45 protein-coding genes and 1 other RNA gene (2 of these 46 only partly in view) are annotated in these 57,671 nt (G+C 44.7%); 15 read left to right on the plus strand and 31 right to left on the minus strand.

What is annotated here, in order from left to right; all coding sequences use genetic code 11:
- From Q4549_RS04770 to Q4549_RS04790, 5 genes are all read right to left on the minus strand, one after another.
- A protein-coding gene (locus Q4549_RS04770; protein ID WP_303509295.1) for a choline ABC transporter substrate-binding protein crosses the window boundary here: on the minus strand, positions 1 to 647 show its 5' portion. Its footprint begins 301 nt before the window's first position; only the first 647 of its 948 coding nucleotides appear in the window; its start codon is at positions 645 to 647; its stop codon lies off the left edge, out of view.
- Between the two features lie 133 nt (positions 648 to 780).
- Positions 781 to 2,475 (minus strand): choline dehydrogenase, encoded by a 1,695-nt coding sequence (gene betA / locus Q4549_RS04775; protein ID WP_303548885.1) that lies wholly within the window; start codon positions 2,473 to 2,475, stop codon positions 781 to 783.
- 69 nt (positions 2,476 to 2,544) lie between these two features.
- On the minus strand, positions 2,545 to 3,999 hold the full coding sequence (betB, locus tag Q4549_RS04780) for a betaine-aldehyde dehydrogenase (RefSeq protein WP_303549706.1): 1,455 nt from the start codon (positions 3,997 to 3,999) through the stop codon (positions 2,545 to 2,547).
- Between the two features lie 48 nt (positions 4,000 to 4,047).
- A complete protein-coding gene (gene betI, locus Q4549_RS04785) occupies positions 4,048 to 4,641 on the minus strand; it encodes a transcriptional regulator BetI (protein WP_303548882.1) in 594 nt (197 codons plus the stop codon).
- A gap of 451 nt (positions 4,642 to 5,092) precedes the next feature.
- Positions 5,093 to 6,013: a LysR family transcriptional regulator gene (locus tag Q4549_RS04790; protein WP_303548880.1), complete on the minus strand. Its 921-nt coding sequence runs from the start codon at positions 6,011 to 6,013 to the stop codon at positions 5,093 to 5,095.
- Between the two features lie 248 nt (positions 6,014 to 6,261).
- Between Q4549_RS04790 and Q4549_RS04795 the strand changes: the two genes are divergently transcribed.
- Both Q4549_RS04795 and Q4549_RS04800 read left to right on the plus strand, forming a co-directional pair.
- Positions 6,262 to 6,552 carry a putative quinol monooxygenase gene (locus Q4549_RS04795; protein WP_303548877.1) on the plus strand — a complete coding sequence of 97 codons (291 nt, stop codon included), beginning with the start codon at positions 6,262 to 6,264 and terminating at the stop codon, positions 6,550 to 6,552.
- Between the two features lie 73 nt (positions 6,553 to 6,625).
- Entirely contained in the window at positions 6,626 to 7,708 is a 1,083-nt protein-coding gene (locus tag Q4549_RS04800) for an L-dopachrome tautomerase-related protein (RefSeq protein WP_303548874.1), read from the plus strand.
- Between the two features lie 119 nt (positions 7,709 to 7,827).
- On the opposite strand, the gene Q4549_RS04805 is transcribed toward Q4549_RS04800, so the two are convergent.
- Complete coding sequence (locus tag Q4549_RS04805) at positions 7,828 to 8,262, minus strand: hypothetical protein (RefSeq protein ID WP_303548872.1); 435 nt, start codon at positions 8,260 to 8,262, stop codon at positions 7,828 to 7,830.
- A 215-nt stretch (positions 8,263 to 8,477) separates the two neighbouring features.
- The gene (locus Q4549_RS04810; RefSeq protein WP_303548869.1) at positions 8,478 to 8,978 is read right to left on the minus strand and encodes a hypothetical protein; all 501 of its coding nucleotides are present in this window, start codon (positions 8,976 to 8,978) and stop codon (positions 8,478 to 8,480) included.
- Between the two features lie 674 nt (positions 8,979 to 9,652).
- Here Q4549_RS04810 and dgt point away from each other — a divergent pair.
- Positions 9,653 to 11,146: a dGTPase gene (dgt, locus tag Q4549_RS04815; RefSeq protein WP_303548867.1), complete on the plus strand. Its 1,494-nt coding sequence runs from the start codon at positions 9,653 to 9,655 to the stop codon at positions 11,144 to 11,146.
- Between the two features lie 70 nt (positions 11,147 to 11,216).
- On the plus strand, positions 11,217 to 13,529 hold the full coding sequence (locus Q4549_RS04820) for an AAA family ATPase (protein WP_303548863.1): 2,313 nt from the start codon (positions 11,217 to 11,219) through the stop codon (positions 13,527 to 13,529).
- 113 nt (positions 13,530 to 13,642) lie between these two features.
- Here the strand turns inward: Q4549_RS04820 and Q4549_RS04825 are convergent, their stop codons facing one another.
- The 5 genes from Q4549_RS04825 to gcvT all read right to left on the minus strand — a co-directional run bounded on the left by Q4549_RS04825 (position 13,643) and on the right by gcvT (position 19,706).
- Positions 13,643 to 14,044: a hypothetical protein gene (locus tag Q4549_RS04825; protein WP_303548860.1), complete on the minus strand. Its 402-nt coding sequence runs from the start codon at positions 14,042 to 14,044 to the stop codon at positions 13,643 to 13,645.
- Positions 14,041 to 14,949 carry a hypothetical protein gene (locus tag Q4549_RS04830; RefSeq protein WP_303548857.1) on the minus strand — a complete coding sequence of 303 codons (909 nt, stop codon included), beginning with the start codon at positions 14,947 to 14,949 and terminating at the stop codon, positions 14,041 to 14,043. Before Q4549_RS04830 ends, Q4549_RS04825 begins: the two co-directional genes overlap by 4 nt.
- A gap of 181 nt (positions 14,950 to 15,130) precedes the next feature.
- On the minus strand, positions 15,131 to 18,016 hold the full coding sequence (gene gcvP, locus Q4549_RS04835; protein ID WP_303548854.1) for an aminomethyl-transferring glycine dehydrogenase: 2,886 nt from the start codon (positions 18,014 to 18,016) through the stop codon (positions 15,131 to 15,133).
- Between the two features lie 127 nt (positions 18,017 to 18,143).
- Entirely contained in the window at positions 18,144 to 18,536 is a 393-nt protein-coding gene (gene gcvH / locus Q4549_RS04840; protein WP_303548851.1) for a glycine cleavage system protein GcvH, read from the minus strand.
- 78 nt (positions 18,537 to 18,614) lie between these two features.
- Entirely contained in the window at positions 18,615 to 19,706 is a 1,092-nt protein-coding gene (gcvT, locus tag Q4549_RS04845; protein ID WP_303548849.1) for a glycine cleavage system aminomethyltransferase GcvT, read from the minus strand.
- Positions 19,707 to 20,482: 776 nt separating this feature from the next.
- On the opposite strand from gcvT, the gene Q4549_RS04850 reads away from it, so the two are divergent.
- Positions 20,483 to 21,205 carry a hypothetical protein gene (locus Q4549_RS04850; protein ID WP_303548846.1) on the plus strand — a complete coding sequence of 241 codons (723 nt, stop codon included), beginning with the start codon at positions 20,483 to 20,485 and terminating at the stop codon, positions 21,203 to 21,205.
- Positions 21,202 to 21,699, plus strand: a complete 498-nt coding sequence (locus Q4549_RS04855) for a GNAT family N-acetyltransferase (RefSeq protein WP_303548844.1) — start codon at positions 21,202 to 21,204, stop codon at positions 21,697 to 21,699. Before Q4549_RS04850 ends, Q4549_RS04855 begins: the two co-directional genes overlap by 4 nt.
- A gap of 126 nt (positions 21,700 to 21,825) precedes the next feature.
- Here Q4549_RS04855 and Q4549_RS04860 read toward each other — a convergent pair whose 3' ends face one another.
- On the minus strand, positions 21,826 to 22,233 hold the full coding sequence (locus Q4549_RS04860; protein ID WP_303548841.1) for an XRE family transcriptional regulator: 408 nt from the start codon (positions 22,231 to 22,233) through the stop codon (positions 21,826 to 21,828).
- A 194-nt stretch (positions 22,234 to 22,427) separates the two neighbouring features.
- Between Q4549_RS04860 and Q4549_RS04865 the strand changes: the two genes are divergently transcribed.
- Positions 22,428 to 23,621, plus strand: coding sequence for a serine hydrolase domain-containing protein (locus Q4549_RS04865; protein ID WP_303548839.1), 1,194 nt, complete (start codon positions 22,428 to 22,430; stop codon positions 23,619 to 23,621).
- A 25-nt stretch (positions 23,622 to 23,646) separates the two neighbouring features.
- On the opposite strand, the gene Q4549_RS04870 is transcribed toward Q4549_RS04865, so the two are convergent.
- The 5 genes from Q4549_RS04870 to Q4549_RS04890 all read right to left on the minus strand — a co-directional run bounded on the left by Q4549_RS04870 (position 23,647) and on the right by Q4549_RS04890 (position 28,669).
- Positions 23,647 to 24,861 (minus strand): FAD-dependent monooxygenase, encoded by a 1,215-nt coding sequence (locus Q4549_RS04870; RefSeq protein WP_303548836.1) that lies wholly within the window; start codon positions 24,859 to 24,861, stop codon positions 23,647 to 23,649.
- Positions 24,862 to 24,880: 19 nt separating this feature from the next.
- On the minus strand, positions 24,881 to 26,086 hold the full coding sequence (gene ubiH, locus Q4549_RS04875; RefSeq protein WP_303548834.1) for a 2-octaprenyl-6-methoxyphenyl hydroxylase: 1,206 nt from the start codon (positions 26,084 to 26,086) through the stop codon (positions 24,881 to 24,883).
- 4 nt (positions 26,087 to 26,090) lie between these two features.
- Positions 26,091 to 27,383: a Xaa-Pro aminopeptidase gene (gene pepP, locus Q4549_RS04880; protein WP_303548831.1), complete on the minus strand. Its 1,293-nt coding sequence runs from the start codon at positions 27,381 to 27,383 to the stop codon at positions 26,091 to 26,093.
- A 22-nt stretch (positions 27,384 to 27,405) separates the two neighbouring features.
- The gene (locus tag Q4549_RS04885; RefSeq protein ID WP_303509216.1) at positions 27,406 to 27,972 is read right to left on the minus strand and encodes a UPF0149 family protein; all 567 of its coding nucleotides are present in this window, start codon (positions 27,970 to 27,972) and stop codon (positions 27,406 to 27,408) included.
- Between the two features lie 91 nt (positions 27,973 to 28,063).
- Positions 28,064 to 28,669, minus strand: coding sequence for a hypothetical protein (locus Q4549_RS04890; protein ID WP_303548827.1), 606 nt, complete (start codon positions 28,667 to 28,669; stop codon positions 28,064 to 28,066).
- A 270-nt stretch (positions 28,670 to 28,939) separates the two neighbouring features.
- Between Q4549_RS04890 and zapA the strand changes: the two genes are divergently transcribed.
- Together zapA and ssrS are read left to right on the plus strand one after the other, a co-directional pair.
- A complete protein-coding gene (gene zapA / locus Q4549_RS04895; protein ID WP_303548824.1) occupies positions 28,940 to 29,254 on the plus strand; it encodes a cell division protein ZapA in 315 nt (104 codons plus the stop codon).
- Between the two features lie 47 nt (positions 29,255 to 29,301).
- Positions 29,302 to 29,482, plus strand: a non-coding RNA gene (gene ssrS, locus Q4549_RS04900) — 6S RNA.
- A 324-nt stretch (positions 29,483 to 29,806) separates the two neighbouring features.
- Here the strand turns inward: ssrS and Q4549_RS04905 are convergent.
- From Q4549_RS04905 to Q4549_RS04935, 7 genes are all read right to left on the minus strand, one after another.
- Entirely contained in the window at positions 29,807 to 31,285 is a 1,479-nt protein-coding gene (locus tag Q4549_RS04905) for a methyl-accepting chemotaxis protein (protein WP_303548822.1), read from the minus strand.
- A gap of 18 nt (positions 31,286 to 31,303) precedes the next feature.
- The gene (locus Q4549_RS04910) at positions 31,304 to 32,155 is read right to left on the minus strand and encodes a transporter substrate-binding domain-containing protein (protein ID WP_303548819.1); all 852 of its coding nucleotides are present in this window, start codon (positions 32,153 to 32,155) and stop codon (positions 31,304 to 31,306) included.
- A gap of 34 nt (positions 32,156 to 32,189) precedes the next feature.
- Complete coding sequence (locus Q4549_RS04915) at positions 32,190 to 32,591, minus strand: hypothetical protein (RefSeq protein WP_303509203.1); 402 nt, start codon at positions 32,589 to 32,591, stop codon at positions 32,190 to 32,192.
- Positions 32,592 to 32,654: 63 nt separating this feature from the next.
- Entirely contained in the window at positions 32,655 to 35,636 is a 2,982-nt protein-coding gene (locus Q4549_RS04920) for a beta-agarase (RefSeq protein ID WP_303548817.1), read from the minus strand.
- Positions 35,637 to 35,711: 75 nt separating this feature from the next.
- Positions 35,712 to 38,567: a beta-agarase gene (locus Q4549_RS04925; RefSeq protein ID WP_303548814.1), complete on the minus strand. Its 2,856-nt coding sequence runs from the start codon at positions 38,565 to 38,567 to the stop codon at positions 35,712 to 35,714.
- Positions 38,568 to 38,647: 80 nt separating this feature from the next.
- Entirely contained in the window at positions 38,648 to 40,060 is a 1,413-nt protein-coding gene (locus tag Q4549_RS04930) for a carbohydrate porin (RefSeq protein ID WP_303548811.1), read from the minus strand.
- A 42-nt stretch (positions 40,061 to 40,102) separates the two neighbouring features.
- Positions 40,103 to 41,371: an oligosaccharide MFS transporter gene (locus Q4549_RS04935; RefSeq protein WP_303509192.1), complete on the minus strand. Its 1,269-nt coding sequence runs from the start codon at positions 41,369 to 41,371 to the stop codon at positions 40,103 to 40,105.
- Positions 41,372 to 41,812: 441 nt separating this feature from the next.
- On the opposite strand from Q4549_RS04935, the gene Q4549_RS04940 reads away from it, so the two are divergent.
- Complete coding sequence (locus Q4549_RS04940; RefSeq protein WP_303548808.1) at positions 41,813 to 42,895, plus strand: glycosyl hydrolase; 1,083 nt, start codon at positions 41,813 to 41,815, stop codon at positions 42,893 to 42,895.
- A 103-nt stretch (positions 42,896 to 42,998) separates the two neighbouring features.
- Here the strand turns inward: Q4549_RS04940 and Q4549_RS04945 are convergent, their stop codons facing one another.
- From Q4549_RS04945 to Q4549_RS04965, 5 genes are all read right to left on the minus strand, one after another.
- The gene (locus Q4549_RS04945; protein ID WP_303548805.1) at positions 42,999 to 43,979 is read right to left on the minus strand and encodes a LacI family DNA-binding transcriptional regulator; all 981 of its coding nucleotides are present in this window, start codon (positions 43,977 to 43,979) and stop codon (positions 42,999 to 43,001) included.
- Between the two features lie 98 nt (positions 43,980 to 44,077).
- Positions 44,078 to 46,978, minus strand: a complete 2,901-nt coding sequence (locus Q4549_RS04950; protein ID WP_235836159.1) for a beta-galactosidase — start codon at positions 46,976 to 46,978, stop codon at positions 44,078 to 44,080.
- Between the two features lie 342 nt (positions 46,979 to 47,320).
- Positions 47,321 to 48,328, minus strand: a complete 1,008-nt coding sequence (locus tag Q4549_RS04955; protein WP_137672291.1) for an Ldh family oxidoreductase — start codon at positions 48,326 to 48,328, stop codon at positions 47,321 to 47,323.
- Positions 48,329 to 48,342: 14 nt separating this feature from the next.
- Complete coding sequence (locus tag Q4549_RS04960) at positions 48,343 to 49,359, minus strand: zinc-binding alcohol dehydrogenase family protein (protein ID WP_303509179.1); 1,017 nt, start codon at positions 49,357 to 49,359, stop codon at positions 48,343 to 48,345.
- An 8-nt stretch (positions 49,360 to 49,367) separates the two neighbouring features.
- Positions 49,368 to 50,840 (minus strand): mannitol dehydrogenase family protein, encoded by a 1,473-nt coding sequence (locus Q4549_RS04965; protein WP_303509176.1) that lies wholly within the window; start codon positions 50,838 to 50,840, stop codon positions 49,368 to 49,370.
- Between the two features lie 339 nt (positions 50,841 to 51,179).
- Here Q4549_RS04965 and Q4549_RS04970 point away from each other — a divergent pair, with 339 nt between their 5' ends.
- The 4 genes from Q4549_RS04970 to Q4549_RS04985 all read left to right on the plus strand — a co-directional run bounded on the left by Q4549_RS04970 (position 51,180) and on the right by Q4549_RS04985 (position 55,716).
- Entirely contained in the window at positions 51,180 to 52,109 is a 930-nt protein-coding gene (locus Q4549_RS04970; protein WP_303548802.1) for a sugar kinase, read from the plus strand.
- A gap of 27 nt (positions 52,110 to 52,136) precedes the next feature.
- On the plus strand, positions 52,137 to 52,766 hold the full coding sequence (locus Q4549_RS04975) for a bifunctional 4-hydroxy-2-oxoglutarate aldolase/2-dehydro-3-deoxy-phosphogluconate aldolase (RefSeq protein WP_303548800.1): 630 nt from the start codon (positions 52,137 to 52,139) through the stop codon (positions 52,764 to 52,766).
- Positions 52,767 to 52,776: 10 nt separating this feature from the next.
- Complete coding sequence (locus Q4549_RS04980) at positions 52,777 to 53,868, plus strand: 3,6-anhydro-alpha-L-galactonate cycloisomerase (RefSeq protein ID WP_137672296.1); 1,092 nt, start codon at positions 52,777 to 52,779, stop codon at positions 53,866 to 53,868.
- Between the two features lie 228 nt (positions 53,869 to 54,096).
- A complete protein-coding gene (locus Q4549_RS04985; RefSeq protein ID WP_303548798.1) occupies positions 54,097 to 55,716 on the plus strand; it encodes a sugar porter family MFS transporter in 1,620 nt (539 codons plus the stop codon).
- Positions 55,717 to 55,787: 71 nt separating this feature from the next.
- Here the strand turns inward: Q4549_RS04985 and Q4549_RS04990 are convergent, their stop codons facing one another.
- Positions 55,788 to 56,567 (minus strand): FCD domain-containing protein, encoded by a 780-nt coding sequence (locus tag Q4549_RS04990; RefSeq protein ID WP_137672298.1) that lies wholly within the window; start codon positions 56,565 to 56,567, stop codon positions 55,788 to 55,790.
- 335 nt (positions 56,568 to 56,902) lie between these two features.
- On the opposite strand from Q4549_RS04990, the gene aldA reads away from it, so the two are divergent.
- On the plus strand, positions 56,903 to 57,671 hold the 5' portion of the coding sequence (gene aldA, locus Q4549_RS04995) for an aldehyde dehydrogenase (protein WP_303509156.1). Its footprint extends 680 nt past the window's final position; 769 of the gene's 1,449 nt are visible here — the first part of the coding sequence; its start codon is at positions 56,903 to 56,905; its stop codon lies beyond the right edge, outside the window.

The following is a 57,671-nucleotide window of genomic DNA, read 5'->3' on the forward strand; positions in this document are numbered from 1 at the left end:
AGGTAAGCCATATCAAAATTGCTGTTCATTGGGTGCGGCGCCCAGCCTAAAAAGGCCACCCATTGCTCGCGGTCAACGGCGCGTTTTACTTGCGACACCATGCCCGCTTCGCTTGATTCAATCAGTTTGAAGCCTTTTAGATCAAAAGCATTTTTGTCGATCATGTCTTGAATAAGGCGATTACCATCGTTACCTGGCTCAATGCCATAAATACGACCTCGAAGCTGCTCTTTATGCTTGGCCAAATCGGCAAAGCTATGCACGCCCGCATCGTAAACATATTTAGGTACCGCTAGGGTGTACTTAGCGCCTTCTAAATTTGCGCGTACCGTTTCAACAGTTCCTTGCTCGCGATACTTGGCAATGTCGGCTTCCATGGTTGGCATCCAGTTACCTAAGAACACGTCGATGTCGTTGTTAGCCATCGACGAGTAAGTCACTGGTACAGACAACAACTGAGTCGTGGTTTGGTAACCCAAGCCTTTAAGTACTTCACTGGTTATTGCGGTTGTGGCGGTAATATCTGTCCAACCTACATCAGAAAAACGCACAGTGTCACATTGCGCAGCAGCAACCGTTGAGGCTGAAAAACTCAGTAGTAAAGCGGTACTGCCTATAATGGCGCGTTTAATCGGTGTATTGTTCATGACTCTTCCTTTTTAGTCCGTAGTGAGTGTTACCGAGGCACGCTTAGCGCCCCTAACAAATTCTTGCGTGTAACAACGTACTGGAGCGATCTTCGTCTCCAGTAAACTGTCATGTGTTTTTAAGTGTTCTTTGTCAGCGAAAGGCGGGGCGTTGTGCACTACCTGTGCGTTGCTCGGTGTCCCAATTGGGAGCAATCCATGTTGCTGCATCTGAGGCAGCAAGCGGTGTATTGCCTAAAATAGCGTCTGCGACTTTCTCGGCGACCATAATGGTAGGAGCATTAAGGTTACCGTTAGGGATGGTTGGGAATACTGAAGAATCTACCACCCGTAAACCAGCAATGCCCTTTACCTGACAATGCTGATTAAGCACCGCCATTGGGTCGTTATCAGCGCCCATTTTGCAGCTACAAGAAGGGTGATAGGCACTTTCTACATTTTGCCTTACCCAAGCATCTATCTCTTCATCGCTATCAATATCTACGCCCGGTTGAATCTCTTCACCGCGGTAGTCATCCATGGCTGGCTGTGCCAAAATCTCGCGGCTTAAACGGATACAGTCGCGCCAATCTTGTTTATCTTGCGCGGTACTGATGTAGTTAAATTCGATGCTTGGTTTGCCATGTGGGTCGGCAGAAGTCACTCGAATGCGGCCACGACTTTGCGGTTTATTTGGCCCAACATGTAACTGAAAACCATGCCCGTCAAACGCTGCTTGCCCGTCGTAACGCATAGCCGCAGGCAAAAAGTGATACTGAATATTCGGCCACTTTAAGCCTGCTCGCGAACGAATAAAGGCGCAGGACTCAAAGTGATTAGTCGCCCCTAAGCCATCTTTTAATAGTATCCAGCGGGTGCCAATCAAACCTTTGCTAATTAGCCCCAGCTTACTGTTGAGGGTAATCGCTTGGCGACAAGCATACTGAAAATACACTTCTAGATGGTCTTGCAAATTCTCACCCACGCCAGGTAAGTCATGCTCTAGGGCAATACCAGCATCTTTTAGCACCGCTTTGGGGCCAATGCCAGACAGCTGCAATAGCTGTGGTGAGCCAACAGAACCCGCCGACAATATCACCTCGCTGTTGGCATAAATCGATTGAATTTTTCCACCGACTTCAATTTCAACACCTACCGCACGCTTGTCTTTTAGCAGCACTTTGCGGGTCACCACACCTTGTTTTACGCTAAGGTTTTTACGCTTGTTGGCGCTACGTAAATAAGCATTAGAACTTGAGGCGCGTACGCCTTTGTCTACGGTCATATGCATTGGGCCAAAACCCTCTTGCTGGTAACCGTTGTAGTCGTTGGTTTTTGGGTAGCCTGCTTGCTGCCCTGCATCAATAAAGGCTTGGTAAAGCGGGTTCAGGGTCATGTTATTGCCATTACACGTGGCTAGTGGGCCATCGCCACCTCGGTAGGCATCTTCGCCACCGTTCCACGATTCCGCACGACGAAAATACGGCAAGCACTCTTGGTAACTCCAGCCAGCAGCGCCTTGCTCTACCCACTCATCAAAATCGCAAGCATGGCCACGCACATATACCATGCCGTTAATCGATGAGCTGCCGCCCAGCACTCGCCCTCTAGGGCAATGTAAGCGGCGATTATCTATGCCTGCTTCTGGCTGGCTTTCAAACTGCCAGGCATATTTATCACTGTTCATGGGGTAAGACAGCGCAGTCGGCATTTGAATGAAAATACTGCTATCACTGCCACCAGCTTCAAGCAGTAAAACCGAGTGCTTGCCCGAGGCACTTAAGCGGTTGGCTAATACACAGCCCGCAGAACCCGCGCCAACAATAATGTAATCATACTTGGTGTTCATTTCTTTCCCTGACGTTCCAACCAATAAGGTGTGCGATTTCCTAGGCCTAACATAACCACTGTATTTGGCTTACTCGTAAGGACACTCAAGATCACCCAGCTCAATCAACACACTCTTGTTTTGAGTGTAATGATTAAGTGTTTCAATACCGTTTTCTCTGCCAATGCCCGATTGCTTGTAACCGCCCACTGGCATTTCTGCTGGCGAGCCACCCCAAGTATTTACCCAACAAATACCGGCTTCTATTTGCGCAATCACCCGATGGGCACGTGATAGGTTTTGGGTAAACAAACCCGCGGCTAAGCCATATTGGGTAGCATTGGCGCGCTTAACCACTTCATCTTCATCACTAAAACGTAGAATCGACATTACTGGGCCAAAGATCTCTTCTTGCACTTGCGGCATGTCGTCACTGCAATCGGCAAAAATGGTGGGCTGTACAAAATAGCCTTTGTCTAAGCCATTGGCGGTTTCGCGTTCGCCACCGCATATCAGGCGTGCACCAGATTGCTTACCCGCCTCAATAAAACCCAGCACCTTGTGCATGTGTTCTTCAGAGATAAGTGCGCCAATTTGTGTCGCCATATTGCTGGGATCGCCAATCTGCAACTTGCTTGTTCGGTGGGCAATTTGCTCAACAAATTGCTCATAAATAGCATCATGTACAAATACCCGCGTACCGTTAGTACATACTTCACCTTGGGTATAAAAGTTGGCGAGCATGGCAGCCGATACCGCGTTGTCTAACTTAGCATCGTCAAACACAATCAATGGCGATTTTCCGCCCAGTTCCATGGTGATGTCTTTAAGGGTGCCGGCTGCATCGGCCATCACTTTTTTGCCGGTGCCAGATTCACCCGTGAAAGACACTTTGGCAATATCGGCATGGCGAGAGAGCATTTGGCCAACGCGGTAGTCACCTTGCACCACGTTAAATACGCCGTCTGGTAGGCCTGCTTCGGTAAAGATCTCAGCTAATTTTAATACTGATAAAGGCGTTTCTTCAGAGGGTTTAAACACCATAGCGTTACCAGCGGCTAATGCTGGGGCAGATTTCCACATGGCGATTTGAATAGGATAATTCCATGCGCCAATACCGGCGCAAACACCTAGCGGCTCACGGCGCGTATAAAAAAATTGGCCATGGCCTAGGTCTTGTTGCTGGCCTTGAATAGCCGCCGCTAGCCCCGCGTAATATTCAATCACATCGGCGCCTGTCACAATATCCACTTCAATAGCTTCTTGAATGGGCTTGCCGGTATCTTTTACCTCTAGCTCTGCTAGCTCGTTGTTACGTTCGCGCAATATAGCAACTGCACGCATCATAATGCGGCCTCGCTCCATGCCGCTCATCGCCGACCACACTTTAAAGCCCTGTTGCGCCGAGGCAACCGCACGGTCTACATCATCAGCCGATGCTTGGCCAACTTCCGCTAATGGCTCACCAGTGGCAGGATTAGCCGTAATAAACGTGTCAACTGATGTGGCATCAGTTGCCTGACCATGGATGTAAAGAGACTTCATTTTCATCAAAATGCCTTGATAATTAATAGTGATTGCATGGTTAAAGCGTTAGCTCAAGTATGGCGCGAGCTGTTTTTCGAGATAATCGGAAATGATTTTTTGCGCGTTTTCTGGAGAAATACCATCGGGATTTAGCGCGCCCCGTAGCCAAATGCCGTCAATTAAGGCAGCAATACCCTGTGCCACAAACAGCGCTTGCTCGGTGGGTAAGGCTTGTTTTAGTTCATAACGAAGATGCGACAACAAGCGGCGCTCGTTAACCCGCTGTAATCGGTGTAAATCGCTGTCGTGCATCGCCTGCGCCCAAAAGGCCAACCAGGTTTTTACCACTTTGCTTTCTACTTGGTAGCCATCAAAATTAGCTGCCACAATCGCCATAACCCTAGCGGTAACGTTATTAGGGTCTGCGGCTTGTAAGTGCGCAATAGACGTAGCAGATAATCGGCGTAACACGGTGCGCATGGTTTCTTCTAATAAACCATGCTTGCCACCAAAATAGTGGTGAATGATCCCTGAAGACACCCCCGCTTTTTTACTGATTAAGGTAACGCTAGCGCCCGATAACCCCACCTCGTCAATCACCGCCATAGTGGCTTCTACAAGTTGCGGTCGGCGTATTTCGGGCATTCCTACTTTTGGCATATTGTTACTTAAATGTTTCTTAATTGAACGTGCAATTAAAAATAAATTTACAGCAATTTAAATAAAAGTCAAAGTTTGCTCAGTGTGTTCAAGGGCAGGCGGGGTGGCTTTCATGGCTGATTTACAGCGAATTTGGCAACGGCTTTTACTCGCAGCCAAACAAGCCAAAAACAGAGGTTTAAAGCGCCAAAATAAGAAGTGGGAATGATTTCTATTTAGTTATTTCAAGTAGATAGCGAAGTAATTGCCGAATGAGAGACCGGCCCCAGATAAGCGCTACACAACCGAAAAACACCAGCAACTAGCCACGCTTAGCCCAGCTAAAAATAAATACATCTTCACAAAAAAATAATTTGTAAGAAGCGCCTAAAAGATCAAAAACCAAGGTAACAAGGGCTGAGGTTGCTTGCTAAAACAGCAGCCCTAGCGCCAGTAAAGGTGCCGTAACCACTCAGTTCAAAATGCCCTTTTTATGCATCTCATTAAGAATGGTCTCGGTTTTCTTTCTAAAAAGATCGCGCAATAAACGCACCGTAGGCGTAATAGATTGACGACTAGGGCAGACTAACCATAGCTCGGTAGGGGTGGCTTGGTATTGCGGCATAACACTCAATACTCGGCCGGCTAATAAGTCGCGCGACATATCAAGACAAGACTTAACGGCAATGCCCTTGCCTGCCACACACCAGCGCCTGACTAAGTCACCGTCATTAGATGCTCGGTTACCTTTTAGCTTCACTTTGTGCTTTTGCTGGCCATCGTCAAACTGCCATTCGTCTTGCAAAATATCGTGTAGTTGATACAGCAGAACGTTGTGTTCAATTAGCTTCTCTGGCCCGCTAGGTGTGCCATGTTCAGCTATGTATTCGGGGCTTGCACATACCAACCTGGGTACATCACAAATCTTAAAGCCATACATGTTGGCATCATTCGGTGAGCCGTAACGCAGCGCCATATCTACCGAGTCACGATAAAAATCAATGTTGCTGTCACTAATGCTGCTGCGCAACTCCACCTTGGGGTACTCAAGTAAAAATTCATCTAACCAAGGGGTAATTAGGTTTCGACCTAAATCAGACGACAGAGAGATTCGAATTTCGCCATCAATAATGCCTAAGTCTTCGCGCATATTTAACTTGGCCTGCTCAAGCATTTTTAAAGCTTGCTGGCACTGCGGCAAATAACGTTCACCCGCAGACGACAAACGAAGGTGGCGAGTGGTGCGTATAAATAGTTCTGCGCCCAGTGATGCCTCAACTCTTTTTACTGCCGCACTGGCCGTGGCGGTACGCATATCTAAATTAGTGGCCGCTGCAGTAATACTGCGAAACTCCGCCACTTTTAAAATCACCTGCAAATCTTCAAGAAGCATACTGTCTACCAGAATTTGATAATCAACTATTTATTGTATCGATATTAGCAGCTAATCAAGTCAATACAGCAACAAGAGCTAAGGCAATAAGCCCGCTTAGCAGAATAACCCTCAATTATTATCAATTAATATTTGATAATAATTCAAATTAAAGCCTGTTTTTCATTGTTAATTTCACCACTACTATACATCCATACCAACAAGGCACTGCAACCGCAGCGCAAAATTAAACAACTGAGGAATACCCTATGACTACATTAACTATCGTTGCAAACATTGTTGCCAATGCAGACAAAATTGAATTGGTAAAAGCAGAACTACTAAAACTGATTGAGATTACCCGCGCCGAAGAAGGCTGCATTAACTACGACCTTCACCAAGACAACGAAAACCCAGCGCACTTCACTTTTTACGAAAACTGGACCTCGCGTGAACTTTGGCAAGCACACATGGGCAACCAACATTTAGCCGATTACATGGCTACCACCGACGGAGCAGTAGCTAGCTTCACCCTAAACGAAATGACAAAAATCGCCTAAACGGCACACCTACATTTTAAATACGACACACCAAGCCCTGTATTAGTGGGGCTTAAAAGGAAAGAGGCTTCACATGAAAAAGCTAAGCACATTATTGGCACTAAGCACCGCATTGCTCATTAACACCGCACAAGCAGCCAACATAGAAGTGGTTGCGCAGCTAGAGGGCACTCGCCCAGGTAACATTACCGTTACCCCACAAGGCCGCACCTTTTTATCTATGCAGCCCCTAGATGCGCCAGAGTTTAGAGTGGTTGAGCTAATGAAAGACGGCTCAACCCAGCCCTACCCCACTCAAGATTGGGCAAACGGCCCCGAGAAGGGCGAAGTCGGCTTTTCGTCGGTGATTGGCATCGACAGCACTAAAGATGGCGTAGTGTGGATTCTGGATATGGGCAGCGCCGACTCACCCGCCCAAATTGTTGCCTGGAACAGCGTAAACAACACCCTGTTCAAACGTATCGAGATAAGCAAAGACGTAATGGTAGGCAACTCTTTCCTACAAGACTTCGCCTTAGATACCCAGCGCCAGCAAATGTACATTGCTGATACCAGCTTAGGAAACCTATACGGCGAAGCGGCGCCAGCCTTTGTGGTGGTTGATTTGGTGACTGGCGAATCTCGCCGCGTACTGCAATCACATAAAACACTATTATCGCCAGAACATGAAGTGCGAATAGATAACGCGCCAATGGCCACCAAACGTGAAAACGGTAATGTAGATGCGCTGTACCTAGGCTTAAACCCAATCACTATTGATGCCAACAACCAGTGGTTATATTTTGGCTCGGTAAACGGTAGCGCTATTTACCGCATTCCCGCTCAAGCCTTAGCGAATGAAAAGCTAAGTGCTGACAAGCTTGGCCAAAGTATCGAGTTCTTTAGTGAAAAGCGCCCAAGCGATGGCATGATTATCTCTGACAACGGTGATATTTATGTGGGCGACATTGAGAAAAATGCCATTGGCATTGCCAACCAAAATGGTTACAAGCTCTTTGCACAAGACGACAAACTATTGTCTTGGGCCGATGGTTTCTCAATCCAAAATGGCTATTTGTACGTAACTCAAAACTCGCTGCACCTCCACCCTGCTTTCAACCAAGGTGAAGAAGGTTCAAGCAAGCCTTACCATGTGTTGCGCATCAAGTTAGATTAGAAGAATGAATAGACAAGATATGAAGTGGTCTTCGTATCTTGTCGCTTTTAGAGAGTTCGAATCATACTAGTGGAAAAAGAGTACCGCTGCCTAGTACTAGTTGTTACGTGGGTACATTCTTATTTTTCTAGCTTTGAAATGGATAAACGACTTGGCATGAATTTACTTACGTAATAACAACCAGCCTCAGAAAATAGACGAGGGAAACATAACTTTTTATCTTTCCCTACTGCTACCTGATGAGTTTCCTCAGCCCAAAACTCAAATTGAATACTGCTATCACCCATAACGACCTCGTTTAAAACTCCCGGCGTAAAAGGTTTATAAAGCTCAAGCTTATCTACCACTAAGTTTTTAGAGTTAACAAGGCTTACGTACAAAGTTTCTTCGTAGGGAGAGTCATTGCTGGTTAGCCAAAGACTCTCACCATTAGCAAGCTTAAACCCCTTCTCTACCAGCACACCCGGTAAAAAAAATTGCTGTTTAGAACCCTCCAAACTAAGTACTAAACCGCTCTCTTCTTCTCGTATCAGATAATCATGTATTTCTTGCATATTCCATTCTCACCTTTCTTGCTAAGGTACGAGGCTTAACGACTCAGATTGCTTCTAATAAATGGGTAATTCAACTTTGAACGATTACGTTGAAATCACCTGACTAAGGCCTTTGGATAAGGGTGATTTGGGTTTGTTTTTAAGAGCGGGATACCAAATAACTAAGAACAAAAAAGCCTTATAAGCTATGAGCCTTTTTCACTAAGCTAATGCAGCTACTTACCTTGTTGCATACTCTTCAGTATTTCCTGTATCTCTTGCTCAACTTCCAGCTTTACTGCTTTCAAGCTTTGTTGAGCATCGTACTGAAACTGAATAAATGCTTGGTATGTTTTAGAAGATGTGAGTTTTAGAACAAGTAGCCCACAAACTAAAGTAAATACCTGCAATAAAGCTCGTACCTTGTCCTCAAAGGGGTCGTAAGTTAGCCATAAGGGCAGTGAGACAATAATCACAGTTAAAACATACAGTTGCAATAACTTTTTACACCTAAAAGAGCCTCGGGTAATTCGAAAGTTAATCACACAAAATATAACCATAAATATCGCTCCGACTCCCCAAACAAGCTCAGGAGCAATGTCTAACATCCCCCAATTTCCCATGCTTGAACCAAAAAAGATCATCGTAAGCAAAGTGACAAGTAAGAAACAAAGCGTCGAAGCTAAAGGAGGAAACCAGCTAATAAGTTCTTCGTCATTCAAGTTTTTTTCAGTCACTCAATTGCCGCCAATTATTGATTTATTCAACTTACTATCGCCTCGAAAACTATTGAGATAGTGCTACGATTACTTCTTCGAAAAACTAGAGACACATAACCGTCCCTAATGAACTAAAGCCCGGCGCCTTTATTTACTTTTAACTCATTAACATGATATACCTCTGAATTATCGAGTTAAAGCCTTAAAAGATGAAGTAAGAAAAGTTAAAACCATATGATAAAACGCGGTTAGCCATGCCTTTAAGTCAGCTTATTTATGAATCACTGCTCTTAATTACCTGTTTTCTACTGGTCATCAATTGGGCTGTGGCTACCATCACCTTTAGGAAGATAACCGTTGACTACCTGAACAAAATAAACCGCTCAGGGGAAAGAAGTACTAGCAACCAGATTACCGGCTACGCGTTTGACATAGTTGCTGAAGATATTAAACGGCGTAGAGGCTCCAGCAATTATTTACCCATACATCACCTTCGCCCAAAAGATATAAAACTCGCTTGGTACTTCCAGATATCATCTTTGCTTATTTTCCTACTTGCTGTGCTTATTTGTTATTTCGAAGAGTAGGCCACAACTTGGTAACAAAGCTTATTTTCAAACAACTCAATAATTGATTTTGCATTGATAATACAGCAGTATAAATACTCTAATTGATAGAGAGCGGCTTAGAGTATGACGGTAAATTTCGCTAACAAGATTCTCGGTACTCGGCCCTACCCAGCTAAGCCAGAGCTTAATGCCGACTTAAAGAAATTTGAGAGCGATCGAGGCCGAATCATTAACAGCGCTGCGGTTCGGCGATTGCAGCAAAAGACCCAAGTATTCCCCTTAGAGCGCAACGCTGCAGTGCGCAGTCGCCTTACCCACTCTTTAGAAGTACAGCAAGTGGGTCGCTATATTTCTCAGCTCATTTGTGAAGCCTTAGTTGACGAAAAAGATCGCTACCAACTCAAAGGGCTAGAACGGCAATTAGAAAGCATTGTTGAAATGTCCTGTTTAATGCACGACATAGGCAACCCGCCCTTTGGTCACTTTGGTGAAGAAGCCTTAATTGATTGGCTAAGCAAAAACCTCAATAGCCTTTACCAAAGCTCTCAAGCAACAGAGTTAAACGAAGACCAGAACAAAAAACCGAAACAAACTCTGCCAGAAGCCATTCACCGAGACTTAGTCAGCTTCGAGGGCAACGCCCAAGGCATTCGGCTTATTCACTCCTTATTAAAGCTCAACCTCACCTACTCGCAAGCCTCTGGCATACTCAAATACACTCGTTGCGGAACAGAAGTTAAACCAGAAAAAAGCGCTCCCTTTAGTTACTTAAAAAAGAAAGTGGGTTATTACCTTAGCGAGAAAAACTACATTCAAGACATTCGCAATAGCTTAGACATAGACCAATACTGCCGCTCGCCCTTTTCTTACATTATGGAAGCGGCCGATGATGTGTCTTACGGCATCGCCGATTTAGAAGATGCCATAGAAAAAGGCGTGCTAAGCGTAGATGAGCTAAAAATCGCCTTAACAGAAAAATTCGCAAGTTTAGCCGCATCACTGCCAGAAGCAGAGCAGGCAACCATGAGCAAGATGCTAGATAAAGCCTCTACGCGCGGGCACGAAAGCAACAGCATGTTTTTTGTATTTTTAAGGGTAGAGGTAAACCAACGCTTGCCCGAACATGCCAAAAACCAGTTTGTAGCAAACTTAGAAGCCGTTTACCAAGGCAGCTTAAACCGTGCGCTTATCGAAGATGGCAGCGTAAACCACCACATTGTAGAAACCTTTAAAAGCGTCGCGCTAGAACGTTGCTTTTGCCACCCAGAGGTAGAAGCCCGCGAGCTACAAGGCTACCAAATCATCTCTGGTTTAATGGCTTGTTACCAACCACTGTTAACACTAAGCCAAGGCCAGTTTGAATACTTGGTAGATAACACAAAACCCAAAGAAAAAAGCTCTGCTTACATACAGCGCCTATTCAAAAAGCTACCGGCTAAGCATTTAGCTGCCTATCAAAAAGCCATGACGGAAGAGCCAGTGAGTAATGAGTTTGGCAACGGGCAATGCCGGGAGTTTTACTACCGCACGCGGCTGATTATTGACTATATCAGCGGCATGACCGACCAATACGCCTACGACGAGTTTAGAGCGTTTAATGTGATAAGTGATTTTTAGGCAAATAAGCGGGCTTTCAAATTGCACTAACTTGAAGCTTAAATTTTGTAGTTAACCAAAAGAATTAGAGATGCTAGAAAAAATAATAAAAATTGAAAACATCAAGCAATGGCAACACAAGCGAGCATTGTCTCAAGGGTTTGATAAGCTGAATCTAATCTACGGGCGTAATGGTTCAGGAAAATCTACGTTAAGTAAGCTATTTAACTTCATCAACGAAAACAACAAAGCGGCGATAGATGCACTCAAACCTTTAGAGTCTGATGGTTTACCTGCTCTCTCTCTTCGAGTAGGCGGTGCAAACGTAACACTAAACTCGCTTCAAACGCCGTTCAATTTCCAAGTATTCAATCAAGAATTCATTGATAGTAACCTTTATATTCCTAATGCTAAAGATCGTAGTCAACTCACTAATTATTATGAGTTTTCATTAGGTAAAGTATCAGTATTAAAGGAACAAGACATTGATACGCTTAAAGCAGAAATTGACGCTATCAACATTCAGCTAAGCCCAATTGACACGCGACTTACTACGAAATTTCCCAGCAAAACAGTTGCTAAAATCCGTGAGATAAAAGCTACTCCTAACGCTAATACTGAGATTGCAAGTCTTGAAGCTCAAATACAAGATTTGAAAAGTGTAGAACACTACAAGAGTCGTAAAAAGCTTTCTCCCTTGACACTGACTAGGCCAGATATAGATATAAGCGTCTTCACACTGAACATTGAGAGTCTTTCAAAAGAAGCACAAGAAAAAGTCGAGTTGCACATTACTAATAATCTTAAAGAGCGTGATGTTATGTGGCTTGAAACTGGCACTCAACTGGTAAACGAATCAGATAATTGCCCTTTTTGCGCTCAACCTCTTGCAAACTCCAATATCTTTAGTTTGTATCAGGACTTCATTAGTGAATCGTACACCATGGCTAGTGATAAGTTCGAGCTTGATAGTGACCAGTTCGAATTAGATGTAAGAGCGATTGGTTGTAACATTGAAGACTTAACAGCTCTAGTAAAATCCAATAATGAGATTATCAAAACTTGGTCAGATCGTATCAAAGGCTCCAATCCTCAATATGACTTTAAAGACCTTGATTCTTTATCAACATCAATCGAACTTGAGTGTGTCAACCTGATCAATGAGAAGAAAAAAGACTTATTGTTAGAAACTGATTTCACCAAGTTCAATCAACTATTCGATAGTATTTTTGATGGGTTTGATTTCTCAGCATATAACAGTGAAGTGCAAGAATTTAACGAACAAGTTACTAAGTTTTTGAATGAATTAGCAACAGGTTCAACTCAAACTCTCAAAGCCAAGATCGACAGCATTAAAGAAACCCAGAAGCGTTTCGAGACAGAAGTAGTTGACGATTTGGTTAATCACAAATCTCTGTCTGATGACAAAAAAGACAAGACTAAGAAAATCAAAGAGCTAAAAGAAGAAATTGATAAAGATCAGGAAGATAGCATTAAAGAGCATAAAGATTCTATTAACCTGTTATTGAAAAACTTTCACTCAATGATAAGAGTCAAAGAGCTTGATAAAGACAATAAAGGTAAAGGCGGTTCAACTCGTCTTAAGTATGTAATAACCTTTATCGACAAAGAGCTTTCAGTTGAAAATGTGGACGATAACAAACACATTTTTGAGCGCGTTCTGAGTATCGGTGATAGATCTTCTCTCGCTCTAGCATTCTTCTTATCTAAGTTTTCCAAGGCTAATTGCGACAATTCTATCGTTGTTTTAGACGACCCTATGTCGTCATTAGATAACTATCGCAAAGACGCAACTATCGTTGAGATCGAAAAGCTGATTAACAACAGCTATCAAACCATCGTATTTAGTCACGATCCATTCTTCTTATCTGAAATTCAGAAACACTCGATATTATCTCAACATACTAAGTGCTTTGAGATTGATGTATCGTATAAAAAATCAGATCCTCATAAGGCTAACAGCTCTCAATATATATCGAGTCAAATGATAGAAAGAAGCAACTATGATTCTCATGTCCTTCACTCGTACCACAAAGAATATAACAAACTCTATGACTTTGTTGCTGACGCTAAAGATGAATCAAAGGTTGAAATTGCTCGTTCTATTCGCCCTATTTTAGAAGCTCACTTACGCTTCTTATACCCTAGGGAATTTAATGAGGGGGTTTGGTTAGGTGATATGATTTCGATGATTCGAGATGAGACAGATCCAACTAGTCACTTCTTCGATACGCATAATCGAATAAGCCAAATCACTAAAATTAATGAATTTTCTAAGGCGTTTCATCACGCAGAAGGTTTTAATACTAAGATTCAAAGCTTAGATCTACAAACAGTTCAATCATATGCTCAAGAAACGCTGCAATTCATCACTGGTATATGAAGAGCAAATCAGTTTCCCTTGAATAACTAAGGTCAAAGTAACTTTAAATTCTATTGCTTAGACTCTCTATCGGCTAACAAAAAAGGCGAAGCATCGCTGCTTCGCCTTTCCTATTAATCCATATCCTTAAACGTGCAAACAGGCTCACCAATTGTTGTTTCGGTAAGCTGAATACGGCAATCCAAGTAATAAGAGATTAAATCTAAAGTCACTTCTAAACCATCAGCGGTAAATGTTGGAGAAAGGTAGTCTATAGCCGCAACATCTGTTGTTACGTCTACGGTATTACCTTGTTGGTCGGTGTACTTACATAGAGTTTTAGAAACATCTGCATTCTCTAGCCGTAGAGTGATACATGGCTGCTCTTCTGTGTTGTATCTCATGTAGGTCACGGTTTCGCTCCCTACAATGCCAACAACTTCGTCCCTTACTTGCAAAGATTTATTGTCTTGGGTGCAAGCCGCGCCAGAAAATAATACTAAGCTAAGTGTTATGGTTTTTAATAGGTGTTTCATGGCGTAACCTGAGCTGTTGAAGTACTAGAAATTGAATTGGCAAATTTGCTTCGAGCTTTAAATCGTTCGTGAGGTACTGAAGCCCATTTAGAACGGTCACTAAATAACAACTTCAAGGCTGCTATGTCTCCTTGAGCTAAAGGCTTTTGTAAAAACTTACGCGTTGTACCCGAATAATCTCCCCGATAAGTTAAATCAATAAATAGCTCTAATAAAGAACCAGGCAAAGTCCCCCAATCAACAGTGCCATAAGCCGCAACCGTATCAGTTTTTTTGCATATACGAAGTACTGTTTTCTCCTTCTCTCCATATGCAATATTAAACAGTGCAAGTTGAATTTTGGGGCTGACTTCAAAGTCTAAAAGGTCGTTAGTGATGATGAAGTCTTTCGCTGCCTTTCCTTTCAATCTAGCACCTGCTGCTACTTTCATCGCCTCTGCAGAGCCAATGCCAGCTTTCATTAGCTGGGAAGCTACCAAGCTAGACGACTTATCTTTCATGTCGTACCCTCGACCTATTGTTAAGCCAGAGTTGGTACTTGGAACATGAAGTAATCGGCTATGGAATAGCCCTCCTTCGTGTCCCTCTGCCGCCCAAGTTAATAAACCTTTTTTAGGCGCTGTAAGCGATTGAACTGTAAATCCAGTTTTAAGGTGCTCTACCAATTTCTTAAAAGTACCGCCACCTACAGAAACCAATCTATCGGGCTTAGCCATTCGTACAACTTTTTTCTGAAATTCTTCTAACAACCCCAAAGTTGCAGCATCGATACTACCATTCATAGGTAACACAGTTTTTTTAGTTTTTCGTGCGTACGGATTTAACAACGCTTTGATCAGATAAACATCAGAGGAAGAGTTCTTGCCTCGTTCTCCCACAGAGCCATTCATTAGTAACGAAATCAAGAGTTAGTCCTAAGTATCTTATTAATAGCAGTTATTCTGACAAACTACTCATTACTATTGATGCAGTCAACAATAATTTAATCAAGTCATAAAAAACATCTGACGAAACCAAACAGACACAAAAAAAGCGAAGCATCGCTGCTTCGCTTTCTACCATAACACACTGAAAAGGTTTCGATTTTTACTCTTGGTACGCTTCCATTGGCAGGCAAGCACAAAAGAGGTTCCTATCCCCATACACATCATCAATGCGGTTTACCGTCGGCCAGAATTTGTTTTGCTTAACCGCTTCACATGGGAACACGGCTAGCTCGCGGCTGTAGTTGTGGGTCCACTGGGCGTCGGTTAGGTCATCTAGCGTATGCGGGGCAAATACTAGTGGGTTGTCTTGCAGGGTCCACTCGCCGGTTTCTACTTTGGCTATCTCGGCGCGTATCGATAACATCGCATCAATAAAGCGGTCGATTTCGGCCAGCGATTCCGACTCGGTTGGCTCTACCATTAAGGTGCCCGCTACTGGGAAGCTCATGGTTGGCGCGTGGAAGCCATAATCGTTTAGGCGTTTGGCTACGTCCATTTCGGTAATGCCGGTCGCTTCTTTAAGTGGGCGCATATCAATAATACATTCGTGCGCTACGCGGCCGTTTTGTCCGCTATATAAAATAGGGAAGCCTTGGCTTAAACGGCTAGCTAAGTAGTTAGCGTTTAGAATGGCGATTTCTGATGATTGGCGTAGCCCTTGGTTACCCAACATGGCGACGTACATCCAACTAATTGGCAAGATAGACGCACTGCCATAAGGCGCTGCCGATACCGCGGCGTTAGCATGGCTGGCTTTGCCATTGCTTACTACGCTGTGGCCAGCTACAAATGGTGCCAAATGGGCTTTAACGCCGATTGGTCCCATACCTGGGCCACCGCCACCGTGTGGAATAGCAAAGGTTTTGTGTAGGTTTAAGTGGCTTACGTCTGAGCCAATAAAGCCCGGTGAAGTAATGCCCACTTGAGCGTTCATGTTGGCGCCGTCCATATATACTTGGCCGCCGTTGTCATGAACAATGTCGCAAATCTCTTTAATGGTTTCTTCGTATACGCCGTGAGTACTTGGGTAGGTAATCATCACACATGAAAGCTGCTCGGCTAGCTCTTCCGCTTTGCTGCGCATGTCGGCCATGTCTACGTTGCCCTCTTTGTCACAAGCTACCACCACCACTTTTAAGTTAGCCATTTGTGCCGAGGCAGGGTTAGTACCGTGCGCCGAGCTTGGAATTAAACAAATGTTACGGTGATGGTCGCCACGGCTAGCATGGTATTTTTGAATCGCCAGCAAGCCCGCGTATTCGCCTTGCGCGCCCGAGTTAGGCTGCATACAAATAGAATCGTAACCAGTGATGTTTACTAGCCAGTCTTCTAGCTGGCTAATCATGGCGTGGTAGCCTTGTGCTTGGTCACTTGGGCAGAAGGGGTGCATGCTTGAGAATTCTGGCCAAGTTACCGGGATCATCTCGGCGGTGGCGTTTAGCTTCATGGTGCATGAGCCTAGCGAGATCATTGAATGATTAAGCGCTAAATCTTTACCCTCTAGCTTACGAATATAACGTAATACGTCGGTTTCGCTGCGGTAACGGTTAAATACTTCGTGCTCTAGAATTGGCGTATCACGCAATAGCGTTTCTGGTATGCAGGTTTCGCCCTTCACAATGTCATCTAAACGCGCCGCGTCTAAGCCGTGGCCTTCGCCAAGCAGCACGGTGAATAAATCGTTTACGTCTGCAGCCGTAGTGGTTTCATCTAAGCTAAGTGCCACTGCGCCTTCTAAATCCATACGCAAGTTAATGCCTAGTGCTTCGCTGCGCGCTTTAACTGCGTCTTTGTCGCTCACTTTAATGCTTAGAGTATCAAAGTATTGCGCGTGCTCTGGGCTTAAGCCTTTGGCATCTAGGCCATGGGCAAGTATGGCGGTTAAACGGTGAATGCGTTGGGCAATGGTGCGCAAGCCATCTGGGCCGTGGAATACCGCGTAAAACGAGGCCATGTTGGCTAGCAATACTTGCGCAGTACAAATGTTTGAGTTGGCTTTTTCGCGGCGAATATGTTGCTCGCGGGTTTGTAGCGCCATACGCAATGCTGGCTTGCCGCGGCGATCTTTAGATACACCAATAATCCGACCCGGTAGTGAACGTTTGTAAGCATCACGCGTAGCAAAAAATGCCGCATGTGGCCCACCATAACCCATTGGTACACCAAAGCGTTGGGCACAACCTAGCACTACGTCGGCACCCATCGCACCCGGTGATTTAAGCATTACCAAGGCCATAATGTCGGCAGCAATTGCCACAATGCCTTTATTGCTATGTACTTGTTCGATTAGCTCGCTTAAATCGCGTACACGGCCTGTGGTGCCGGGGTATTGCAACAAGGCGCCAAATACATTGTGTTCAACCACGCTTTCGGCTGGGCCTACTTCAATATCAAAACCAAAAAAGTCAGCGCGCTCTTTTACTACGTCGATGGTTTGTGGGTGCACATCGTCGGCAATAAAGTAGAGGTTACATTTTTTGTTTTTAGAGACACGTTTAGCCAAGGCCATCGCTTCGGCCGCTGCGGTGGCTTCATCTAATAAGGATGCGCTAGCTAGCTCTAAGCCGGTTAGGTCCAAGGTTAACTGTTGGAAGTTAAGCAGTGCTTCTAAGCGGCCTTGAGCAATCTCTGGTTGGTAAGGCGTATACGCGGTGTACCAACCTGGGTTTTCAAATACGTTACGCAAAATAACATGCGGTACATGAGTATTGTGGTAACCCATGCCTATGTAACTGCGGTAAACCTTGTTTTGTTTCGCTAACTTGCGCAGCGCCGCTAGGGCTTGTTGCTCGGTAAGGCTGTCGCCAATATTCAGGCCTTCGCTTAAGCGAATTTGCTCTGGCACTGTTTGCTCTATAAGTTGCTCTACAGAGTTTAAGCCAAGCTGCTGGAGCATGGTGTTAACTTCGGCTTGATCGGGGCCAATGTGGCGGCGAATAAAGTCTTGGTTTTGCTCTAATTCGCTTAAAGGCAAAGAGGGGTTCATTGAACGATTCCTGTATTACTGAAACAAAGTGCGTTGCGTTGTTTGTTAGCTATTTTTATTGCTGTGTTTTAAGGTTTTACAGATAAAAAAAGCGCCCCGACCAGCGGAGCGCATTATTCATCAAAGCTTATTCATCTTCTTCGATGGTGGCGGCGTAATCTTCGGCCGAGAGCAAATTCTCTAGCTCGGCTTCGTCGCTCACTTTTACTTTAAACATCCAACCATCGCCATAAGCATCGCTGTTTACTAACTCTGGTGAATCTTCTAAGTCTTCGTTAATTTCTACCACTTCGCCGCTTACTGGTGCGTAGATGTCTGAGGCCGCTTTAACTGATTCTGCTACTGCGCAATCGTCGCCAGCATCAATGTCGTCGCCTACGTCTGGCAAATCGATAAACACCATGTCGCCAAGCAGCTCTTGAGCGTGCTCGCTAATGCCAACGGTGTATACACCGTCACCTTCTGAACGTACCCATTCGTGAGTACTGGCATAACGCAGTTCGGCAGGGATAGTAGCCATAATTCCTTTCCTCTATAAGTTCTTACTTAAGGTTTTAATTTAAAGTTAAATCTACAAATAAAATTCTGTTCTTTTGGCTTACACTTTGGCGCCATTACGCACAAATACAGGTTTTACTACTTTCACTTTAACCTGTTTTTTGCGCATTTCCACTAAGGCTTCATCTACATCGCAATTGGCGATACGCGCTAGCGCAATACTTTGGCCTAAAGTAGGAGAAAAAGTGCCGCTGGTCACTATACCTGGCAGGGCTTCACCGTATTCATTCACTACAGTAACCGCTTGGCCGGCGCGCATTACGCCTTTGGTTTCCATAACTAAACCCACCAGCTTATCGGTGCCTTCGGCTTTTTGTGCCTCGAGTGCTTGGCGACCAATAAAGTCGCGGTCTTCGGGTGCCCATGCAATGGTCCACGCCATGTTGGCCGCCAATGGTGAAATGCTTTCATCCATATCTTGACCATAAAGGTTCATACCCGCTTCTAAACGTAGGGTATCGCGCGCGCCTAAACCACAAGGTTGCACACCTTGCGCTTCTAGCGCTTTCCAAAGAGCTACTGCTTTATCTTGAGGAACTACAATTTCGTAGCCTTGTTCGCCGGTATAACCAGTAGTGGCAATAAATAGATCGTCAGCTTGAACACCAAAGAAAGGCTTCATGCCTTCAATTGCTGTGTTTTGCTCGGCGTTAATAACCTTGGCGGTTAACGCTTTAGCTTGTGGGCCTTGCACAGCAATCATTGCCAACTCTGGGCGCTCGGTAATGCTTACTGTGTAGTCGGCAGCCACTTGATTAATCCAGGCTAAGTCTTTTTCGCGAGTAGCAGAGTTAACCACCAAGCGGTAGTCTGTTTCGCTGAAGAAGTAAGTAATGAGGTCGTCAATCACTCCGCCTTCGTGATTTAACATGCCGCCATAGAGGGCTTTACCTTTTACGGTAAGTTTGGCGACATCGTTAGCCAGTAATTTACGAAGGAAGGCTTGGGCTTGCTCGCCCTGCACATCAACAATGGTCATGTGGGACACATCAAACATGCCCGCAGCTTGGCGAACAGCGTGGTGTTCTTCAATTTGCGAGCCGTAGTTAATCGGCATTTCCCAGCCGTGAAAATCAACCAGTTTGGCACCTGCATCTAAGTGCGCTTGATGAAGTACAGTTTGCTGTGTCATGTGCTGTTCCCTTTATTATGAGGGCGCGAAGGACAATCACCTTCTGCCAATGCTGAACAATTATAGCCAGATACCGACAACAAGAAAGTCTTAATCACAAGTTGAACTAATCCATGAGCTATACAATTCGCTTACATTTGCTCAACAGCGCAATGACAAGAATCGCTTAGCAAAGCCAAAAATCAGTAAAAAACACCAATAAACGCACAACACAACGCGTGTTTACGCTAGCTTAGACCAAGAAATTCGACTTTAGCCACTAATCACAAGGCAAAGGAAAAACAAGCAATCATTAGTTAAACTAATCCACATTAAAAAAATCTATAAAAATAAATCACTCGTTTGAGTGAATCACTTGTACAGCAATAACAAGCCTAGCAAGGTTTAAACACCAGAGTTTTATGTAACACGCTCCTGCAGACGTTTATGTTACAACTGCACGAAAAGATTCCCTCATGTTGCCCGTCAACGCTGCGATCCACAGTGCTTATCTAAAAGCACAACGCTGGCCAGCGCCTAAAAAGGCATATTGACCACACTATACAAAGCCTCTCTCTCGCAAACGCTGTCGCACCAACATATTGCCACTGTTCAAAATAGTAACGAAAACGAGCACATTTAACGCGTTGCTTAACTGCAGGTATTTAGATGGCACAGCCTGCTTATAAGGCCTTTAATAAACATCACCTTTTTATGATTTAGATCAATAATAAAAATCGAGTTTATTAACTAGATTTAAAATAAGGAAATTATTAAAGGGAATTAAAGTGATTTCGTTGAATAAGCTAAAAAGCAAAACCGGATTAATATTCACATCCCCCAAGCTAGACATCTCCTTAAAATATAATCAGGCAAAGAATGAAGGACCGTTTTATGCCAGATTCACACTCTCATTTTTTAAAGAAGTAACAAGACGGCATCCTAGAATGCCTATATTTGGCCGAATGACCAGAGGAGTCGCAGTGTGTAAATTAGATGCTGATTACGACTCATACTTTAACTCTCTTGAAAGCTCAGCACGTAGAAACGTAAGAAAAGCATTACGCAAGGGCTACTCCTTCGAATCCATTAACTACAATGATCACCTTGATGACATCTATGAAATTCGCTGTTCAACCAGCATTCGTCAAGGAGTGATGGACGCCAATTATGTTAATGAAAAACCCAAGCCCAACGCCGATCCCAAGCCAAACAATGGCTCACATAACTATCCCTATTTCGGCGTTTTTGATAGCAACAGAAAGTTAGTCGCTTATGCTGGCTGCATTGTTGCGGGAGAGCTATTAGAGCTGTCGCATTATTTTGGACACAGAGATTACCAAAGTGATGGCATTGTACCTTTACTGATTACCGAGATTGCAAAAAGAAGCATCGAAGGCTATTCGGGGGTTAAATATTTTGTATATGGTTCATATGTAAATTCATCCGAAACATTGGCTCGGTTTAAAAAGAAATTAATGTTCAAGCCTTATCATGTTCACTGGATACTAAATGAATGAAACAATTTATATATTCACTCGATACCAATAACGTCACACCTGCAGAAATCAATACCTCATTCAAAAGCAACATGGTGATGATTGATAGTTTTGGGTCATTTATTAAAAATGCCAAAATGTTGAGTAGTCATTTTGGCGCAGGCAAGGAACTGTTTAAACTTCTGTTAAAGATCTCTTTAAAAAGAAGTTCGATGTATTGTTCTGGTACACCTAAAACGCTTCATAGCCATGGAGTGATTACTTATGGTCGATGCAAACACTACCCTGTGGACGTTACCGATGCGGTTATTGGGCCGGTATTTACTCACCCAAATATGCGCGGTCAAGGGCTTGCAACTCAGGCATTGGTTTTTGCAACGCTCCACATCAACGCTAACAGCCAATCTAGAAGGATTATTATAGACACCAGTGAAGACAATTATGGGATGCAAACAGCGATAAAAAGAGCCGGGTTTACTGGCCCTATAAAGGAGTTTCAGCGCAACGATAGTTAAGCAGCAATGCCCAGACCATGCAGCCAGCCTAATTTATGGAGCATTGTCAGCCTAGGTTTCAGCTAGAATTTTTTCAGCGTAGCCAACGCGAACCCGAATATTGAAAATAATGGGGTAGCCGTAGGTTCAACTCAGCCGTTTGTGTTGCCTTAATGTTTGCATTAACGAATGTAAAAGTTCTATGTCTTGCGAAGGCATGCTCATCATTTCATCCATCAGTTTTAGCACGCTAGCAGGCACCGCTATTTGTCCACCTTGCTGCCTGTCTATCTCGTCTACCGGAAAAAACTGCAAAATACTCACATCTAGCACTTTGCCCATTCTAAATAGATCAGACACGGTGAATTGGCTACTTTGAGCTCTATCCATTTTGCTGTAAAAGGCGGTTTTACCTATGCCCGCTTTATCGGCCAAGGCGCTTTTGGTGATTTGATTGTGCACCATGTAGGCCTCTACCCGCTCGATTAACATCATTCGAAAACGCTGTTCATCTTCGCCAAAAAACTCAAAACCTTGGGTATTTAACTCGGCCATGCATTTCTCCTTTAATCTCAGCATTAAGCATATTTCATATTATGAAAATTAGCATGCTTTAGTTTTCATATTTTGAACTACAGCTAATTTATAGTTGGTTGTGTTGAAACCTAAACACACGTTAATGCCGCTTAAGGACAGTGCAGCAAACCCAAGGGCGAGAAGCAACCCTAAAACCAAAAGGTGAAATTATTATGCGAACCACAACATTTAAAACTCATATTATTGCTGCGGTAGCTGCCGCCCTATTAAGCTCAGCCAATATAAGTGCGGCACCTTCAAACCAAGTGCCCTTAACCATTGATACTTGGCAGCAGCAGCGCGCCGAAGGTTTAGTTAACCTACCATCTATTACTCCCAATTTATTGGCGGTAAATGCTCAAGATAGTTTTAAGATTGACCATCAGAAACGTCATTACGGCTTACATGAGATTGAATCTGTTGAGCGTTTAATCAAGCACCCTGCAGTGGCAAGCATTGTAGTAATGAGCAAAGACGGTGATGTAATGCTAGAACATTACCGAGACACAGATCGCTCAACCATTTTCTCTAACCAATCGTCCACTAAATCAATGGGTTATATCTTGCTAAGCCGAGCACTTAACGCTAAGAAAGTTAAGCTAGATGACAAGGTAGAAAACTACTTACCCAATATTGGCAAGGGCTTTAAAGGTCGCACAGTAGCTGATGTAGCTAATATGGCCGTTAACCATAATATCTCTGAATTAGCCGCATACACCGGTGACCCAGAAGCTTTAGAGATGTTCGATAACGACGAACGTGTGATTGGCCTGCAGCGTAACGATCAACGCCAGACCCTACGCCAGTTTACCAGTGAAATAGAAGCCATGGGGCCAAGTAACCAATGGAGCGGTAAACAAGCTAATTACGCCACCGTGAATACCAATGTTTTGATGCTGATTCTTGAAGCCGCTACCAATACTCCAGCAGATCAATTAGTCCGCGAATTAATGCATGAGATAGGCGGAGAAAAGACCGTGTACATGGGCACCGATTTTGAAGGCGTACCAATGATTGGTGCATCCATGATGAGTGCCACACTAGACTTTGCACGCTATGGCCGCTTGTTAATTGAAGATGTAGACGCTGCTAAGCAAGACATTAAACAAGCAAGTAAAAACGGTGAAGTGGTACCGGCCGAACTGACCGCCATTGAGTCGCGTTATTACAAGTCAGCAATCATGAATCAATACGGTGTGGGTCATAGTGGTTGGGGTGGTCAGCTTATCTGGGCAGATCCAGAGTCTAGTACTATTATCGCGATAAACAGCCGCGTAGCCAGTGAATTACCAGCCCCTTACGATCACTTTAACAAGCTTTACCAAGCTAGCTACGACATCATCGACTTACTGCGTAAACAGCAATAAGCAGAGCTAAAGCTGAGCTGTTAAGTTAGCTAGCTTTATTCAGCGATGCTCGAGTGGGTAAATCTCCGGCTAACCCTAAAGCTCGACGCATCGCTTGTTGCTTAAGAGGTTCGGCTTTATCCACCAAGCTCATACCCACTCCGCGCAGCAATTTAAGTGCGGGGTTGGTATTACCAAACAAACGCTTAAAAAATTCCATTGAAGCAATCATTTGACTGGCTTCACTTTTACGCCAGCGCTCAAAGTGGCGCAGGTTGTTGTACTCACCAATGCTTTTGCCCGCTTGCTGTAAGGCTATTAGCTCTTGGGCTAAGGCAGCGGCATCCATCAAACCAAGGTTAACGCCTTGTCCCGCTAAGGGGTGAATAGTATGAGCGGCATCGCCAATTAAGGCATAACCTTTACCGGCGAAATCACGCGCATAACGCATTCGAAGTGGGAAACCCGCTATATCGCCAAGGCGCTCACACAAGCCTAGGCGATTATCAAAGGCCATAGTGAGCTGCTTATTAAATTCGCTTTCAGACATGGCTTGTAGCTCTGCCGCTCTGTCGGGTGATACCGACCAAACAATTGAGCAGGTATGGCTATCGCTTAACGGTAAAAAGGCTAAAGGCCCTTCGGGAGTAAACACTTGTCTGGCGCAATCTTGATGCGGCTCGGCGGTTTTAATGCTAGCCACAATGGCAGTGTGCTGGTAATCCCAGTAGGTGAGTGGCACATCTAATTGCTGACGCAGCCAAGAGTTAGCGCCATCGGCGGCCACCAGCAGTTTACAACTTACACCTTGACCATTTGCAAAGCTTAACCATGATTCGCTATCGCCACGGTGTAGTTTGTCTACCCCCTGCTCAACAATCGTTACGTTGCTTTGCTGGCTAACTTGCTGCCACAGAGCATGGCGAATAATGTCGTTCTCAACAATATGGCCAATATTCGGTACTAATAGCTGTTCCGCTTGAAAACGGATGTTCGCGAAGCTGTCTTGCTCCCAGACCTGCATGTCGTTATAAGGCGCAACACGCTGCTGAACAATACTGCTCCAAACGTCTAACGATTCTAAAAATTGCTGCGACGATAAGCTAATCGCGCTCACCCGCAAACTGTATTGGTTTAACTCAGGTTGTTGTGAGGGTTTAGGCTCTACAATGGCAATACGCAAGGGGCTGTCGGCCAATGCACTCGCTAAGGCTAAGCCAACCATTCCACCACCAATAATTGCTATGTCTACTGCTTGCATATGCCTGCCTTTACGCCAATTAACGAGAGAATAAACCTAAGCTTTGTTTGGCTAACAAAGACTTAAAGCTTGGGAAGAGTTGCATGGCCATTAAGCCCACATTACGTGGAACAACCGAGCTTTTATCGCTACTGGCGAATAAGCTGGCGAGGCTTGAGGTCATTGAAATGGTACGTTCTATATCTGCTTGGCGCTGCTGCTGATAGGCATCGAGCATAGCGTGTGCGCCTAAATCTTGCTCTTTATGCCACTGTTCTAAAATCAACGGTGCTAAAGCGGCTACGTCGCGCAAACCTAGGTTAAAACCTTGCCCTGCGATGGGGTGTAAGCTGTGGGCGGCGTTGCCTAAAATTAACATCCGGTGGGCAAAGAAACGCTGGTAGTAACGCAGCACCAGTGGGTAAGTAACACGAGCGCCTACGCCAACAAAACGCCCTGCGCGGTAACCAAAAGCCTGCTGTAGCTCGGCTAAAAAGGCATCTTCGTCAAGGTTTTGTAGCTGCTTGGCTTGCTCAGCATCAACCGACCATACCACCGACCAACGCTGGTTAGTCATGGGCAATAACGCTAATGGGCCATTATCGGTAAAACGCTCAAAGGCACGACCAGCTAACGCTTGCTCTGCTTGCACATTGGCTATCAATGCAAACTTAGCAAAATCATGTTGCTGCTGAGTACCTATCTTCTTACCGACTAAGGAATCGGCACCGTCAGCACCAACCAGTAAGCTTGCAGTGATGCTTTGCTGATTATCCAGCTCAACAATCACCTGCTGTTGTTGTTGCTCAATGCTTTTTACTTTATGCGGGCAAAATAGCGTTATTTGTTCGCGTTCGGCCAACAGTTGATGAAACTCTCGCCCGGCGTGTTCAAGCTCTATCACTTGGCCTAAGGCACGCAATTGGTATTCATCAGCGTCGAGGGTTGTCCAGCCGCAATGGCCACGATCAGAGACATGAATATGTTCAATAGCGCAGCTATGGGGAGCCAGTGATTGCCATAGGTTTTGCTGCTTAAGCCAACGCTCTGAGCCCGCCGACAAGGCAATGGCTCGTCCATCAAAACCAGGGTGTTGACCAAAGTTGAGCTCTGCGGCCTCTATCACTGCTATTCGCAGAGGCTTAACGCCGCTCTCTTGATTGCTGAGTGCTAAAGCTAAGCTGGCACCAGCCATGCCAGCGCCAACAATCGCAATGTCGAAATGCTCAAGCTTGGATTGCGGCATTACACTAACTCGCCATTAATGCTTCGATCTCGGCGATCGTTTTTGGCACATCGGCAGTTAATACTTCACAGCCATTGGCGGTAATAACCACATCATCTTCGATGCGAATCCCCACGCCTTTATAAGCGGCTGGAACATCGGCATCAGCCGGAATATATAAACCAGGCTCAATGGTGATGGCCATACCCTCTGCTAATGGGCGAGTGCGTTTTACATCGTAGTAGTCACCTACATCATGCACATCTAAGCCAATCCAATGGCCAAGTCCGTGCATGTAGTATTCTTTGTAAGCTTCTTCTTCAATTAAAGTGGCAACATCGCCCTGCATAATGCCTAGCTCAACCAAACCACTTACCATAATGTTCAGCACAACTTGGTTGGCCTCAAAAATAGAAACGCCGGGTTTGAGCATTTCAATCGCCGCCACTTGGGCAGCCAACACTACGTTATACAACTTGGCTTGTTCGGGGCTAAACTTGCCGTTTACTGGAAAGGTGCGAGTAATGTCACCAGCATACATTTGGTATTCTGCGCCAGCGTCAATTAAGACTAAATCGCCATTTTGCATCGCGCTTTGGTTTTCGGTGTAATGCAAAATACAGGCATTGTCTCCTGCGCCAACAATGGTGCCATAAGCGGGAGAACGGGCTCCCGCCATTAAAAACTCATGATGAATTTCTGCTTCAAGTTGGTATTCGAACATACCCACTTTGCTGCCGCGCATGGCACGTACATGGCCAGCCGCAGATATCTCTCCGGCTTTGCGCATTAAGGCCACTTCATCGGCAGATTTAATTAGGCGCATCTCGTCAACAATCGGTCGCCAATCTTCAATTTGGCTAGGCGCTTTAAAGCCTTGGCGCAAACCGTTGCGTAAGCTCTCAATGGCTGAGAATATAAGTTGGTCGTAAGCTGGGTAACGGCCTTGCGCTAAATACACTTTATCTAAACTATCTAGTTCTAGATGCAGTAGCTCGGCAAGGTCTTCAACCGCTAAAGCTTTGTCTATGCCTAAGCTCTCAACGGCCTGTTCTTGACCTACACGGCGGCCTTGCCAAATTTCGGCTAGCTTATCTTTGCTGCGATTAAACAATACAGTGCGGGTTTCGCCGGCTTGTTTAATCAGCAATAGCAATGCCTTGGGTTCGTTAAAACCTGAGAAGTAATAAAAGTCGCTATCTTGGCGAAACGGGAACTCGGTATCACGACTACGGGTTTGTTCTTCTGCTGCGCAGAAAATCGCAACACTGTTGTCTGACATAGCAGTAAATAACTGCTGACGACGCGATAAAAACACAGCAACTCCTTAGCGTGTGATATTAGTGCAATGTAGGTTGTTGTTCGTCACTATCACTGGCAGTGAGGTGAGCAAAAATGGTAATTGCACCAATCCGCACATACTCCACTACTTGGAATAGTGCTTGTTCATTCTCTTCTTCATCGTCATCTAAATCTGACGATAATTGGCTAATTTCGGTAAAGTCTTTAACCAGCTCTTGCACGTCTTCGGCAAGCTTTTTCAAATCGCTTTGCACTACACCAAAGCCTACTAAAAAGCTTTGTACCCATTGCGCTAGGGCTTCGGTGCGTTCTTCTACAACCACTTCGTCATCAGGCAACATCAATTGAAAGCCCAATAAGCTATCGCTCATGCCGCTATGGGTGGCTTCCATCAGTACTTTAAGCTGATTTTTAATCTCTACGGGTAAGCCTTGGCCGTCGTTGATTAACAGGTTTAGTTGCCCCATCCAATCGCCGTCACTTGGCAAACCAGCGGCCAACAAGCCACTTAATAAACCGTGTACTTCTGCTGGGCTTACTAGGATTTTAGAACCGATCAACAGTTCACCCAGATCTTCGTAATCTGGATATGCAATTTTAGTCACGTTGAATACCTACCTACTTTAATTGGGCTAATCCTAACACTGCTTAAGTTTAGCAGCCATGTTAAACACACAATTAGCTGGAGCATTAGGGCTATTTTTGCTGGGCGTCTTTCAATTGTTTGCGGCGCAATCTCACCCGCTCAATGTATTGGTCGCGGAACAGCTTAATCAGAGTACTTTCTTGCTGGCGAATAAAGCGCGCTGAGATATGGGTATTCTTAGTAAACTGCAAACAAAGTTGAGGGTAAGGGTCACGTTTGTTTTCAATTTTGCGACAAATACGCGCTTCAAACTGGTGTTCGTAACCTTCGGTGCTGTAAAGCAAGCTTAAGTCTTCAAACTCTTCTTGAACGTCTTTAGGTAAGTAATCAACAATTTTGCTGAGATCTTGATGAAAGATAAGCCGACCAATCAAAATCTTACTAGAAATAGGCAAAGGCTCGGCTGAAGAGCGCCATTGAATACGGCATCCGCCTTCGGAGACATCTAATACAGGAAAAACGTGATCGCCCAAATACATCATCGGCATGAACTGCGCTGCAAAGGCATCTTTCACGTCCGACTTTTGGCGGCCTTGAGGGGCAACATTGGCAATTTTAGTGTTGACCATTTTTATGAGGAGCTGAATCAAGCGCACTGGATAAACAATGCGATAAAATCTGCGACGTTCATCGGCAAAACTGCCTGCTTGCGTCATTAAATATTCTTTCCTGTTACGTAAAAACTTCGCTACAACCTGAGTTAGCTTAACAAACCTAGTGATTATTGGCCGCTATGGTGGACAATAAACTTATGATATTCAAGCATGACAAGCAGGTTTTATGAGCCAGATAGCGCAGATTTGCTTAGCTTTACAACAAACTGCTCGTTAATGCCGCAGCTTGCACAATACCGCCCCAACAATGGTTGCAAGTTAAGGCGCTGCGCTATATATTCAGTTCGTAATAGAGTTTAGCTAAGGCGAACCATGGCGCAGGGCGTAGACATAATACTGTTAGGCAAAAACTACCGAGTAGCTTGCCCGGAAGGTGAAGAAGATAAACTTCGCCAAGCCGCAGATGAATTATCTCAACGCTTAGAAACGCTGAAACAAAAAAGCAGTGTAAACAGCACCGAGCATTTAGCCATTATGGTGGGTTTACATCTCTCTTATGAGCTGCATGGTGAACAAGCTAAAAACCAGAATTATGCTGATAATATGAATCAGCGAATAGTAGATCTTCAACACACCATAGAACGCGCGTTGCTTGACCAAAGCCAACCTGCTGGGAATGTTGAATAGAGCCCTCGCACAGGTCTCGATGTTTTACTACAGTGTATAAAGAGTTTAGTTTCCTGGGGTGTTCGCCAGTTGGTGATGTCCCTGAGCCGATAATTGTATCTTTAGGGTAATTTTTCTTTGCTATTGAGCATGCTCAGCCCGACTGAGAAGCCTACGGTAGAGACTTGTTTCCCGCCTTGAACCTCATGGTTCAAGGGCTAAAATCAACAGCGGCACTCTGGGTACTTCTTTACTTTTAGAAAAAAGCATTTTCCCCTTTCCATATGAACCTCAAGATTCAAGAGCTAATACCAACAGCGGCACTCTGGGTGCATCTTTACTTTTAGACAAAAGCGTTTCCCCCTCTCCATAAGAACTTCAACGCTCAAGGGCTAAAATCAACAACTAGCGCCATAGACCTTTCTTCACGCTACTCAAAGGCTGCCCTGTTGTTCATAAATTTGCTAGCTGGCGCAGCATGTTAGCCGCTGGGGTCCCTCGTTTCTAGATACAAAAATGCCGTAACTGAGGTGTATTAAACACCTCACGTTACGGCATGTTGAACGAGATTATTTACACTTTGAAACGTTTGATATTCACCACTAAATCATTGTTATGCTGTTCTAGCGATATCACTTGCCCGTTAACACTTTTTGCGTTGTTGGCAATTGAGCTGGCTAGGCCATTTAACACCGTTACGTTTTCTGCAATGGTTTGGGTAACGCTATTTTGTTGCTTAGCGGCTACCGCTACATGGGTGTTCATTTGATTAATATTTTCAATGTGTTCGGCTATATCCCCTAAGGCTTGAGATAAAGACTCAGCCGCGTCGTCTACTTCTTTGCTCGATTGCAAACTGGCTCCCATAGAGCTAGCCGCATTTGAGGCATTGTCTTGTAAGGCTGCCACTATCGATTCAATCTCTTGGGTTGATTCTTGAGTCTTCTGAGCCAGCGCCCTGACCTCATCAGCCACTACCGCAAAACCTCTACCTTGCTCACCGGCTCTAGCGGCCTCAATCGCAGCGTTCAATGCCAGCAAGTTTGTTTGCTCGGCAATATTGCGAATCACCTCCACCACAGAGCCAATCGCAGAACTCGATTCAATCAGCGTATCGATGCGCAGCGAGGTATCACTAATGCTGCTAGATAACTTGGCAATCAGTTTGCTGTTTTCATCAACCAAGCCAACACCAGCAATGGTTCGTTCTCTGGCATTTTGCGATTTCTCAGCGGTACTTTCGGCGTTAACAAACACCTCTTCAGCTGAGGCGCTCATTTGTTGTAGCGATGTAGCCGCCTGCTCCATTTGGTCTTGCTGAGAAAGAGAGTCACGCTGCGACTCACTAGACGAAGAGCTCAAGGAGTGAGACACCGAGCTCACCTGCTCGCTCACCGAACGAATGCTCACCAGCAAGTTAGATAGGTTATCCATGAGCAGATTGAAGTTGCCGCTCAATACGCCAATTTCGTTGCTGTTGTGTACCGGAATACGGCGGGTAAGGTCACCATCGCCGGTGGCAATTTGGTGCAGAGAATTTGCCACATCGTTAATCGGAATTACCACCAGTTTTCTTACGTAGAAGAACACCGCGCCCACCACCACCGCCAGCACCAAAATAATATTCAACATTACATTGGTGATTTCGCTATTTAGTGTGGCTACCACTGTAGAGTCATCAAACTGCAGCTTTAAGCTACCAATCAGGTCTTCGCCGCGCTGTAGCTCTAACTGTCTAAACTCTTGCTTACTGCTGGCAATACTTGCTTGAGCAATCGCTTTACCACGTTGATCCACAACGGTGACCGCGTTAAGAATAGGTGACTGCACTAGGGCATCTACAATGGCTTGGGCTTGCTCAAAGTCGTACACAAATACAGCTTCAATTAGAGCGGCTTTGGCCATTTCGGTAACTGCTTGCTGCTCTACTTGGTAAGCCTTCGCCAATTTGCTTTTAGTGTTGATGTAACTCACACCACCACCTAACAAAAGGCCTAACAAGCCAAACAACAACAATATAATTATCAGAGATTTACTTAAACTTGCTTTCACGTTTAGTCTCGCTTATGTCTATCTATCTTGAATGTCTAACCACAGCTCTTTACGGTGCAAAGGCGCGTCGGCAGGCAACAAAGGATTATTTATTTTTATTATTTGGCGCTCATTTAGGCGCGCTGTTTTGAAGGTGTTAGAAATGAGGGGAGATTGATAAAATAGTTGGTCGTAACTGCCGTCTGCTATTGCGGCTTCTAAACCATTATTAATTGCGTCGTATAGTTCTCGATTTTGAGGGTCCACGTAGAGATACATCGCCATGGGGTATATCAATAAAATGTTGTCTTCTACGGCTAGGTTTACTTCACTTTGGGTTTCAACCACCTCCCAGGCTTCGTGAACCGCTAAAGGTAGGTAGTCAAAGCGGCCACCATCTACCATATGGAATAAACTCTGGGCTTTAACTGGCTTTACCACTTCAAGGCCCGCATTTTCCAAAATCTCTGTATCCCCCCAAAAACGCCCTAAACCAGCTTTTAAGCGCTTTAGGCTTTCTAGGCTCGATACTCCTTCAAAGGCCGCTTGATTGCTTTGTTCAATCACAAATACCCGGTGACCTAACAAGCCCTTAAAAATAGGAATTTTGATGGGTTTAAGTTGTTGCTGCATGGCATTTGATGCGCCCGCCCAAATAACGCTAACTTGGTTTTGTTTTACTTCTTCAACTAAGCGCGCCTCACTGTAGTAGGTATCAATCGGTTGAATGTCTTGCGAATAGTTACTCTTTTCAAAAGAAAGCTTAATCAGATCAATCACTAAACGGTCACGTTCGCCCAAAACCATGGGCGTAGTTACTTGTGCTAAAACGGTGTTTGAAAGGACTAAACCACAGATTAAAAATAGACTGGCAATAGGGTGTTTTTTCATACTTATTCTCTTACCAAAACGCTATTACATGCGGCTAAAAACCTTGGTGAAATACCACGCTGTTTTTAAGATTAATAATTTGTTTGAGCACCACATCTTCTGGCGCGTCACGTTTGTATTCTTCGCTATTTTGGTTTTCCATTACCAAAGTGAAGACTTTGTATTGATGCTGCTTGGCGGCCTCTATATAAAAATCTAAGTCACTAGATTTAGAGAATGAGTTGGTTACCGCAATCGTATTCGCACCCTGCTCCATAAATTCCGATACGCTACTTCGGCAGTATTCATCAGCATGGGGTTTTAACTCTTCATTCCATTTGTTTTGTCCGTATTGAGAGTAATAATCCCAACATGACACAACATTTTCGGTAATGGTTTTAGCAAACTCCGTTTTGCCGCTGCCAAATGGCCCGCGAACGATATATAGATACTTCATATTTGTTCCTGAAATTAAAAAGGCCGCCTGCAATACAACTTAATTTGCGAGGCGGCACAGGTCTTACACTTTACGGCGTCTTAGTACTAGCACACCCATTAAGCCCAACAGCGATAACCAACCAGCACTACCACCGCCACCAGTTACATCGCTAGGAGGCGTAGGTGGGTCAATCGGTGGATCAACTGGCTCACCTGGTTCTGGTGCGTCTGGCCCTGAATGGCTTACGCCAATATTGGTGCCGGTATACAATGCACCCGCTCTAGATGCGGCTTCTGCTGCATTACCAAGGCTTGAACAATCGTCACCATACATGCCACAGTTAAACTCACGCACGGCATCAGTCATTAAGGTGTAAGGCGTATCAGTGGTAGATACAAAACCTACGTTGTAGTTTTCGCCATCCCAAGCACGACCAGTTAGTGGTGAATCGATGTATTGGAACCAATGTGCACCAACAAAGTTTTTGTGAGCGTTTACTGATTCAAAAAAGTTCACCATTTTGTCAGCACGGTCTTGTTGAGAGTTTGCATTAACTACACCCTCTGCAAACGAGCCACTATCAAGTGCGCCGAAATGGAATTCACCAATAATCACTGGCTTATCAATAGCCTCGATTTGAGACAAAGCGTCAGCATCCCAATCGGTGGCTGAAATGCTGTCTTTGTAGATGTTATAACTCATTACATCTACCACTGCAGACGCAGCACTGACTACATCAGGTGTACGACCCCAATCAGCAAAACGCGAACCTAAATACAGGTGATTTGGCAACTCAGCTTTCAAAGCTGTTTTCACCGTATTGAAGTATTGGAAAGCAAACTGCCATGACAAGTACTGAAGGTCTGCAGCCATTGCCGAGTTATACACCAACTCTTCTGCTGGGCGCATTGCGTCCCACGAGGCGTAACTAGTACCCCAAACTGCATTCAAGTCAGCAATACCATCTGGGTAGCGATCATTTGATAAGAAGTAAATGAAGCTATTTTTAGCCGGGCTGGTACCTGCGTCCGTACCGTCGGTATTAAATACCGCTAGTGTTTGCTCATAACGTGAACTTTCGACCTCAGCATTTACATTGCCCCAACTCATTTCATTATCAACAAAGATACCTAACAAGTAGCCTTCGTTGCCTGCTACCTGAGCTTTGATCTCTGCAGCCATAGTGGCAGCGTTGGTGGCAAAGTTAGCATCCCAAGGATCTGGAAGTGGCCCCCAGTAACCGTCACCGATTTGTTTAACGGGTAAACGATCTGCACCTGACGTAGACCAACCATTCGCCACATATGGCACGCTGCCATTGTCGTAAAATGCAGGGTCAGTCCAGTTACCTAGGGTGTTGAAACCCCAATCTTTCATACGTTTAACAGTAATATCACGCCATACATCTTCACCGGCGTGGCGAGTTACCAAATTGTTTCCGTAGTAGCTTACTGCCTGACCAGTGGTCACCGGTCCGCTATGAACTGGGCCGTAGTTTTCGTTTACGTAATCACTCGGGATTTCGGTAAACATAGATTGACGAAGCTCAGAAGGCGTTTCATTTGATACGCCAGTTAGCGTGTAAGTGTCTGCTAAGCGAATATTATCAACACCCGTTGAGAAAAACGCATTGCCGTCTGGATCAACCAGCTGCCAGTTACCGCTATCGTCTTTACAGGCGTTAAAGGAAGCAGGCGTAGCTAATACACAATCAACACTTGGTGATACGTTAGTATTACCACCGTATTGGTTGCGATTAGTTAACTCACCTAGCGCCGCAAGTTCTGGAGCGCTTAATTTGGCCAGTTCTTCTTTATTGGCCACTTTACCTGTGTATGTCACCAGGTTGTTTTGACCCATTGGGTCTGACATTTCAGCATAGGCAGACGCATGGTTTAAATCTTTAATAACACGCATGTTATCAAAGACCAGTGTTTGGCTCGTTTCACCTGATGCTAATTCACCAATGAAGTAACGAATAGCGGTGATTTGAGATTTATCTAGCGCAACAAAATCTCCCCAACCATTTTGTGCACTCATTGGGTCTGCAGGAATATCACGCAGGCCAAGCGCTGTCACTCGCTCCTCTTGAGTTAATAACGAAGGGTTATCATTCAAGCTTGTGAAAATCGTTTTCGATTCGCCGGCTTTAACGCGAGTACCACGAGTTGCTGTTTCACCTTGGCTATTCACATCTTCGATGCGTGAATATAACCAAATATCGGCATCGCTGATATTGCTTACATCAACGGCTACCGCTGTGTGCTCACCTAGTTCAGCCCAATTCCAAGTACCTGCAAACACTAAACCGTTCCAACCGGCAGTGAACTCTGCCGCCATCGCAGCAGCGCCTTTTGTCACAATTTCAGTGGTAGTTGAAACGTTTACCCCACCGTCCGGCGTTAAGTAATCTGGAATGGTTTCGAAGTCGGCAATCTGTTCTAGAGTAGCAACTGGCGCGGTATGCGTATTCACTGCACCATCACTTGGTGGCGGAGTGACTGTTTCGCCATCAACCATGATGTTGTCAAAGTACAACACTTGAGGATCACTTTCAGAGAGCATGAACTGCACACCGATAACTTTATCTTTACTAAAGTTTTCGCCATGAGTTTGGAACTCGTTCCCGCCATTTAAGTTAAAGCTAAAGGTCTGCGTGGTATTAGCTGAAACCGTAAAGTAGTCCAATGAGGTTTGAGACTCGTCTACCCAATCAGGAAGAATATCACTATCAATTAGTTTAATAGCGAAGGTAACGTCAGTGTCGTTAGGGTTAACAACATCTACTGACATAATATCTTCAGCCCCCCAGTTCCAACTTCCCCAGTTCCAAACAACCATAGGTTTAAAAGCTGCATCGAAAGACGCTTTTATCGATTGCGCTCCGTCGGTAGCTTGTTCGGTTGAAAGTTCAGAAGTTGCATCTCCAGACACTTCTAAAAATTCAGCATTATTTTCTGAGCTGCTGTAGTCAGCTTCTTCAAACGAAGTCACCAAACTTGCAGCACTTAGCGGTAAGGCTAAGCTTGCAGCTATTGCTGCGGTTAACAATTTAATCTTCATATTTCCTGCCCAATCCTTGTACCTAGCAGAGGGCACTCCCCCACCTGTTAGGGGAGTGCTAAATCGTATTTGCGATTATTTCTTGTAACGAAGTTTATAAACGTCTTGGTTGAAAATTTTAGCGGCATCAACCAATGGAACGTATGGGGTATCGGTCACTGATACAAAACCAACGTTGTAGTTTTCACCATCCCAAGCTCGACCCGTAGTTGGAGAGTCGATGTATTGGAACCAGTGAGCACCTACAAAGTAAGGATTGTCAGCAATACTCTTCATGTAGTTGGTATATTTAGCAGCGCGATCTTTCTGACTCGCTGCCGATACGATACCGCCATGGAATAAGCCCGAATCAGTAGAACCGAAGTGGAACTCACCAATAATGCTTGGCTTGTCTAGCTCGGCCAACTTGCTCCAATCACCTTTAGAGGTAAGGTCTTCGGCGTACAAGTTGTAGCTCATCACATCTACGTATGGTGCTGCGCCTTTAGCGATTTCAGGAGTTACTCCCCAATCGGCAAAACGTGCGCCTAGGTAAAGGTGATTAGGCAGTACTTTCTTAAGCTCAGCGCGAACTGTTGAGAAGTATTTAGCAGAAAGCATTTCCAGCATTTCGGCATAATCTTTCTTCATGTTTTTGCTTAAGCGCGAGCGGTGGTCGAATGATTTCTCAAAATCAGCCCACGACGCCACTTTCACGCCCCAGCTTGAATTAAGATCTTCTACTGCCCAGTACTTGGTTTTTAGATGCTCTGTAAAGGCAGCTTTAGCAGGGCTTTTCTTAATGTCATAACTTAAGGCATTTACCACTAAGCCATAATGGTTAGCATCGTTTTTGGTATTACCCCAGCTGATTTCGTTGTCGACAAATACGCCCATCATCCACGGGTCATTTTTATCTACTTCGGTCATTAGCTTTTTGGTCATCGCTTTCACGCTAACCACAAACTCTGGGTCAAATGGGTCGTGAATTGGGCCCCAGTAATCGTTACCGGTGCTAATACGAGCGTGGTCACCAAAGATCCAACCGTTTGCTGAGTACGCAACTTTTTTGTTGTCGTAGAACATTGGGTCAGCCCAGTTACCTAGCGTGGTGAAGCCCCAATCAAGCATGCGGTCAATGGTAATTTCTTCCCACACTTTTTCGGCTTCGGCAAAGCTGCCACCATATTTACGCTGTAAGTTAGCGCCGTAGAAGCTAAACACTTCACCTTTTTTCAACGCACCAGAGTGCACCCAATTGGCGTAGTCATAGTTATCTGCAAGGGTGTCACCGTCTTCTGGTAACCAAGTAAACATTGAACGTCTCACTTCAGACGCTACCTCTTTACCACTGCGCTTGTCTTTATCTGCAAAGTCGTGACCGGTAATGGTTACCGTATCGTCCATGCGAATATTGTCTAAACCAGTAGCAAAGAACAGGTTACCTTGAGGGTCAACCAACGACCATTTACCGTCTACTTTTTCAGTACGGAAGAAACCCGTTGCTTTTAGTTTTGGACCATCGGCCCAACCACCATAAATGCTACGGCCTTCCATTTGGCTGCTTGATTTAAGTGACATCAACGACAACTTACCCATAACAGCAAGTTCTTCATCTTCTGTTACTTTCTTCGGCCAATCTGCACCCGTAAATTGACCGTATTGGTCAATCAAACCTTCATAGCGAGTTGTGTCTGCATCAATGTTAGGAATTAAACGGACACTTTTAATAGTAAATTCAGCGTCTTTAGTCGGGTTTTGTAAATACAGCTGGAACGACACAATATTAGATAAGTTCAGGTTCTTCTCACCCCAACCGTAACTAATAGCCTGTGCGTTATAAGACTTTTTAGGTGGCTCTGCTCGCATCCCAGATACGATTTGATCACCAGTTTGTCCCAACGGTAAATAGAAGGTCCCGTCATCGCCAGAGGCTAAAGTGACATAGCTAGACATACTGTCGACTACACCGTTTGCGGTACCGCCCCAGTTTTCGTTTTCGGCGTCATCAACACGCACAAACAACTGTAAAGGTTCATCTGTTTGGCTTTCTAAATCAAACGCCAAACTAAAGTCACCATGCTCACTCCAATCCCAAGGTTGAGGTGCTTTAAAAGTAATATTTGGGTAGGCATTTGACGCAGATAACTTAACCGCTAACTCGCCGCCCATGTCAGTTTTAAGCTCTGTTACGGTGGCGGCAGCGCTACGGTCGAAGGCTACAAATGTAGGCTGGCCTTCATCAAAACTCGTAATTGAGGCAACCGTTGGAATAGGCCCCGTCACCATTACAGCTTGCCCAGAGGCTTCAATAAAGTCCCCTGTAGCATCCACTAAATCAAAGTTATCAATAATTACACTTTGTGCATCCATAGGGCCCTGCACAAAAATTTGGAACTCAACAATGTTGCGTAAGTTAAGCTTCTCACCGCCCCAGTAGCCATCTAACTTACGCTTGGTGCCGTTAAATAACATTTCTACCGGAACCGTTTCACCAGCAGGTACATTAACCGCATAGTTTAATTGGTTATCACCCGATCCCATCACGCCCACGTTGTCAGCCAATTTTAGAATAATGTTGACTGGGCTATCTGTTGGGTTGGTTAAGTCTAAGGTTAAGCTACCTTTGGCATTCCAGTTCCAAAAGCCTGCATCAGGATGCACCTTAACATTTGGCCAATACTTAAATTTGTTGGCCTCAGAAACTGAATCAAAGTCGACTTTAAGTGCGCTTCCACCATTGGTAACACCTTGATCGGTGACCACTTGAGTTTTAGCATGATCTTTCTTTATTTTTTTGAAAAAAGAGGCTGATTCAAAATCAGGCACTGTACCGCCGACATCTTCAACGCCACCTTCGGCGTCGACAGAACTTGGGGTTGAACCACATCCGTACACACCCAGCATAGCGAGCGATAACAGAGCAGCAATTTTATTTTTTGTAAATTTCATAAGTTCTACCATTACGAGTGAGAGGCTCGTAGGCCTAAGCCTGCGAGCTCTAGTGCTAAGTGGGTATTACTGTGGTTGGCTTACCACCAAGTTTCGAATTGAGCACCCACTGTGGTCGCTGAGTTTTTACCTTTCTCAGTAACGTATGGGTTATGACGCCATTCCCAACTAGGGTTATCTACACCTTCACCGTGGCGGTTGTTATAAACCGTGGTGTCAGTATCAGATTGACCGTAGGTCACAAAGAAGCGCAATACAGGACGGTCCCAGAAGGTGCCACCAATATGTACATTTTGCGATAAGGTCACTTTGTACGATGAGTTAGTACCACTCTCACCATAGCCTTCACGGGCATCAAGCTTGATTTGGTCGTAGCTTAATTCTAGGTCCGTTGAAAAACGGTCATCCCAGATGTAAGTAGGACGAACAGTAATGTTGCCCCAATCAGACTTTGTGATAGAAACAAGATTACGTTTTAAAGCTTCGTCATCAAACTTCTGACCTTCGTATACCACGGCATACTGTACGCGGAACGAATCACCTAGCTCCTGCATACCTTGGAAGAAAGCACCAATCTGCGTAGATGGAGTGTCTAACCAGTCTTGGGTCATCGACTTACCAATGTCACTGCTGTAACGCACAACAAACTCGTTGTAGTCAGCCCATTGGCCTTGCTTGATGCTAAAGCCTGTTTGGTAGCTATTTGGCTGCATATCTTTGGCAGTCATGCTGCCGCCTTCGCTCAATGTCGTATCAGAGCCAGCGTAGAAGCCGTAGTTAAAGAATAGCGAGGCCGCAATATTGTCGGTCACTTTCATGTCATGCAAACGGGTATTTACTGAGTGGTAACCACCACGGTAGCCCGAGCGACCGCTGGTATCACATTCGTAAGTTGGATCCGTGGTTGAACAGAAGTCTGAACCATAAGTATCACCATTTTCTTGCTTAGTGATACCAAAGTTAAACTTGGCAAAACCGAAATCCCAATCGTCGATACCTGCGCCCACGCCATCGTTTTGTAGCATGTGATAATCAAGAATTTCTGCTTTATAACGTTGGTAGTAACGCTTACCTACCCAAATAACCGCACCAGGGCTTGATTTAAATACGCCTTGGCCAGCTACCCACCATTCGTCCAGATTGAATTTTTCCATATCTGTCGCAATGTTGGTTTTGATTACCCAGTTCATGTCGTTTAACACAAGACCATAATCAACGTGGAATTCAGCAAAGTTACCTTCGTTACCCAAACGACCCGTTTGAGCGTGTGGGTTACCTGCTGTTTCAATAATATTGAAACCGTTGTTGGCAAGATCTGAACGCAGACCTAAAACTTTATCTGTAGAAGTACCTGTACCGCCGCGGCCGTAACCCCAAAAGCGCGCGCCTTCTACAACTTGCGCACCTAAATAGTCTAAAGCAGACTCTTCTTGTGCGTGGGCCATACTGCAAGATATAGCCAAAGCAGATAGTGCAAAAATACGTGTTTTCATACGTTTACCTAACATCCTTATCTAAAATATAATTTTGATTACTTAAGCTGCTACTGTTTCTTGTTGATCTGTTGTAGTCAGCTTCTTGGTGGAACTTAGCGTGAACATTGCTAGCACTGTTGCCGCAGCAGCGAACACACCAAAATAGATATAACTGTGTGGGAATCCATGTTGGTCATACATCACGCCCATTACTGGCGCAGCAATCGCGGTCATTAAGTTGTTAACAACCTGGAAACCAAACATGTAAGTGAATGAATTTACTTTCTTATCAAACTGCTCAGCCGTGTAAGCAAACACCGACACAATGAGTAAGGGATTAACAATGCCGAACAGCAACTTGGCAACAATCGCCAAGTACAAGTTCTTCTCGCCAAGGCCAGCAAAACCAATCATTAACAAGAATGAGGTAATACCCACAGCAGTAAGAATTAAGCTACCTTTCGCGCCAATTTTACGAATGATGAAAGGCACACCCGCACTAACAAAGAACAGGAATACAGCGGTTAAGCCGTCCATATTTGAGCTAAAAGAAATGCCTTCTTCTTGGGTAGGGAAAAAGCTAATAAAGTAACGTGTGAACTGGCTCATCGATGTCCAGAACACCACCGAGATAGTGCCCGCGTAGGTCATGAAGGCCCACATTTTAGGGTTCTTCAACAGGCGAATAACGTCTTCTTTTTGAATTTTGTCTTGCGATATTACGTCGTTATCAACGTCTTCTAAGTGACTAACTTTTAGTGTCCAAGCACAAATCAGCATCAACAGAGCAGCAATACTACAAGCGTAGAAAATAAAGTCAGGGTTGATGTTATACAGGTAACCCGCCAATACTGCAGATACACCCCAAGCAGCAATACCAAAACCGTTCACCAAACCGAAATCGTTTTCATGACAGCGTGCAAAACGGTCACTGTAAGACGCAATAACTCCGCTTCCTGCTTGGAACAACATGCCTAAGTAAAGCGAGCCGGCGACAATACCTAATACAAAAGTTGAATCGTTACCCAATAACGGGCCGTAAACGTAGATATAAAACGGGCCAATCAATAAGCTGAGGAAAGAGATAAAATAGATGAGGTGTTTTTTAAGGCCCAACTTATCAAGAATGTAACCAAAGGCCGGTTTAAATAATACCGCTATGCCCGTTTGCAAACCAAACAACACGCCAATTTGAGAACCGTCAATGCCTACCTTGTCATTCAACCAAACGGCGAATAAAGAGCCAGAGCTTAATGACCAGAAGAAATTGTAAAAAAAGTACATAAGGCAAACTTTGCCCATGGCGACTCGGTTAGAATCGGTTTTCATGTTTACTCCATTAACTTTGCGATAGCTACTCAATGCTAAAACCACACTGGTAAACCAATATCTAAATAACTGGAGTAATCGTACATAATGATCAACCAATTTAAAGTGACACCGCTAACATTTCGGTATAAATCAGTACTTTGGTTGGCAGAAAGTCATACCAAAACAACAATTGGTTAATAGGTTAATAGTAGGTAAAATGCTTGAGCCCTTTGGCGGCGGGGCTCACAGGCCAATAAACTTGTCATACAAAACCTTTGCGTTTTTCAGTATGGCTATTATCAAAGGTTAAAAGTAAGTTCTTAAAATGTGCTTTTGGTCACTTTTCTTTCATATTGATCCTAGAGAAACAGCAAGTTAATGTACCATTAAGACAAATTGGTTTACCTTTCATACCAATATAGATTAAACATTTTAGATTAATGACGCATAGAGGTAGATATGTCAGGGATAAACAGCAAGCTAAGCTTGGCCAGTAAGCGTGCAATTGAACGCGGTTACGACAATAAAGGGCCAGAGTGGCTGATTGAGTTTGACGAACAAACACTAAAGGGAGACTTTGCTTTTGAAGAAGGCGTTATTCGCCGTGACCCCACTGCAGTAATAGAAGTAGAGGGGATTTATCATTGCTGGTACACCAAAGGTGAAGGCGAAACACTTGGTTTTACCGGCAACCCACAAGACAAAGTATTTCCTTGGGATTTAACTGAAGTGTGGCACGCTAGTTCTAAAGATGGCATCACCTGGAAAGAGCATGGTTGTGCTATTGCTCCCGGCGAAGCCGGTGCTTACGACGACCGCGCAGTGTTTACGCCTGAAGTATTAGCTCATCAAGGTAAGTACTATTTGGTCTATCAAACAGTACAAGCGCCCTATACCAACCGCCAGTTCGAAGAAATTGCCATTGCTTGGGCAGACAGCCCATTTGGCCCGTGGAACAAATCCCCAGCCCCCATTGTTAGCCCTGCTAAAGATGGCAAATGGCGTACCGAAGAAGACAATCGCTTTTTAGTGGAATCTAAAGGTAGCTTCGATAGCCATAAAGTTCACGATCCCTGCTTAATGTTTTTTAAAGGTGAGTTTTACCTTTACTACAAAGGCGAGACCATGGGAGAAGAAATGAACATGGGCGGGCGCGAAATTAAACACGGTGTCGCCATCGCTAAAGATATTCTTGGCCCTTATGTGAAATCAGACTACAACCCAATTTCTAATAGCGGTCATGAAGTGGCGGTATGGCATAAAGATGGTGGCATCGCCTCTTTGATTACTACCGATGGACCAGAAAAGAACACCGTACAATGGGCAGCAGACGGCATTAACTTTGAGATAATGTCGCAAATAAAAGGCGCTCCCGAGGCCTTAGGTATTTTCCGCCCTAACCAAGCCAGTGATATTGATTCACCCGGCTTGGAGTGGGGATTGTGTCACCAATATGATGCCTCTTGGAACTGGAACTTTATCTGCCGTTACCGAGTGAAAAAACAAGTGCTCGACGCCTCAACCTACCAAAACTCTAACTAACAAAAAACGGCCCACTTAATTGTGGGCCGTTTGTTTACATCTCAACATATCATTCTCTCAGTGAATCGCCCCGGCCAGTAATAAAATGTGTCCATCAAACCACTTAGCCCGCAGCGCCTAAACCACTAACATACGAAAGTTCGTTTTCTGAATAACATGCTTCTAACTGGGCAACAAATGCTCCACGCACTTCTGCTTGCTCGGCAAACAAAAATGCCAAGGCTTGGCGTGCCATCGCCTCCACCGGATAAAACAGCGTACTGTAGCTGAGCTTGCCTCCAGGGGCATTGTTTGAAGCGCCGATAAACTCAATCTGCCGATTTAATTGCTCAGTTTGCTGTTGCACTTGTTGCCATATTGGCCAACTTAAACGGGGTGATAAACACACCAGCGCCGAGCACTTATCAGAACCAATAACGCTCGATATACGATCGCTAGGGTCATGAGGCAAACAGTTCACCGTGAGCGTTGCCTGGCTAAAAGGGCTGTCAATGTTGACTAATTGTGGGCTTATTTCCTGATACTGCTGTGCATCACAACATACCGTAATATGCCTATGCCCACGCTCAACCAAAGATGTGATTGCCAGCCATAAACTGGCGATCAAATCTAAGTGCAAACACTGACTAGCAAACTGACTGACATAACGCTTAGCCACCAATAAACGGGGATGCAAGCGCATAAACTCAGCTAGCCGTTGTTCGTCCATATGCTGACTTTCGAAATATAAAGCCTGAACACCTAAAGCAAGATAGTTTTCTAACAGGTGAATTTCCTGAGCTTCTGAGTGCGCGCCAGAGGCTAGGTGCAATGGTTGCGATAAACTTGATGCTCTAGCAGAAAGATCTTTCAGTAAACTGGCACTGAGTGGATCTTGGATTGATTGCACAATCATCCCAGGTCCAGTTTGTGGATTAACGGTGAGGTTTTGCGCATGGTAATTAGGCACAAAATTTAGTGCTTTAATTGCTGCCATTACCTTGGCCACTTTAGCCTCACTCACCGGCGTATTTTTATTAATAATGCGAGATACCGTTGCTACCGAGACACCCGCTTTGTTTGCAACATCTACAATTGTGGTCATCTGCTTCCCTACTTCGCGCTTAGTTATTTATTTTTATAATCAAACAGATAAAACAAAAGACGAGGCCAGCTCGTCTTTTGTTAATCAAGGTTTTAGTGTTACTTAATAAGCTCCGGATAACGCTGCGAATACAGCGTTCGGTTTACTTCGGTTGCGCCTGCAACTAAGTTCTCGTAAGGAGAATCAGCTACCGTAACAAAGCCGTTATTGTAGTTTTCGCCATCCCAAGCTCGGCCAGTAGTTGGCGAGTCTAAGTATTGGAACCAATGAGCTCCCACAAAGTAAGGGTTGGCAATAACGCTATCCATGTAATGGGCGTATTTCTCTGCGCGACCTTGTTGCGTATCGGCGGCAACAAGACCGGGGTGGAACATACCGCTATCGGTTGCCCCAAAGTGGAATTCGCCAATAATGCTCGGCTTGTCTAACTCGGCTAAATGGCTCCAGTCGCCCTTCGACATATCATTGCCGTATAGGTTGTAGCTCATTACATCTACATATTGAGCTGCACTGTTGGCCGCTTCTGGAGTAATTCCCCACTCAGTAAAACGCGCCCCCAAATACAAGTGCTCAGGCATTACCTGCTTCATTTGCTGCTGTACAATGGCAAAGTAACGGTCGGAGTGGTCGGCCAAGAACATACTGTAATCGGCTTTAATCGCGTCGTTCATTTCGCCTTGATGTACATAGCCCTTAGCCAGCTCATCCCAAGAGGTAACTGCACTGCCCCACGCTTGGTTTAGTGCTGCGATATCTTTGGCATATTTAGCTTCTAATAAGTTAACAAACGCTGCTTTGGCATAGCTGTCTTTGGCATTACTCCGTAAAGCAGCAATCGCTAAGGCGTAGTGATTAGCCGCGAACTCGGTATTTCCCCAGCTCATTTCGTTATCAACAAAGGTGCCTATACACCAAGGGTCTTGTTTAACTTCAGCGGCCACTTGTTCAGCCATGGCTTTTACCGAGCTAACAAACTCTGGGTCGTAAGGGTCGTGCATCGGTCCCCAGTAATCATTACCGGTATTAATGCGTTGGTGATCGCCTACAATCCAGCCGTTGGCAACATATGCCACTTTCTGGTTGCCATAAAAACTTGGATCGGCCCAGTTACCTAATGAAGTAAAACCCCAATCAAGCATTCGCGCTAAGGTGACATCTCGCCATACGCCAATCGCATCATCACGAGAATCCGGGGCGTATTTACGCTGTAGGTTAGCGCTGTAGAAACTAAATACTTCGCCATGCTCTAGCGGACCGGTGTGGATCATGGTGGAATATTGGTAATTTTGCGCTAAGGCATCACTGTACTTCGGCAACCAATTAAACATGCTGTTACGCAAATCAGAGGCAACCGAACGGGCGTCTTGATTATCGGTGTAACTGGCTTGCGAAATTTGGCTGGGTCGCAAACTTAAGTCTTCAGACAACACCAAATCGGTAAAATTAACCCCGGTGGTAGTGTAGGTATCATCCATACGAATATTGTCTAAGCCGGTGGCAAAATATAAGTAACCACTTGGGTCAACCAGTGACCATTTACCGTCTACTTTCTCAGTTCTAAAATATCCAGTTGCGTCTAATTTAGGACCACTTTTCCAACCGCCGTAAGGCGTTCTGTCGGCCATAGGTTTAGCTGAGTCGATAAGCGCAACATCGGCTTTAGCATGCTTTTGTAATTCCTCTGCTGAATGAATTTTCTCGGCCCAGTCTTCATTAGTAAACTGGCCAAACTCATCCAACAAACCTTGGTAGCGACTGGTATCGGCGCTAAGATTTGGCACTAAACGAATGTTATCGATGACCAAGCTAAGGTCGCTTTGTAGATCTTGCATGTACAGCTGAAAGCTCACAATATTAGCTAAATCTAGCTTGGCTTCACCCCAGCCAAAATTAATCGCTTGAGCTTGGTAAGACTTTTTAGGTGGCTCGCCACGCATGCCTGAGTCGAGGGTTTTGGCTAGCTCTTCAAGCGTAAAGTAGTAAGTACCCGCTTCGCCTGCAGGCAATTGCACGTAACCTGTTCGGCTATGGATTACGCCATTAGCGCTACCGCCTTGTTTTTCATTTACGTCATCATCAACGCGAATAAACAACTGCGCACCTGCATCGCTCAGGTTCTCCACGTCAAAGGCTAAAGTAAAGTCACCATGCTCAGACCAATTCCACGGTTTATCAGCACTAAAGGTCACGCTTGGATAAGAGGCATCGGCAGCATAATCAATTTTTAGACCTTTCCCCTCACCACGGCTTATTGAAGTAAGCTTGGTGCCATGGGTATTACTGGCAATGCCTTTCGAACCATCATTAAAATCAGCTAAAGTGGCAATGGTTGGAATAGGCGCTGCAATCACTTCTGCTTCACGCGCCTCTGATTTAACAAAATCACCGGTGCGCTCAATAAAATTAATATCGTGAATAATCACTTCTTGCGCGGCGATAGGACCTACCGAATAAAACTGAATTTCGGCAATACTTTTTAGGTTAAGTTTACTGCCGCCTCGGTAACCCTCAATATTCATTTGAGTACCGTTAAACAGAAAATCAACGGTAGTGGTTTTGCCCGCAGGTAAAACAATTGGCAGATCAACTTGGTTATCGGCCGAGCCCATAATGCCAATGTTATCGCTCACCTTCATTTCTATGCGAACGTCTGCTGCACCGGGGTTTTCTAACGCGACTTTCAAACCACCTTTGGTATTCCAATCCCATGGGCCAGCTTTGGAATGAATTTTCACGTTTGGCCATTTTGATTGCGCCTCCGCTTCGGAGATCGCATCAAAATTCATTTTCAATCCGTCTTTGCTTTGCTCGGCTGTTTTCTCTACTACAGAAAACTGGCTATGACTGTGGGTGATCTTTTCTAAAATCGCCGCTTCAGTAAGATTGAGCGGGGTTGCCGCACTAGTCATATCACCCGATGTATTCTCGCTGGCGCTCGACTGCTTAGTGTCATCTGCCATAACCTTTGAAACTGAAACCCCAGCTAGTACAACAGACACTAGGATTGCTAAATTGTTCTTTTTAAACAGCACAATATTTCCTCCCTAAAAGGATAACCAAAACCAATATTATTGGACAACCACTAAGCAATATTGGATAACCAAAATAAAAGTTAGCATACCAATTAGAATTCTTATGTGAGCTATAACGGTATTTTGGTAACAGAGATAAAGATAAAAATTCAATTAAATCAGTAACTAAAGAGATCAGAAGTACGCTGTAGTCAACGAAGAGCTACAGACATAAGGAAGGAAGAAACCTAGGCACTTGCGGAACCATTGCAGGATAGTACCTAGGCTAGTAGCAACACAGAGCGACACTATGCTGCTACCTTTACTGGTTTAGCTCACTAAGTAATCGTGAACTCCCTTGGCAACAGGGATCCCATTACGATCACACTCGGCGCGATAAGCCACTTGTAAATCGTTCGGTGCAAGCACTTTGTCAACACCAGGTACTGGCGGAACTTCGTGCAACTCTTTGACCATTGCAGCCATCATCACTGGGAACAACGCGTTACCCAGTTTAGTTGGGTCAATCACAATCACTAAGCTGGCCAGCTTACGCATTTTGTCGTAGTCGTCATACATACGCACAATATGGTTACCGAAGTTAGCCCCCATCAACATGCCCGTTAGCGCATCAATAGCTAAGGCAATGCCAGAGCCTTTATGGCCACCAAATGGCAGCAAGTTGGCCACTTTATGAGGATCGGTTGTTTCGTTGCCTTCGGCATCAATGGCAAGGCCTTTACCGATCGATTGACCGGTTTCTTTGGCATGTAATAGCTTGCCATACGCGGTGGCACTGGTCGCCATATCAATAATCATTGGCGTAGAACCCTCTACCGGGAAACCAAAGGCAATTGGGTTGGTCCCCAAAAACTTGGCCGCTCCGCCATGCGGGGCAACACATGTGTCGGTTTGCGTCATACCAATGGCAATCATACCTGCGCTTGTGGCTTGCTCCATAAAGTATGAAAGCGCACCACAATGCGAGGTATTCTTGACACTTACAAAACCTAATCCGGTATCAGAGGCTAGATTTATGGCGTGTTTAGTGGCAGCGATTAGCGCCGAATGGCCCATGCCATCATCTGAGTCAAGTACCGCCATTGAGGGTGATACCTGTTCAATCGAGAATGTAGCGGCGCGATTTAACCCGCCTTTGGCTAAACGCTGACAGTAATGCTCTACTCGCATAACACCGTGTGAATGCACACCGGTAGCATCTGCGTGTATTAATACTTCGGTGACTTCCTTGGCCGTTTGCTCGTCAAGGCCTGCTGCAATAAGTTTGTTAAGCGCAAGTCCTTTTAACTCGGCTTCCTTTACGTGTACTGTTGTCATAATTACCTGCGCGACTAAAAGTTGATAACGCCTTTAATAAGGCTTGAGTTGTTTACTACATCCTGTTGGTAAGAAAGGCCGACAGTGTCGAAATCATAATCACGGTTTTTCATGATGTTTTCGTCAATCTGGCCTTTGCTCATCAGCTCAATCACTCGCTCAAAGTCTTCGCGGGTTGCATTACGACTGCTTAACAAGGTGGTTTCTTTTTTGTGGAATGTTGGATCGTCGAGTACTAAATCACCGATATACAAACCAATAAATACGATTTTTCCGCCGTGGCGAATTAGCTCAACGCTGCGGCTCATAGAACCTTTATTGCCAGTAGCATCCATTAAGGTACAAGCTAATTTGCCACCAAATGCCGCTTTTAGATCTTCAACATAGTTCTCTGCTAGCGGGTTTAAGGTTTTAATGCCAAGCGCTTTTTCTACATGTGCGCGACGCTCGTCACTCACATCGGCTACAACTACTTCAGCGCCGTTCGCCTTAGCAATGGCTGCTGCCGCTAGGCCAATTGGGCCTGCGCCAACTTGCAGAACACGTTGTCCCGCTTTCACTTCAGCACGACGCACCGCATGGGCGCTAATCGCAAAACACTCGATCAGTGCGCCTTGGCTATCACTCACTTCTTCTGGCAATTTAACCAGGTTGCTTTCTAATACACTAAGGTACTCACTAAAGCCGCCATCTTGGTGAACCCCATATAAAGAGACATTTTCACAGCAGTTAGTTTTACCTTCTTCACAGGCGGCACACTCACCGCATGGAATACAAGGGATCACAGAAAATCGCTCGCCCGCTTTGGCGCTAGAACAATCACTGCCAACCGCTTCAACAATGCCACTAATCTCGTGGCCTAATACGCGAGGATAACTAAAAAATGGCTGACGGCCGGCAAAGGCGTGAATGTCGGTACCACAAATACCCACGGCTTTTACTTTTAACAGTACTTCGTTAGCGCCGACAGCCGGCTTTTCACGCTCAACGTACTCAATAGAGAACGGTTCGTTACAGATTAGAGTTTTCATGTTGTTTCCTAATTCACTGCAATTGAGTCGATCACCGACGCAATGCCATATTCTTCAATAGATACAAAGGCAGATTCGACTTGCTGACTAAACTTGGCGTTATCGCTTGCATGAGTACCAAAAATTTTGTTTATTGCGAGCAAGGCTTTAGCTTGGGCTAAAGGCTCGGCGTGGCTATCAACGATGTGCTTAAACTCGTCAGCCAATGGGTCGACAATTTGCTCGCCTTTTTTCACTGCACCAATAATGGAGTGCATCCAACCGGCAATTAAAATAGGTAAGCAAGTCACTTTTAAGCCTTGCTTTTGCAGCTGTAACAAAGGGTCAACCGCACGCTGAGGAAGCTTTTGCGAACCATCCATCGCGATTTGTGCAGTTTTGTGTTTTACATTTGCGTTGCTAAAACGTTCGATAAGCAAACCGGCATACTGCTCCAAATCTACGTTCAAATTCGGGCTTAATGATTTAGCTTGCTCTTGGGTCATAAGCTTTAAAGTGGCGGCTTTAAATGTTGGGTCTTGCATACATTGGTAAATGTACTCGTAACCCGCTAAGGCACCGTTATAAGCCAAAAACGAGTGGCTACCATTTAACATGCGTAACTTCATTTCTTCGTAAGGCAAAACGTCGTTTACAAACATTGCCCCGGCCAAGTCCCAATCTGGACGACCCGCGACAAAATTGTCTTCAATGACCCATTGGCGGAAGTCTTCACATACCACACCACAAGGGTCGGCATACCCCACTTCCACTTCAATGGCAGCAAATTCTTCAGCCGTCATCGCAGGACAAATACGGTCTACCATGGTGCTTGGAAAGCTAATATTCTGCTCAATCCAGCTGGCCAATTGTTGGTCCAGTTTTGCGGCGTAAGCGAGTACGGCATTTTTGGTAAGGTGACCATTTTCTGGAATGTTGTCACAAGACAAAATGCTAATTGGCGCTAAACCTTGATCACGTCTCACTCGTAAAGCTTCAGTAATCAAGCCTAAAGCAGATACGGGAGCTTGCGGATTTGCTAAGTCGTGTTGAATTAAGCTATTTGCTTCATCCAGCAAACCTGACTGTGGATCAACGCAATAGCCTTTCTCGGTGATAGTCAGCGAAACAATGCTTACTTGTGGCTCAGCAATTTTGGCAATTGCTGCAGCAATCCCCGACACAGGTGTATGAATAGCCTCGGTAACGGTTCTCACTAAACGCGAACATACCGTGTCTTTAGATTTTTCGATAACCGAAAATAAGCAGTCTTGAGCAACTAAGTTAGCCACTAAATCTTCGCTGCCAAACATGTTTATTTCGCAAATGCCCCAAAGCTCACCAGACGCTTGGTTAGTTAAATCGTTATATACAGCTTGATGGCCGCGATGAAATGCACCAAAGCCAATGTGAACAATCTTCGTGTCTAACTGTTCCCTGTTATATGTCGTTACTGCTTTAAACCTATCTTGAAACTGGCTTAAATGATTACTTACTGCCATTTACCCACCCAACTGTTCAACCAATATGGCATTTATACCGACAAAATAGCCAGATAGCCGTGATTACAATCACAAAATGGTAAACCAATTACCCTGAAATGGCTAACTAAAATAAGTAAATAGTTTATCCAAAGTGAGTTTCTTATAATTAAGCTCTTAAGCATATAGTGTAAATATCAATTAAAAACAACGAGTTAAATAAACAATCGAATGCTAAATGAAATAATTGTATTTAAATATCCGTAAAACTCATTTTGGTTGACCAAAATTAATTCATCCCATACCATCGGTTTCATTAAGGGATTAGCCCTTCTATTAAGCAATCAAATAGGACAGGTCATGTTTAGCGAAATATTAAGTTTTGGCGAGCCGATGTATGAATTCAGTCAGATTAAGCAGTCTCAAGCGATGCAGCCTGACTTTCTAAGTGGTTTTGGTGGGGATGTTTCTAACTTTGCGATTGCTGCAGCGCGCCAAGGTGCCAATGTAGGCATGATTACCCACCTAGGCGCAGATGAATTTGGTGAGCAGTTTAAAGCGCTTTGGCAACGCGAGTCAGTTGCTTTTGATTTAGTAGAAAGCAACGCCTCGGCGCATACCGGCGTTTACTTTATTACCCATAATGAAGAAGGTCATCACTTTTCATTCTTAAGGAAGGGCTCTGCTGCCAGCCTAATAAGCAAGCATCAGTTACCCGTTGAAGCCATTGCTAACGCTAAGTTATTACATACCACTGCGATTACCCAAGCAATTAGTGATACCAGTTGCGATGCGGTATTTGCGGCAATAGAGCTGGCCCGCAAAACAGACACTCTGGTCTCTTACGACACGAATCTTCGCCTTAAGTTATGGTCGCTCAATCGCGCTAAAGCCATTATTAATGAAACCATTTCACAGGTAGACATCTGCTTCCCTAGCATTGATGAAGCCCAGCTACTCACAGGCCTAACACATGCAGATGAGATCATTGACCACTACTTAACACTAGGGGCAAAAATTGTGGTGCTAAAACAGGGTTCTGAAGGGGCAACTGTGGCAGACCAACATGCTCGCTTTAGCATTAAACCACACAAGGTCACCGCGGTAGACGCCACCGCAGCCGGCGACTCATTTGCGGGGTCATTCTGTACTCACTATGTTCGCGGAGCAGAAATTCAAGATTGCTTAAAATACGCCAATGCCACAGCGTCTATCACTATTACGGGTTATGGCGCGGTCGCTCCTCTTCCTACTTTGGCGCAAGTTGAACAGCGTTTGAACCTTAACTAAATTCACAATGACTATACGGATGTACCCATGGAAAATTTAAATGCACTACTAGAAAAATTCAAAGTGATTCCAGTTATTGCCATCGATAAGGCCAGTGACATTGTTCCGCTAGGCGAACAACTCGCAAATAATGGTTTGCCCGTTGCCGAAATCACTTTTCGCTCAGCCGCCGCCGAAGAAGCAATTCGTTTACTGCGAGCCGCCCAACCAGAGATGTTGATTGGTGCTGGTACCATTTTAAACGAGCAACAAGTGGTAGCCGCTAAAGAAGCAGGCGCAAGCTTTATCGTGTCTCCTGGTTTAAACCCAAATACTGTAAAAGCCTGTCAAAAACACAACATTGCCATTGTACCGGGCGTGAATAATCCCTCGGGTGTCGAGCAAGCCTTAGAACTAGGCCTGGATACCGTTAAGTTCTTCCCGGCTGAAGCGTCTGGCGGGATTGCTATGCTTAAATCACTGTTAGGTCCTTACACCAACATTAAAGTGATGCCTACCGGTGGCATTAATCAAAACAACATTGAAAAATATTTAGCCCTACCAGGTGTATTAGCCTGTGGCGGTACTTGGATGGTGGATAAATCACTTATAAATAATGGTGATTGGGATACCATTGGTAAACTGGTTAAAGAGATTGTGGCGCAACTAGCCGATTAAGAGAATACCCATGAATACAACAATTAAGTCTGTTAACACACGTTTGTTTAAGATCCCGCTTGCCGAGATCTTATCTGACGCTAAACACGGTGACCACGACCATTTCGAGCTAGTGACCACCACCATTACCTTAGAAGATGGCAGCCAAGGCACCGGTTATACTTATACTGGCGGTAAAGGTGGTTATGCCATTAAAGCCATGGTTGAACATGACCTAGGCCCTGCGCTTATCGGCAAAGACGCCAGCCAAATTGATGAAATTTATGATTTCATGGAGTGGCACATTCACTATGTAGGTCGTGGTGGTATTGCCTCATTTGCTATTTCATCGGTAGATATTGCGCTGTGGGATCTCAAAGGAAAACGCCTCAATCAACCTCTATGGAAAATGGCTGGCGGCGAAGGCTCTAGCTGTAAAGCGTACTGTGGGGGTATCGACTTACAGTTCAGTTTAGAGAAGTTACTCGGCAATATTCAGGGTTACTTAGATAAGGGCTACAACGCGGTAAAAATTAAAATTGGCCGCGAAAATGCCGAAGAAGATATCGCACGAATTAAGGCAGTACGCGAGCTGATTGGCAGTGATGTTACCTTTATGATCGACGCCAACTATTCGCTAACAGTTGAACAAGCAATAGCCTTATCTAAAGCGGTAGAGCAATACGACATTACCTGGTTCGAAGAACCTACCATTCCAGATGACTACCTCGGTTATGGCCGGATTGCCGACGCCACTAGTATTCCGCTGGCTATGGGTGAAAACTTACATACCATTCACGAATTCGAGTACGCCTTTGAACGAGCTAAACTGTCATTTGCACAACCGGATGCGTCCAATTGTGGTGGTATTACCGGTTGGCTTAAAGCAGCTCGCTTAGCCAACCAGCATAACGTTCCAGCCTGTTCTCATGGCATGCAGGAGTTGCACGTTAGCTTGGTATCATCACAGCCCAACTCTGGCTGGTTAGAAGTGCATAGCTTCCCGATTGATGAATATACCAAGCGCCCATTAGTCGTAGATAATCACCGTGCTATTGCGCCAGATACACCGGGAGTTGGCGTAGAGTTTGATTGGGATAAGATTTCCACTTACGAAGTTTAACTCAGCCCGCTTCTATCGATAAAACACCGCTGTCCTCAGCGGTGTTTTTTTATTCCTTTCTCAAGCACCACTTTCTCATGTTTGCTAATTAGCAACAAATTCATTAATAAACCTCACAAACAACAACCAATTTAAAATAAAGATCAACCAATATCGATCTTGATCGCCAAATTGGTTATCCAAAGGTGTTTAAATAGCTGTCGAATATCACCCCTTTGAGGATAAGAAATGGACATAAAAACATGGAATGCCTATAAATATGCGTTAATCGTTGCTATCGGCGGCTTTGTATTCGGCCTAGATGCAGCCATTATCTCTGGCACAGTGCGCTACATCGCCTCTGAGTTTTCACTTAGCGACATTCAAATTGGTACGGTTGTAGGCGCGCCAAGCCTTGGCGCTATTATCGCGTTGTTTTTTGCAGGCAAAACAGCCGATGCCTTAGGCCGTAAGAAAACACTGATTATTGTGGCAGTGTTGTATTTGTTCTCGGCACTGCTGTCGGCAATGGCAACCAGCTTTATGATGCTGACTATTGCTCGCTTTATTGGCGGCCTTGCCTTTAGCTCATTGTCACTCGCATCAATGTACATTGGTGAAATTGCCCCCGCTAAACAACGCGGCAAGCTTGTATCGGCTAACCAATTCAACATTGTGATTGGCTTATTAGCCGCTTATTTTATTAACTACTATTTAGTGACTAATGTCAGTGAAAACTCTCTGCTGTTTTCGCCTAGCACGATTTGGCGAACAATGTTGGCCTCGGAACTTATTCCCGCTTTAGCTTGGGTAATCTTGTTATTTAGGGTGCCTGAATCCCCACGCTGGCTGTCAATGAAAGGCCAACATGATCAAGCGCTGGTAGTATTAAACAAGATTCTGCCCCAGCAACGGGCCATTGAAGTACAGGCAGAGATCCAACAGAACCTAAATGAGCATAAAGATACCGAAAGCGTTACCCAGCAACTTAAACTGTTGTTTTCATCACCCATGAAAACCGTTTTTGCGATTGGTTTTATTATGGCTGTGGTACAGGGTATTACCGGCATGAATGCCATTCTATTTTATGCGCCTACGGTATTTGAGCAAATTGGCTTTGGTCTTAATGCCTCATTCCAGCAAGCCATTTATATTGGTATAACCAGCGTTGTATTTACGGTACTGGCGATTTTCTTTATCGACAAAGTAGGTCGTAGGCCGCTACTCATACTAGGTTTAATGGCCGTGGTATTAAGCCATGCAACCTGTTGGTACGGCTTTAGCAATGCAACTTACAGTGTTAACCAACAAACTATCGATAAGCTTGAAGAAGTGATTGATACCACCCCGCTCACCGCGCAAATAGGTAAGCAATTTGAAGACGACGTAAGCTTTAAAGAAATGCTCGCCAGCAACTACGACGCAAACACCTTAAGGTTAAACGAAGGGCACATTATTGAAGCAGCCATTAGCGTTAACCCAATGCTGATTTTGATTGGTATTTTGGCGTTTATCGCCGCTTTTCATATCTCAATTGGCCCTATTATGTGGGTATTGTTTTCGGAAATATTTCCCAACTCAGTACGTAGCGTAGCGATCCCAATGTTTGCTTTGGTGACCAGTATCGCGAGTTACCTCATTCAACAGTTTTTCCCTTGGCAACTAGCTACCTTTGGCGCGGCCAATACTTTCTTAATGTATTCAATGTTTGGCTTAATAGGTTTAGTACTGTTGTGGCCACTACTCCCAGAAACCAAAAACAAAACCATTGAAGAGATAGAAGGCACCTTGGTAGGCCAAAGCCAAAGCAAAAGGAATTCAGCCCCCAGTGAACAAGAAGAAGCCAGTTCTGGTGCGCCAGCTGCCTAGCTAGACGCAAGAAAAAACCACAAAAAAAGCCGCTAACGATTAGCGGCTTTCTTCATCTAAACAGGGCTAGCTTAATGGCTTTCAGTAAAGTTACTGTCGAACTCCATCGCAAAGAAATAATCGTCTAAATCCGTGTCGCTATTATCTGAGCTGGCAATTTTAAGTAGCTCTTGCTTACTGTTCTCTATGTGCTGCCATACCGCTTGTTTGGCATCTTCTGGCGAACGTTTTTGCAAAGCTAACAAAATACGCTTGTGGTCGTTAATCCACATTGACTGTAAACGCTCTTCATGTAGAAACTGGTGATTTAGCTCATTCCACAAAGGGTTGGTAGTACGTACCGTACTCCACATGTCTACCGCTTGATTTATTAATACTCGATTCTGAGTGGACTCAGCAATCAAGCTATGGAACTGCTGATCAAGCTCTTCAAACCTTTCACTATCGCCGTTAATTTCGCTTTCTTGTAACTGCAATACACGTTTTAACTCACGCAGTTCATTAAACTTAATCTGGGTGGCGGCAAACCCTGCAATACTGCTCTCGATAATTTGTCGAGCCTGCAGTAGTTCAAACGGCCCCACATCACTTTTTGGTAAAATGGTGCGTTTGCTGACTTTTTCCGGTGAATCGATAAAGTAGATACCCGCGCCTTGGCGCACCACAACTAAACCTTTCAACTCAAGCATAATAACCGCTTCGCGAATGGTTGCCCGGCTAGTTTCAAAGCGCTCGCTTAGCTCTCGCTCCGATGGCAGTCGCTCGCCCGCTTTAAAAACTCCAGAAAACAACAGCTCTTCGATTTGAACGCCAATATCGTAATAGCGTCGCTTGGTATCCATCTTAGCCATAATGCAATTTAACCTTTGAAAAAAATTTAAACCACTTAGTTTTTGGTAAATCAATTCAACTAAGTTCTAGACCGAATCCGGAATAGTACCGCCTTTTAGCGCAAACTTGTAGTCAACCTTATCTACTCAGGTCTCATTTTGTCCGAAATTGTACTACTAATACAAAAATCTACATTAAACACATGATATTTCAAAAATACTTATCAAATCTCAGCAGGGCAAGTGGGCCATTGAAGCAAGATGTGACTCTCATCACTGAAAAGGTTAACCAGTTAAGCTTAAATACATAAATTGGTTTACCAGATTAATTCAACTAACAATCTAAAGGACGTTAGATGAACACAGTTTCACACAAAATGTTTATTGATGGCGAGTGGCGAGTATCCGCAACAGGCAACACCATCGAAGTTGTTAACCCTACTAATGAGCAAGTAGTAGGTTATGCACCACAAGCCAGCCGCGAAGAAGCAGCGCAAGCTTTACGTTCATCTGAGTTAGCCCAAAAAGAATGGGCCAGCTTACCCGCTCAAGCAAGAGCAGACTTAGTTAGCGCGCTAGCCGATGCCCTAGAAGCCGACGCAGAACGCTACGCTGTAATGTTAACTCAAGAGCAAGGTAAGTTACTTAGCGATGCTCGCGGTGAAGTGGCTGGTTCAGTAGGCTTTTTGCGCTACGCAGCAGAATCAGCAAGACGCATCGAAGGCGAAATAGTTACTAGCGAAAACCAAGATGAGCAAATTTGGATCCAGCGTGTTCCATTTGGTGTAACCGTAGGTTTATTAGCCTGGAACTACCCTCTCGCACTGGCAGCTCGTAAACTCGGCAACGCTTTAGTCACTGGCAATACCATGGTAGTAATGCCGCCAGCAGATACGCCGCTAACTGTATTAGAATTTTCTAAGTTAATTGCACAAGTTGGCTTCCCTAAAGGGGTGGTAAACATTGTCTCAGGTTTAGGCGGCGAAGTGGGTGACGAATTGGTTCGTAACCCTATCACCAAGCTTGTGACCTTAACCGGTAGCTCTGAAGTGGGCTCCATTTTGTATCGCTCTGCATCAGAGAACATCACCGCATTGAATTTAGAGCTAGGCGGCAAAGCTCCTT

The organism is Agarivorans sp. 2_MG-2023 (assembly GCF_030548085.1).
In the GTDB taxonomy this organism is placed as follows: Bacteria; Pseudomonadota; Gammaproteobacteria; order Enterobacterales; family Celerinatantimonadaceae; genus Agarivorans.

What these genes read in the sequence shown, in the direction of transcription:
- betA (WP_303548885.1), bottom strand. Translation starts at nt 2,475, where the DNA reads ATGAACACCAAGTATGATTACATTATTGTTGGCGCGGGTTCTGCGGGC.
- betB (WP_303549706.1), bottom strand. Translation starts at nt 3,999, where the DNA reads ATGAAGTCTCTTTACATCCATGGTCAGGCAACTGATGCCACATCAGTT.
- betI (WP_303548882.1), bottom strand. Translation starts at nt 4,641, where the DNA reads ATGCCAAAAGTAGGAATGCCCGAAATACGCCGACCGCAACTTGTAGAA.
- Q4549_RS04790 (WP_303548880.1), bottom strand. Translation starts at nt 6,013, where the DNA reads ATGCTTCTTGAAGATTTGCAGGTGATTTTAAAAGTGGCGGAGTTTCGC.
- Q4549_RS04795 (WP_303548877.1), top strand. Translation starts at nt 6,262, where the DNA reads ATGACTACATTAACTATCGTTGCAAACATTGTTGCCAATGCAGACAAA.
- Q4549_RS04800 (WP_303548874.1), top strand. Translation starts at nt 6,626, where the DNA reads ATGAAAAAGCTAAGCACATTATTGGCACTAAGCACCGCATTGCTCATT.
- Q4549_RS04805 (WP_303548872.1), bottom strand. Translation starts at nt 8,262, where the DNA reads ATGCAAGAAATACATGATTATCTGATACGAGAAGAAGAGAGCGGTTTA.
- dgt (WP_303548867.1), top strand. Translation starts at nt 9,653, where the DNA reads ATGACGGTAAATTTCGCTAACAAGATTCTCGGTACTCGGCCCTACCCA.
- Q4549_RS04820 (WP_303548863.1), top strand. Translation starts at nt 11,217, where the DNA reads ATGCTAGAAAAAATAATAAAAATTGAAAACATCAAGCAATGGCAACAC.
- Q4549_RS04825 (WP_303548860.1), bottom strand. Translation starts at nt 14,044, where the DNA reads ATGAAACACCTATTAAAAACCATAACACTTAGCTTAGTATTATTTTCT.
- gcvP (WP_303548854.1), bottom strand. Translation starts at nt 18,016, where the DNA reads ATGAACCCCTCTTTGCCTTTAAGCGAATTAGAGCAAAACCAAGACTTT.
- gcvH (WP_303548851.1), bottom strand. Translation starts at nt 18,536, where the DNA reads ATGGCTACTATCCCTGCCGAACTGCGTTATGCCAGTACTCACGAATGG.
- gcvT (WP_303548849.1), bottom strand. Translation starts at nt 19,706, where the DNA reads ATGACACAGCAAACTGTACTTCATCAAGCGCACTTAGATGCAGGTGCC.
- Q4549_RS04855 (WP_303548844.1), top strand. Translation starts at nt 21,202, where the DNA reads ATGAAACAATTTATATATTCACTCGATACCAATAACGTCACACCTGCA.
- Q4549_RS04860 (WP_303548841.1), bottom strand. Translation starts at nt 22,233, where the DNA reads ATGGCCGAGTTAAATACCCAAGGTTTTGAGTTTTTTGGCGAAGATGAA.
- Q4549_RS04865 (WP_303548839.1), top strand. Translation starts at nt 22,428, where the DNA reads ATGCGAACCACAACATTTAAAACTCATATTATTGCTGCGGTAGCTGCC.
- Q4549_RS04870 (WP_303548836.1), bottom strand. Translation starts at nt 24,861, where the DNA reads ATGCAAGCAGTAGACATAGCAATTATTGGTGGTGGAATGGTTGGCTTA.
- ubiH (WP_303548834.1), bottom strand. Translation starts at nt 26,086, where the DNA reads ATGCCGCAATCCAAGCTTGAGCATTTCGACATTGCGATTGTTGGCGCT.
- Q4549_RS04890 (WP_303548827.1), bottom strand. Translation starts at nt 28,669, where the DNA reads ATGACGCAAGCAGGCAGTTTTGCCGATGAACGTCGCAGATTTTATCGC.
- zapA (WP_303548824.1), top strand. Translation starts at nt 28,940, where the DNA reads ATGGCGCAGGGCGTAGACATAATACTGTTAGGCAAAAACTACCGAGTA.
- Q4549_RS04910 (WP_303548819.1), bottom strand. Translation starts at nt 32,155, where the DNA reads ATGAAAAAACACCCTATTGCCAGTCTATTTTTAATCTGTGGTTTAGTC.
- Q4549_RS04915 (WP_303509203.1), bottom strand. Translation starts at nt 32,591, where the DNA reads ATGAAGTATCTATATATCGTTCGCGGGCCATTTGGCAGCGGCAAAACG.
- Q4549_RS04920 (WP_303548817.1), bottom strand. Translation starts at nt 35,636, where the DNA reads ATGAAGATTAAATTGTTAACCGCAGCAATAGCTGCAAGCTTAGCCTTA.
- Q4549_RS04925 (WP_303548814.1), bottom strand. Translation starts at nt 38,567, where the DNA reads ATGAAATTTACAAAAAATAAAATTGCTGCTCTGTTATCGCTCGCTATG.
- Q4549_RS04930 (WP_303548811.1), bottom strand. Translation starts at nt 40,060, where the DNA reads ATGAAAACACGTATTTTTGCACTATCTGCTTTGGCTATATCTTGCAGT.
- Q4549_RS04935 (WP_303509192.1), bottom strand. Translation starts at nt 41,371, where the DNA reads ATGAAAACCGATTCTAACCGAGTCGCCATGGGCAAAGTTTGCCTTATG.
- Q4549_RS04940 (WP_303548808.1), top strand. Translation starts at nt 41,813, where the DNA reads ATGTCAGGGATAAACAGCAAGCTAAGCTTGGCCAGTAAGCGTGCAATT.
- Q4549_RS04945 (WP_303548805.1), bottom strand. Translation starts at nt 43,979, where the DNA reads ATGACCACAATTGTAGATGTTGCAAACAAAGCGGGTGTCTCGGTAGCA.
- Q4549_RS04955 (WP_137672291.1), bottom strand. Translation starts at nt 48,328, where the DNA reads ATGACAACAGTACACGTAAAGGAAGCCGAGTTAAAAGGACTTGCGCTT.
- Q4549_RS04960 (WP_303509179.1), bottom strand. Translation starts at nt 49,359, where the DNA reads ATGAAAACTCTAATCTGTAACGAACCGTTCTCTATTGAGTACGTTGAG.
- Q4549_RS04965 (WP_303509176.1), bottom strand. Translation starts at nt 50,840, where the DNA reads ATGGCAGTAAGTAATCATTTAAGCCAGTTTCAAGATAGGTTTAAAGCA.
- Q4549_RS04970 (WP_303548802.1), top strand. Translation starts at nt 51,180, where the DNA reads ATGTTTAGCGAAATATTAAGTTTTGGCGAGCCGATGTATGAATTCAGT.
- Q4549_RS04975 (WP_303548800.1), top strand. Translation starts at nt 52,137, where the DNA reads ATGGAAAATTTAAATGCACTACTAGAAAAATTCAAAGTGATTCCAGTT.
- Q4549_RS04980 (WP_137672296.1), top strand. Translation starts at nt 52,777, where the DNA reads ATGAATACAACAATTAAGTCTGTTAACACACGTTTGTTTAAGATCCCG.
- Q4549_RS04985 (WP_303548798.1), top strand. Translation starts at nt 54,097, where the DNA reads ATGGACATAAAAACATGGAATGCCTATAAATATGCGTTAATCGTTGCT.
- Q4549_RS04990 (WP_137672298.1), bottom strand. Translation starts at nt 56,567, where the DNA reads ATGGCTAAGATGGATACCAAGCGACGCTATTACGATATTGGCGTTCAA.